Origin of the sequence: Streptomyces sp. NPDC056347 (assembly GCF_042262625.1) — a bacterium.
GTDB lineage: Bacteria > Actinomycetota > Actinomycetes > Streptomycetales > Streptomycetaceae > Streptomyces.
In genome coordinates this window covers 52176-108948 of the sequence record NZ_JBHJQP010000002.1, presented here as the reverse complement: position 1 = coordinate 108948, position 56773 = coordinate 52176, and the positions used below count along the sequence as shown (strand labels likewise).

55 protein-coding genes and 1 tRNA gene (2 of these 56 only partly in view) are annotated in these 56773 nt (G+C 71.3%); 27 read left to right on the top strand and 29 right to left on the bottom strand.

Annotated features, from left to right (window positions below):
* The 6 genes from ACFCV8_RS01305 to ACFCV8_RS01280 form a co-directional block, all read left to right on the top strand.
* Positions 1-131, top strand: partial view of a potassium/proton antiporter gene (locus tag ACFCV8_RS01305; RefSeq protein ID WP_376683180.1) — the 3' portion only. 1381 nt of this gene lie to the left of the window's left edge; 131 of the gene's 1512 nt are visible here — the last part of the coding sequence; the start codon falls outside the window, past its left edge; it ends in the stop codon at positions 129-131.
* A 394-nt stretch (positions 132-525) separates the two neighbouring features.
* Positions 526-1809: an MFS transporter gene (locus ACFCV8_RS01300; RefSeq protein ID WP_376683161.1), complete on the top strand. Its 1284-nt coding sequence runs from the start codon at positions 526-528 to the stop codon at positions 1807-1809.
* Positions 1810-1875: 66 nt separating this feature from the next.
* A complete protein-coding gene (locus tag ACFCV8_RS01295; RefSeq protein ID WP_376683160.1) occupies positions 1876-2217 on the top strand; it encodes an FmdB family zinc ribbon protein in 342 nt (113 codons plus the stop codon).
* Between the two features lie 88 nt (positions 2218-2305).
* Positions 2306-3139 carry an S-methyl-5'-thioadenosine phosphorylase gene (locus ACFCV8_RS01290; protein WP_376683159.1) on the top strand — a complete coding sequence of 278 codons (834 nt, stop codon included), beginning with the start codon at positions 2306-2308 and terminating at the stop codon, positions 3137-3139.
* Between the two features lie 365 nt (positions 3140-3504).
* Positions 3505-4065, top strand: a complete 561-nt coding sequence (locus ACFCV8_RS01285) for a hypothetical protein (RefSeq protein WP_376683158.1) — start codon at positions 3505-3507, stop codon at positions 4063-4065.
* 129 nt (positions 4066-4194) lie between these two features.
* Positions 4195-4668 carry an MscL family protein gene (locus ACFCV8_RS01280; RefSeq protein WP_376683157.1) on the top strand — a complete coding sequence of 158 codons (474 nt, stop codon included), beginning with the start codon at positions 4195-4197 and terminating at the stop codon, positions 4666-4668.
* A gap of 55 nt (positions 4669-4723) precedes the next feature.
* Here ACFCV8_RS01280 and ACFCV8_RS01275 read toward each other — a convergent pair whose 3' ends face one another.
* From ACFCV8_RS01275 to ACFCV8_RS01250, 6 genes are read right to left on the bottom strand one after another with little or no spacing between them, the layout of a single operon-like run.
* A complete protein-coding gene (locus ACFCV8_RS01275) occupies positions 4724-4927 on the bottom strand; it encodes a hypothetical protein (protein ID WP_376683156.1) in 204 nt (67 codons plus the stop codon).
* A 24-nt stretch (positions 4928-4951) separates the two neighbouring features.
* A complete protein-coding gene (locus ACFCV8_RS01270) occupies positions 4952-5374 on the bottom strand; it encodes a hypothetical protein (protein WP_376683155.1) in 423 nt (140 codons plus the stop codon).
* On the bottom strand, positions 5371-6039 hold the full coding sequence (locus ACFCV8_RS01265) for a Rieske (2Fe-2S) protein (protein WP_376683154.1): 669 nt from the start codon (positions 6037-6039) through the stop codon (positions 5371-5373). Before ACFCV8_RS01265 ends, ACFCV8_RS01270 begins: the two co-directional genes overlap by 4 nt.
* Complete coding sequence (locus tag ACFCV8_RS01260) at positions 6036-6638, bottom strand: 4Fe-4S dicluster domain-containing protein (RefSeq protein ID WP_376683153.1); 603 nt, start codon at positions 6636-6638, stop codon at positions 6036-6038. Before ACFCV8_RS01260 ends, ACFCV8_RS01265 begins: the two co-directional genes overlap by 4 nt.
* A gap of 6 nt (positions 6639-6644) precedes the next feature.
* On the bottom strand, positions 6645-8984 hold the full coding sequence (locus ACFCV8_RS01255; RefSeq protein WP_376683152.1) for a molybdopterin oxidoreductase family protein: 2340 nt from the start codon (positions 8982-8984) through the stop codon (positions 6645-6647).
* Entirely contained in the window at positions 8981-10105 is a 1125-nt protein-coding gene (locus ACFCV8_RS01250; RefSeq protein ID WP_376683151.1) for an MFS transporter, read from the bottom strand. The genes ACFCV8_RS01255 and ACFCV8_RS01250 overlap by 4 nt, the downstream gene beginning before the upstream one ends.
* A 124-nt stretch (positions 10106-10229) precedes the next feature.
* Between ACFCV8_RS01250 and ACFCV8_RS01245 the strand changes: the two genes are divergently transcribed.
* From ACFCV8_RS01245 to ACFCV8_RS01235, 3 genes are all read left to right on the top strand, one after another.
* Positions 10230-11390 carry a low temperature requirement protein A gene (locus tag ACFCV8_RS01245; RefSeq protein ID WP_376683150.1) on the top strand — a complete coding sequence of 387 codons (1161 nt, stop codon included), beginning with the start codon at positions 10230-10232 and terminating at the stop codon, positions 11388-11390.
* A 43-nt stretch (positions 11391-11433) separates the two neighbouring features.
* Entirely contained in the window at positions 11434-12717 is a 1284-nt protein-coding gene (locus tag ACFCV8_RS01240) for a P1 family peptidase (RefSeq protein ID WP_376683149.1), read from the top strand.
* A gap of 142 nt (positions 12718-12859) precedes the next feature.
* The gene (locus ACFCV8_RS01235) at positions 12860-13630 is read left to right on the top strand and encodes a DUF6227 family protein (protein WP_376683148.1); all 771 of its coding nucleotides are present in this window, start codon (positions 12860-12862) and stop codon (positions 13628-13630) included.
* Positions 13631-13741: 111 nt separating this feature from the next.
* Here ACFCV8_RS01235 and ACFCV8_RS01230 read toward each other — a convergent pair whose 3' ends face one another.
* A complete protein-coding gene (locus ACFCV8_RS01230) occupies positions 13742-15373 on the bottom strand; it encodes an MFS transporter (protein WP_376683147.1) in 1632 nt (543 codons plus the stop codon).
* Between the two features lie 243 nt (positions 15374-15616).
* Between ACFCV8_RS01230 and ACFCV8_RS01225 the strand changes: the two genes are divergently transcribed.
* Positions 15617-16579, top strand: a complete 963-nt coding sequence (locus ACFCV8_RS01225) for a helix-turn-helix transcriptional regulator (protein ID WP_376683146.1) — start codon at positions 15617-15619, stop codon at positions 16577-16579.
* A 179-nt stretch (positions 16580-16758) separates the two neighbouring features.
* Here the strand turns inward: ACFCV8_RS01225 and ACFCV8_RS01220 are convergent, their stop codons facing one another.
* Positions 16759-17757 carry an RNA polymerase sigma factor RpoD/SigA gene (locus tag ACFCV8_RS01220; protein ID WP_376683145.1) on the bottom strand — a complete coding sequence of 333 codons (999 nt, stop codon included), beginning with the start codon at positions 17755-17757 and terminating at the stop codon, positions 16759-16761.
* 446 nt (positions 17758-18203) lie between these two features.
* Here ACFCV8_RS01220 and ACFCV8_RS01215 point away from each other — a divergent pair, with 446 nt between their 5' ends.
* The gene (locus ACFCV8_RS01215) at positions 18204-19229 is read left to right on the top strand and encodes a questin oxidase family protein (protein ID WP_376683144.1); all 1026 of its coding nucleotides are present in this window, start codon (positions 18204-18206) and stop codon (positions 19227-19229) included.
* Between the two features lie 24 nt (positions 19230-19253).
* Here the strand turns inward: ACFCV8_RS01215 and ACFCV8_RS01210 are convergent, their stop codons facing one another.
* A complete protein-coding gene (locus ACFCV8_RS01210; protein WP_376683143.1) occupies positions 19254-20033 on the bottom strand; it encodes a dioxygenase in 780 nt (259 codons plus the stop codon).
* A gap of 139 nt (positions 20034-20172) precedes the next feature.
* On the opposite strand from ACFCV8_RS01210, the gene ACFCV8_RS01205 reads away from it, so the two are divergent.
* On the top strand, positions 20173-20685 hold the full coding sequence (locus ACFCV8_RS01205; RefSeq protein ID WP_376683142.1) for a MarR family winged helix-turn-helix transcriptional regulator: 513 nt from the start codon (positions 20173-20175) through the stop codon (positions 20683-20685).
* A gap of 152 nt (positions 20686-20837) precedes the next feature.
* Here ACFCV8_RS01205 and ACFCV8_RS01200 read toward each other — a convergent pair whose 3' ends face one another.
* A complete protein-coding gene (locus ACFCV8_RS01200; RefSeq protein ID WP_376683141.1) occupies positions 20838-22370 on the bottom strand; it encodes an MFS transporter in 1533 nt (510 codons plus the stop codon).
* 232 nt (positions 22371-22602) lie between these two features.
* Positions 22603-23265, bottom strand: coding sequence for a TetR/AcrR family transcriptional regulator (locus ACFCV8_RS01195; protein ID WP_376683140.1), 663 nt, complete (start codon positions 23263-23265; stop codon positions 22603-22605).
* A 358-nt stretch (positions 23266-23623) separates the two neighbouring features.
* Here ACFCV8_RS01195 and ACFCV8_RS01190 point away from each other — a divergent pair, with 358 nt between their 5' ends.
* Positions 23624-24901: a M6 family metalloprotease domain-containing protein gene (locus ACFCV8_RS01190; RefSeq protein ID WP_376683139.1), complete on the top strand. Its 1278-nt coding sequence runs from the start codon at positions 23624-23626 to the stop codon at positions 24899-24901.
* A 40-nt stretch (positions 24902-24941) separates the two neighbouring features.
* Here the strand turns inward: ACFCV8_RS01190 and ACFCV8_RS01185 are convergent, their stop codons facing one another.
* Positions 24942-25511 carry a TlpA family protein disulfide reductase gene (locus ACFCV8_RS01185; RefSeq protein ID WP_376683138.1) on the bottom strand — a complete coding sequence of 190 codons (570 nt, stop codon included), beginning with the start codon at positions 25509-25511 and terminating at the stop codon, positions 24942-24944.
* Between the two features lie 930 nt (positions 25512-26441).
* Between ACFCV8_RS01185 and ACFCV8_RS01180 the strand changes: the two genes are divergently transcribed.
* From ACFCV8_RS01180 to ACFCV8_RS01155, 6 genes are all read left to right on the top strand, one after another.
* A complete protein-coding gene (locus ACFCV8_RS01180; protein ID WP_376683137.1) occupies positions 26442-27392 on the top strand; it encodes an ACP S-malonyltransferase in 951 nt (316 codons plus the stop codon).
* Positions 27389-28966 carry an acyl-CoA carboxylase subunit beta gene (locus ACFCV8_RS01175; protein ID WP_376683136.1) on the top strand — a complete coding sequence of 526 codons (1578 nt, stop codon included), beginning with the start codon at positions 27389-27391 and terminating at the stop codon, positions 28964-28966. Before ACFCV8_RS01180 ends, ACFCV8_RS01175 begins: the two co-directional genes overlap by 4 nt.
* A gap of 33 nt (positions 28967-28999) precedes the next feature.
* A complete protein-coding gene (locus ACFCV8_RS01170) occupies positions 29000-29224 on the top strand; it encodes an acyl-CoA carboxylase subunit epsilon (protein WP_376683135.1) in 225 nt (74 codons plus the stop codon).
* A 38-nt stretch (positions 29225-29262) separates the two neighbouring features.
* Positions 29263-29409, top strand: coding sequence for a hypothetical protein (locus tag ACFCV8_RS01165; protein WP_376683134.1), 147 nt, complete (start codon positions 29263-29265; stop codon positions 29407-29409).
* Between the two features lie 196 nt (positions 29410-29605).
* The gene (locus ACFCV8_RS01160) at positions 29606-29890 is read left to right on the top strand and encodes a hypothetical protein (protein ID WP_376683133.1); all 285 of its coding nucleotides are present in this window, start codon (positions 29606-29608) and stop codon (positions 29888-29890) included.
* A gap of 42 nt (positions 29891-29932) precedes the next feature.
* Positions 29933-30451 (top strand): SRPBCC family protein, encoded by a 519-nt coding sequence (locus ACFCV8_RS01155; RefSeq protein ID WP_376683132.1) that lies wholly within the window; start codon positions 29933-29935, stop codon positions 30449-30451.
* Positions 30452-30555: 104 nt separating this feature from the next.
* Here ACFCV8_RS01155 and ACFCV8_RS01150 read toward each other — a convergent pair whose 3' ends face one another.
* From ACFCV8_RS01150 to ACFCV8_RS01135, 4 genes are all read right to left on the bottom strand, one after another.
* Complete coding sequence (locus tag ACFCV8_RS01150; protein WP_376683131.1) at positions 30556-32256, bottom strand: amidase; 1701 nt, start codon at positions 32254-32256, stop codon at positions 30556-30558.
* A 164-nt stretch (positions 32257-32420) separates the two neighbouring features.
* On the bottom strand, positions 32421-32588 hold the full coding sequence (locus ACFCV8_RS01145; RefSeq protein WP_356083009.1) for a hypothetical protein: 168 nt from the start codon (positions 32586-32588) through the stop codon (positions 32421-32423).
* Positions 32589-32745: 157 nt separating this feature from the next.
* Positions 32746-33381, bottom strand: coding sequence for a LuxR C-terminal-related transcriptional regulator (locus ACFCV8_RS01140; protein ID WP_376683130.1), 636 nt, complete (start codon positions 33379-33381; stop codon positions 32746-32748).
* Positions 33369-34601 (bottom strand): sensor histidine kinase, encoded by a 1233-nt coding sequence (locus ACFCV8_RS01135; RefSeq protein WP_376683129.1) that lies wholly within the window; start codon positions 34599-34601, stop codon positions 33369-33371. The genes ACFCV8_RS01140 and ACFCV8_RS01135 overlap by 13 nt, the downstream gene beginning before the upstream one ends.
* Before the next feature lie 167 nt (positions 34602-34768).
* Between ACFCV8_RS01135 and ACFCV8_RS01130 the strand changes: the two genes are divergently transcribed.
* From ACFCV8_RS01130 to ACFCV8_RS01105, 6 genes are all read left to right on the top strand, one after another.
* The gene (locus ACFCV8_RS01130; protein ID WP_376683179.1) at positions 34769-35506 is read left to right on the top strand and encodes an ABC transporter ATP-binding protein; all 738 of its coding nucleotides are present in this window, start codon (positions 34769-34771) and stop codon (positions 35504-35506) included.
* Complete coding sequence (locus tag ACFCV8_RS01125) at positions 35503-37920, top strand: FtsX-like permease family protein (protein ID WP_376683128.1); 2418 nt, start codon at positions 35503-35505, stop codon at positions 37918-37920. Before ACFCV8_RS01130 ends, ACFCV8_RS01125 begins: the two co-directional genes overlap by 4 nt.
* 199 nt (positions 37921-38119) lie before the next feature.
* Positions 38120-39283 carry a serine hydrolase domain-containing protein gene (locus tag ACFCV8_RS01120; RefSeq protein ID WP_376683127.1) on the top strand — a complete coding sequence of 388 codons (1164 nt, stop codon included), beginning with the start codon at positions 38120-38122 and terminating at the stop codon, positions 39281-39283.
* 475 nt (positions 39284-39758) lie between these two features.
* Positions 39759-40868, top strand: a complete 1110-nt coding sequence (locus ACFCV8_RS01115; RefSeq protein ID WP_376683178.1) for a serine hydrolase domain-containing protein — start codon at positions 39759-39761, stop codon at positions 40866-40868.
* A 696-nt stretch (positions 40869-41564) separates the two neighbouring features.
* Positions 41565-41637: transfer RNA gene (locus ACFCV8_RS01110), tRNA-Arg, on the top strand.
* Between the two features lie 501 nt (positions 41638-42138).
* Positions 42139-42378 (top strand): helix-turn-helix domain-containing protein, encoded by a 240-nt coding sequence (locus ACFCV8_RS01105; RefSeq protein ID WP_376683126.1) that lies wholly within the window; start codon positions 42139-42141, stop codon positions 42376-42378.
* 299 nt (positions 42379-42677) lie between these two features.
* On the opposite strand, the gene ACFCV8_RS01100 is transcribed toward ACFCV8_RS01105, so the two are convergent.
* The 4 genes from ACFCV8_RS01100 to ACFCV8_RS01085 all read right to left on the bottom strand — a co-directional run bounded on the left by ACFCV8_RS01100 (position 42678) and on the right by ACFCV8_RS01085 (position 45137).
* A complete protein-coding gene (locus tag ACFCV8_RS01100; protein WP_376683125.1) occupies positions 42678-42860 on the bottom strand; it encodes a hypothetical protein in 183 nt (60 codons plus the stop codon).
* Positions 42857-43030 carry a hypothetical protein gene (locus ACFCV8_RS01095; protein ID WP_376683124.1) on the bottom strand — a complete coding sequence of 58 codons (174 nt, stop codon included), beginning with the start codon at positions 43028-43030 and terminating at the stop codon, positions 42857-42859. Before ACFCV8_RS01095 ends, ACFCV8_RS01100 begins: the two co-directional genes overlap by 4 nt.
* 238 nt (positions 43031-43268) lie before the next feature.
* Positions 43269-44453: a helix-turn-helix domain-containing protein gene (locus tag ACFCV8_RS01090; protein WP_376683123.1), complete on the bottom strand. Its 1185-nt coding sequence runs from the start codon at positions 44451-44453 to the stop codon at positions 43269-43271.
* A gap of 45 nt (positions 44454-44498) precedes the next feature.
* The gene (locus tag ACFCV8_RS01085; protein ID WP_376683122.1) at positions 44499-45137 is read right to left on the bottom strand and encodes an HAD family hydrolase; all 639 of its coding nucleotides are present in this window, start codon (positions 45135-45137) and stop codon (positions 44499-44501) included.
* Positions 45138-45186: 49 nt separating this feature from the next.
* Between ACFCV8_RS01085 and ACFCV8_RS01080 the strand changes: the two genes are divergently transcribed.
* Positions 45187-45387 carry a hypothetical protein gene (locus ACFCV8_RS01080; RefSeq protein ID WP_376683121.1) on the top strand — a complete coding sequence of 67 codons (201 nt, stop codon included), beginning with the start codon at positions 45187-45189 and terminating at the stop codon, positions 45385-45387.
* A gap of 211 nt (positions 45388-45598) precedes the next feature.
* Positions 45599-46084, top strand: coding sequence for a hypothetical protein (locus tag ACFCV8_RS01075; RefSeq protein WP_376683120.1), 486 nt, complete (start codon positions 45599-45601; stop codon positions 46082-46084).
* A gap of 41 nt (positions 46085-46125) precedes the next feature.
* Here ACFCV8_RS01075 and ACFCV8_RS01070 read toward each other — a convergent pair whose 3' ends face one another.
* The 9 genes from ACFCV8_RS01070 to ACFCV8_RS01030 all read right to left on the bottom strand — a co-directional run.
* Positions 46126-46383: a hypothetical protein gene (locus ACFCV8_RS01070; RefSeq protein ID WP_376683119.1), complete on the bottom strand. Its 258-nt coding sequence runs from the start codon at positions 46381-46383 to the stop codon at positions 46126-46128.
* The gene (locus ACFCV8_RS01065; RefSeq protein WP_376683118.1) at positions 46380-46625 is read right to left on the bottom strand and encodes a holin; all 246 of its coding nucleotides are present in this window, start codon (positions 46623-46625) and stop codon (positions 46380-46382) included. Before ACFCV8_RS01065 ends, ACFCV8_RS01070 begins: the two co-directional genes overlap by 4 nt.
* On the bottom strand, positions 46622-47566 hold the full coding sequence (locus ACFCV8_RS01060) for an N-acetylmuramoyl-L-alanine amidase (RefSeq protein WP_376683117.1): 945 nt from the start codon (positions 47564-47566) through the stop codon (positions 46622-46624). The genes ACFCV8_RS01065 and ACFCV8_RS01060 overlap by 4 nt, the downstream gene beginning before the upstream one ends.
* 7 nt (positions 47567-47573) lie before the next feature.
* On the bottom strand, positions 47574-49394 hold the full coding sequence (locus ACFCV8_RS01055) for a hypothetical protein (RefSeq protein WP_376683116.1): 1821 nt from the start codon (positions 49392-49394) through the stop codon (positions 47574-47576).
* 31 nt (positions 49395-49425) lie between these two features.
* The gene (locus ACFCV8_RS01050) at positions 49426-49641 is read right to left on the bottom strand and encodes a hypothetical protein (RefSeq protein WP_376683115.1); all 216 of its coding nucleotides are present in this window, start codon (positions 49639-49641) and stop codon (positions 49426-49428) included.
* Positions 49638-52019, bottom strand: a complete 2382-nt coding sequence (locus ACFCV8_RS01045) for a hypothetical protein (RefSeq protein WP_376683114.1) — start codon at positions 52017-52019, stop codon at positions 49638-49640. The genes ACFCV8_RS01050 and ACFCV8_RS01045 overlap by 4 nt, the downstream gene beginning before the upstream one ends.
* A 3-nt stretch (positions 52020-52022) precedes the next feature.
* Complete coding sequence (locus ACFCV8_RS01040) at positions 52023-53264, bottom strand: hypothetical protein (RefSeq protein WP_376683113.1); 1242 nt, start codon at positions 53262-53264, stop codon at positions 52023-52025.
* 3 nt (positions 53265-53267) lie between these two features.
* Entirely contained in the window at positions 53268-56594 is a 3327-nt protein-coding gene (locus tag ACFCV8_RS01035; RefSeq protein WP_376683112.1) for a hypothetical protein, read from the bottom strand.
* A gap of 107 nt (positions 56595-56701) precedes the next feature.
* Positions 56702-56773, bottom strand: partial view of a hypothetical protein gene (locus ACFCV8_RS01030; protein WP_376683111.1) — the 3' portion only. Its footprint extends 492 nt past the window's final position; the window shows 72 of its 564 coding nt (coding positions 493-564); the start codon falls outside the window, past its right edge; the stop codon is at positions 56702-56704.

Here is a 56773-nt window from a genome sequence, read left to right as displayed (position 1 = left end):
GCGACGAGCTGCTGGTCGTGACCACCGATCCGGTGCGCGACGCGACGGAGGAACGGCTGCGCGCGGTCGGCGAGGGCGGCAAGCTCGCGGGCTGGCTGGGATCCGGCGGACCGCCCAAGGCCCACCTCTGAAACACCCCGGCCGCCGGGACGGGCGGGGTTCCCGGCCCGTCGACACGGGCAGGGGCACCCCTCGGCACGGCCAGGGTTCCTCGGTGCGGGCAGGGTTCCCCGCACACATTCACAGGTTCACAAGGACACCTGCCTGTAGCATGAAGGAAGCCGTCCGTCCCCGGCCCGGGGGCGCGCGGCCCGATCGACCAACCCGAACGACCAACTCTGCCTGACGCAGAGCTGGCGCGACCGTATGGCGGTCGTGGCGTCCTCCGCCTCTGCTGAGCGCCCGGCATCTACCGCAGTTCCGCGCGAAGAGGACAGCTCTCGGCAGCACCCGTACGAGCCCGTCGGCGCCCCGTGCCGACGGCCCGCGGGGGCCCGGCCACCAGGCGGCAGAAAGGCATGGACCGTGGCGTCCACGGTCACCGACCGCCCCGGATACGGGCAGTTGCTGCGCACCCCGGGTGCGTGGACATTTCTTCTCCCGGGCTTCGCCGCCCGGCAGCCCTTCGCGATGCTGACCATCGGCATCGTGCTCCTGGTCCAGCACACGACCGGCTCGTACGGCAGCGCGGGCGCCGTCGCCGCCGTGACCGGCGTCTCCATGGCGCTGTTCGCGCCGCAGACCGGCAAGCTCGCCGACCGCTTCGGGCAGCGCGCCGTGCTGCTGCCCGGCGTCCTGGTGCACGCGGCCTCCGTGTCGGCGCTGACCGCGCTGGCGCTGGCCGGTGCGCCGCTGTGGGCACTGTTCCTGGCGGCCGTGCCCACGGGCGCGTCCGTTCCGCAGGTCGGGCCGATGGTGCGGGCCCGCTGGGCGGCACTGCTGGGGGCGGCGCCGGGGCGTGAGGCCTCGCCGCTGCTGCCCACCGCGGCCGCCTTCGAATCGGTGACGGACGAGTTCACCTTCGTCATCGGCCCGGTGCTCGCCACCGCGCTGTGCACCGGCGTGCACCCGGCGGCCGGACTGGTCACCGAAGCGGCGCTGACCCTGGCGGGCGGTCTGCTCTTCGCCGCGCAGCACCGCACCCAGCCGGCGGTGCGCGCCGCCGCGTCCAACCCCGCCGAGCGGCACGCCTCCGCCCTGTCCGTACCGGGTGTACGGGTGCTCGCGGTGGCCTTCCTCGGCATCGGCGCGGTCTTCGGCGGCATGCAGGTCTCGCTGACCGCCTTCGCCGAGGAGATCGGCCGCCCGGGCGCCAACGGGCTGCTGTACGGGGTCTTCGCGGCGGGCAACATGCTCGCCGGGATCGCCTGCGGCGCCATCGCCTGGAAGAGCGGGCCGCGCCGCCGTCTGCTCGCCGGGTACGCGGCGCTGACCCTGACCGCGTCCGGGCTGTGGGCCGTGCACTCGGTGCCGCTGCTGGCCGGGCTCGGTCTGCTGGTGGGCCTCTCCATCGCCCCGGCCCTGATCAGCGGGTACACGCTGGTCGAGGCGCTGGTGCCGGGGTCCGCCCGGACCGAGGCGTTCACCTGGCTCACGGGCTCGGTGGCGCTCGGCCAGGCGGCCGCGGTGACGGTGGCCGGGCGGCTCGCGGACGCCCACGGGGCGAGCACCGGATTCGTGGTGCCCCTGGTCGCCACGGTCCTGGCGCTGGCCACCCTGGCGGGGCTGCGTTCACGGCTGGTTCCGGCCCCCCACGGGCGGACCGTGGCACGTGGGATCGGTCACCGGAAGCCGGTCACGGTGGACTGATGCAGCGGAATACGTCAGTATGGAGCGTCGTTAGCACTCATTGAGTCAGAGTGCCAGGAGGAGCAAGTGCCGACCTATCAGTACCAGTGCACCGAATGTGGCGAGGGCCTCGAGGCGGTGCAGAAGTTCACCGATGACGCCCTCACCGTGTGCCCGAGCTGCGACGGACGCCTGAAGAAGGTGTTCTCGGCGGTCGGCATCGTCTTCAAGGGCTCCGGCTTCTACCGGAACGACAGCCGTGGCTCCTCGTCGAGCAGCACGCCGGCCTCGTCCTCGTCGAAGACGTCCGGTTCCGGCTCGTCCGACTCCGGGTCGTCGTCGACGTCCTCTTCCGCCTCGTCCTCCTCGACGTCGACGTCCACCGCGTCCTCGTCGTCGTCCTCGACGAGCGGTACGTCGGCCGCCTGAGCCACTCGCCTCGCTCTCTTTCCGGGGAGCCCCGGCCGATTCCTTCGGCCGGGGCTCCTCGCGTTTCCGGCGCCGATACTGTGATCGCATGTCGAACGCAGAGATCGGTGTCATTGGCGGTTCGGGCCTGTACTCCTTCCTGGAGGACGTGACGGAGGTCCGTGTGGACACCCCGTACGGGCAACCGAGCGACTCCCTCTTCCTGGGCGAGGTCGGCGGCCGCCGGGTCGCCTTCCTCCCCCGCCACGGCCGCGGCCACCACCTGCCGCCGCACCGCATCAACTACCGGGCCAACCTGTGGGCGCTGCGCTCCGTCGGGGTGCGCCAGGTTCTCGGCCCGTGTGCGGTGGGCGGCCTGCGCCCGGAGTACGGGCCGGGCACCCTGCTGGTCCCCGATCAGATGGTGGACCGCACCAAGAGCCGGACGCAGACCTTCTACGACGGGGAGCCCCGGGCCGACGGCGTGCGGCCGAACGTGCTGCACCTGGGCTTCGCCGACCCGTACTGCCCCGAGGGACGCCGGGCCGCGCTGACGGCGGCGCGGGCGGCGGGCTGGGAGGCGGTGGACGGCGGGACGCTGGTGGTCGTCGAGGGGCCGCGCTTCTCGACCCGGGCGGAGTCGCGCTGGCATGCGGCGATGGGCTGGTCGGTGGTCGGCATGACCGGTCACCCGGAGGCCGTCCTCGCCCGTGAGCTGGGCCTCTGCTACACGACGACGACGCTGGTGACGGACCTGGACGCGGGCGCGGAGGCCGGCGAGGGGGTCTCGCACGCGGAGGTGCTGGAGGTGTTCGCGGCCAATGTGGGCCGGCTGCGCTCGGTGCTCTTCGACGTGGTCGCCGCGCTGCCGACGGAGGCGGACCGGGACTGCCCCTGCTCGCGCGCGCTGGACGGCATGGATCCGGGGTTCGAGCTGCCGTAGTCCGGGGCCGGGGAGCGCGGGTCCGGGGAGTGCCGGGGTGGGGCCGGGGAGCGCTGCTCCGGGGCCGGGGTGGCCGCCGTGGCGTGAGTGGGTGACGGCGTTGTCCACAACGCCGTCGGCGTCCACAGGCTCCGGCGGGGATCGTGCGGACGGTGAATCGTGAGGGGGTCCGTCCGGCTCTCCTCGCGACAGGTGGTCCGATCATGCTCCCGTCCTCCCCGGCTTCGCGGCCCGCTGCCTCTTCCCCTCCTCGCTCCGACGCACCTTTCTCCGCACCTTTCTCCGCCTCTTCCGCGGCTTCTTCCCCCGTTCCTTCCGCTGCTCCTTTCTCCACTCCTTCCGCGGCTTCTTTCCCCGTTCCTTCCGTGTCGCCGCCCGCTCCCTTCGCGGCGCCGCCGAACCGTGCGGTGCCCGCCTTCGGGCCGCTGCGGGTGCGTGGTGGAGGCGGGGGCGGCGGGCGGCGGCTGCGGCAGGTCGTGTGGCGGCAGCGTCGGGCCCTGGCCGCCGGGCTGGCCCTGACGGCCGCCGTGCTCGGTGCCACGGGGCCGGGTGGCGGCGGTACGGTCCCGGGCGGCCCGGCCGCGTACGGGGCGGGAGCCCGAAGCGGAGCCGGGGAGGTGCCGGAGCGGGCCCGGCGGCCGGCGCGGCAGGTCTCCGCGCCGGTCCGGATCGCGGATGCGGGGGCGGTGCGCCTCCTGCGTCCCGGTGACCATGTGGACGTGATCGCCGCCGGGCGGGCGGGGCCCGGGAGCGGGACCGGAGCCCGGGTGCTGGCGAAGGGCGCGCTGGTCAGGGAGGTTCCGCCGTCCCCGGCCGAGGGTGGCACGCAGGACGGCGCGCTGATCGTGCTGTCCGTCCCCCGGGACACGGCCACCGCCCTGGCGGGTGCGGCCGTCTCGTCCCCGCTGGCGGTGACCCTGTGCTGACTCGCATTCGTACTGACGACCGATCAAGTCACCTTAACGAGGGTCGGAATTGGGCGTTTTCTCCGCTTACTGCCGTAAGTTGCACACGAGTTTGCTCTGCCTACGGCACACGCGAAGGAAGGCCCATCCGTGAGCGAGAAGAAGAAGGTCAGCCTGCTGGAAGGGTTCAAAGCCTTCCTGACACGCGGCAACGTGATCGATCTGGCGGTCGCCGTCGTCATCGGCGCCGCGTTCACCCAGATCGTGAACGCGTTCGTCAAGGGCGTGATCAATCCGCTGGTCGGCGCGTTCGGCACCAAGGATCTGGAGAGTTACAGCTCCTGCCTCAAAGGGCCCTGCGTGACGGACCCGAAGACGGGCGAGGCGACCGAGGGCATCCGCATCCTGTGGGGCTCGGTGCTCAGTGCCGCGCTCAGCTTCCTGATCACGGCCGCGGTCGTCTACTTCCTGCTGATCCTGCCGATGTCGAGGTACCTCGCCAAGCGGGCGGCGATGCAGGCCGCGAAGGACGGCGTCCAGGAGACGCTGGAGGTGAGCGAGCTGGAGGTGCTGAAGGAGATCCGCGACGCCCTGGTCGCACAGCGCGGCGGTCCGACGGGCTGAGGCCCGCGTCGCGGGCGCGGGCAGCAGCGCTGCCGGACCACCACGGGGCAGGAGATCAGATGTGGTGGGGCGGCTTCTCGTCGAGGAAGCGCGCCAGATCGGCGGCGCTGCCACCTGCCGGGGCCCGCTCGCCCCACCCCTGGTCCGTATCGTCCGAGGACTGCTGGTCCAGCGGATCGTCGAAGACCAGAGCCGGTTTCGGTTTCGGTCCCGGCTGCCGCTTCGGATCACGCGGGCCGGGGGCGGGGGCGGTACTCATACATAAAGGGTACGGCGGCGGCGGTCAGCGGTCCTTCGGGTCGATCAGCCAGAGCCCGAGGACGACGAGGAACGACAGGCAGAGGAAGCCCGCGCCCCACCAGGCGGTGGCGGTGTGGCCCTCCATCCACGCGTCGATGACGACGGTCAGGCCCCAGAGCTGGCCGATGACCACGGTCATGGCGAGGGTCAGCCGGGCCGTCAGCTTCGAGGACCGCTCGGGTTCCTGGTCGGTGCCCGCTCCGGGGCCGGGACCGGTGTGGCGGACCCGGGGATCGCCGTAGCCACTGGTGGCCCGGATCTGCGGGTAGCGCTCGTGGACGGGGCGGTTCAGTTCGGGGCGGGCACTGCCCGGGTGGTACTCCGGGTACTGCGGGCCGCCGGAGTGAAGGCTTCCCGCCTGCGGGTTCCCGGGCTGCGGGCTCCCGGGCTGCGGGGTGTCGGTCATGAGGGCCTGCCGGGGGTCTCGGCGGTGGTGCGCGCGGGCGCCTCCGCGCCGCCGTCCCGTACGGCCGGGCAGCCGATCCGGGAGGCGAGGTCCGGGCGGTCCTCCCCGAGCTGACGGCACAGTCCGTGCTGGACGCTCTCGCCCGAGCGCGTCGTGCCCACCGCCCAGATGCTCCCGTCGGGCTGTTCGGCGAGCACCACCTTGGGCAGCGGCCGGGGCGGCGGCCCGGCGGTGACCTCGCCGGTGCGGGCGTCGAAGATTCCCTCGTGGCAGGGGCAGTACAGCTCTCCCTCGGCACCGCGGTCCTTGCGCCACAGCACGGCGCAGGCGAGGTGGGTGCAGATCGCGGAGTAGCCGACGAGGGTGCCGTCGTCCAGCCGCACGGCGACCGCCCGGTCCTCCTCCTGCGGGTAGCGGAAGGCGAGGGACTCCCCGGGCAGGAGCTGGGCGGCGATCCGCTTGGGCGCGGGCGCCCCGGCGCCCTCGGGCTCGCCGTGCCGCGGCAGGATTCCGCAGGCCACGCCGAGGCCGCCGACGGCAAGCCCGCCGGAGACGGTCGTCACGATCCGGAGGTAGTCGCGCCGGGTGGTGAGGGAGTCGGCGGCGATCCGGTCGTGCAGGGCCTCGCGCGGGTCGCCGGCGGGCGGCTGGTCGGTGACGCTCATCGGCGGACGTCCTTCCCGTTGATCTCGACGACGGGCAGGCCGCCGGGGACCGGCCACCGGACCCGGTCGGCGGGCACGACCATGGCCACTCCGGTGCGCACCTCGCTCCGGCCGAAGGTGAAGGAGTCGGCGACCTGGACGCCGGGGCGCTCGGCCTGGAGTTCCTCGAGGGTCCCGTAGAACAGGGCTCCGGTCGGGCAGACGGTCGCGCACATGGGGGCGAGGCCGTGGGCGGTGCGGTCGTAGCAGAGGTTGCACTTCATCTGCAGCTTCGCCCCGAGGTCGATCTTCGGTACGCCGAAGGGGCAGGCGTTGACGCAGTTGGCGCAGCCGATGCAGCGGGTGGTGTCGGCCTGCTGGACCACGCCGTCGGCGGTCACCAGGATCGCGTCGGCGGGGCAGACCTCGGCGCACGGGGCGACCGGGTCCTCGCAGTGCATGCAGACCGTGGGAAGGGAGGCGACGGAATGGCCCTCGTCGGTGTAGTCGAGGTGGATCATCGATTTGCCGCGGTGCGAGTCGCACTCCCGGCAGGCGGAGACACAGGCCTGGCAGCCGATGCAGCGACCGGGGTCGATGAAGATCGTTCGGCCCATCATGGGCGTTCAGCTCCTCTCCGAGGTGCCGCGTCCCTGCGGGGAGGTGGGCGGCAGCGGGTCGGTGCGGGAGACCTGGGTCTCCGGACAAGCGACGTGGCCGGGTGCGACGGGGGGTGCGGGGACCTCGTCGATCGTCCCCGCGTGCTCGATGCGGCAGGCGCACACCTTGTACTCGGGGATCTTGGAGCGGGGGTCGAGGGCGTCGATGGTCAGGGCGTTGGCGGCGGTGGGGACCGGCCAGTGGTACGGGATGAAGACGGTGTCGGGGCGGATCGCCTCGGTGACCAGTGCGGGGAACACCTCGCTGCCGCGCCGGGTGATGACGCGGACCGGTTCTCCGTTGCGGAAGCCGTGGGAGGGATGGAGCTCGGCCCAGGGGCGCGGGGTCTGTTCGACGAGGGCGCCGAGCCGGCGGGTCTGGTTGCCGGAGAGGAAGTGGGCGACGGTCCGTCCCGTGGTGAGGGACATGGGGTACGCCTCGTCGTACGGATCCATCGGGGCGTGCCACTCGACGACCTGGAGGTGGATCCTGCCGTCGGGGTGGTAGGTCTTCCCGTCCTCGAAGAGCCGGGGGGTGCCGGGGTGGTCGGTGGCGGGGCAGGGCCAGGCGATTCCGCCGGTCTCCTCCAGCCGCTCGTAGGTGATGCCGTAGTAGTCGTTGACGGTGCCCGCGGAGGCGGTCCGCAGTTCGTCGAAGACCGCGCGGGAGTCGGCGAAGGCGAATTTGTCGCCCGCGCCGAGACGTCTGGCGAGTTCGCACATCACCCAGGTGTCGGTGCGTACGCCGGGCGGCGGGTCCTGGGCCTTGTTGTGCTTGACGACCCGGGCCTCGGCGTTGGCCATCACCCCTTCGTCCTCCGCCCAGGTGGTGACGGGGAAGACGACATGGGCGTTGGCGGCGGTCTCGGAGAGGAAGAAGTCGAACTGGGCATGGAATTCCGTGGCGTCGTACCCGTCCTTGACCACCCGGTAGTTGGGGAGGGAGACGAAGGGGTTGTTGCAGATGCCGATCAGACCGCGGATCTCGCCGCGCTGCATCTGCCAGACCATTTCCATCATCGAGGTTCCGGCGGGCGGGAGTTCGGACTCCTCGATGCCCCAGATCTCGCAGATCTGTCTGCGGTGCTCCTCGTTCGTGATCGAGCGGCCGCCGGGGAGGAGGTCGGCCTTCTGCCCGTGTTCCCGGCCGCCCTGTCCGTTGCCCTGGCCGGTGATGGTGCCGTAGCCGGCGCCGGGTTTCCCGATGTGGCCGGTGGCGGTGCAGAGGTTGATCACGCTGAGGCAGTTCTCGACGCCCTGCGAGTGGTGCTCGATGCCCCGGGCGTGCCAGGCCATGGCCCTGGGCGCGCGGGCGAAGGTGCGGGCGACCCGCACGATCTGTTCGGCGGGGATGCCGCAGATCTCGGCGGCGCGGGCCGGCGGATACTCGGCGACCTTGGCCTTCACCTCCGCCCAGCCGGTGGCGTGGGCGGCGAGGTAGGCCTCGTCGGTGAGCCCCTCCTCGACGACGACGTGGAGGACGGAGTTGAAGAACGCCGAGTCGGTGCCGGGCCTGAGGGCGACGTGGATGTCGGCGGTGCGGGCGATCGCGGTCTCCCGCGGGTCGACCACGATCAGGCTCGCCCCGCGGTCCCGGGCTCCCCACACGTACTGCGTCATCACGGGGAAGCACTCGCCGATGTTGGAGCCCGCGATCAGCAGGCAGTCGGTGAGCAGGATGTCGGAGAAGGGGTTCCCGGCCCGGTCGATGCCGAAGGCGAGCTTGTTGGCACCGGCGGCGCTGACCATGCAGAGCCGCCCGTTGTAGTCGACGTGCCGGGACTTGAGGGCGACCCGGGCGAACTTGCCGACCAGATAGGTCTTCTCGGAGAAGAGGCTGGCGCCGCCGAGGAGCCCGAAGGCGTCGTTGCCGTAGCTCTGCTGGATGCGTCTGATCTCGGAGACGGTGAAGTCGAGCGCCTCCTCCCAGGAGACCTCGCGGAACGTTTCGTCGCGGGAGCGGCGCAGCAGCGGGGCGGTGAGCCGGTCGGGGTGGTTGACCTGCTGATACGCGTTGATGCCCTTGGGGCAGAGGCGCATCCGGTTGATGTCGTGGTTGCGCGGTTCGACGCCGAAGACCTTGCCGCCGCGGTCGACGCGCAGATACATCCCGCACTGCACTCCGCAGAAGCAGCAGTGGGTGGGGACCAGCGTCTCGCCCTCCTGGTCGGCGTGCCACCGGTCGGCGGGGATGCTTCCGGCGTCGCGGAAGGCCCGGGTGCCGGGCGGGGCGAGGGACGGGTCGAGCGGGACGTCCGTACGGGGGGCGGTGGCGCCGGGGGCGGCCGCACGCGGGTCCGCGGTCACTTGTAGCCCTTCTTCACCTGGGAGAGGTAGGCGCTGCCGCGCAGTACCCGCTTGCAGCGCGGGCAGTACTCGGCCCACTCGTCGAAGCCGAGGCCGAGGTCGCGCATGGTGCCGCGGAGGTTCTCGACGTAGGGGCCGGTGTCGATGGGCTCCTCGCAGCGGCGGCAGCCGAGGACCTCCTCGTCCCGCCGGGCGGTGTACTTGAACAGCTGCATGCCGACCGCGGCCGGGCGCTGGACGATGTGGAAGAACTTCCCGAACGGGATGTAGATGAGGGTGAACACCACCGACACCATGTGGAGGACCGCCAGGAACTGGTAACCGCCGCCGTGCAGGAAGATCGAGGAGAAGGTGAGCAGCAGGCCGGTCACCGAGATGACGACGAGCGCGATCAGCGGCACCAGGTCGTAGCCGAAGCGCTGGCCGGTGATGGCGCCGCGGTCCTTCATCCGGCGCCACAGGAAGTACGAGGCGCCGGGGATGACGAGCACGGCGGCGATGTCCAGGCCGTGGAACATCAGCCAGCCCAGGACGGACAGGGAGTCGAATCCGATGATCCTGAAGCCCCAGACACGCATCTCGTAGCCGGGCCCCGAGCCGCTGCCGGAGGTGAAGGTGAACCAGCCCCAGGTCAGCGGGAAGGTGATCAGCGCGGCGAGGACGCAGCCCCAGAAGATCAGCTGGTGGGCGGCCCAGCGGGCGTGCGAGCGGGCGCCGAGGAATTTCTGGAAGCCGAGGTAGGTGGCGATCATCCGGGGCAGCGCGGTGGGCGCCTTGCGGAAGTTGGCCGCGGAGAAGAAGCTCCGCCGGCCCTGTACGAACAGCCTCCGGGCGCCGGGGGCGGACACCCAGACCGTGTAGCGGTAGGCGACACCGAAGGCGAGGAAGACGGTGGCGACGGCGTACGGGAGGAGGGCGGAGTCGAAGTTCTCCAGCAGTCGGCTGCCGAACACGATCGCCAGGACCAGCAGCGCGGCGACGACGACCCCGGCCGCGGTCGCGCGGGCGGTGACGGAGCGGGAGCCGGTGGCGTACGGGCCGGTGGTGCGCGGGGTGGTGGCCCGGGGGCCTTCGGCAGGTGCGGGGTCGGGGGCGGCGGAGGCTGCTGGCGGCTCGGTCACCCCGTCAACGTAGGTCCGTATGCAACGGTTGCTCCTGTTTTACGGATCGGCCGGGTGAACGGTTCGTCCGTCCGGGGCGTACCCCGTCCGGCGTTCCCGGAGCGCTTCTGGTGTGCTGTCTGCCATGCCCGTCATGACGGCTCGCAGCCGTACCGAGAAGCACCGCGTGTCGACGCCGCTGGAGCTCTTCTTCGACCTCTGTTTCGTCGTCGCGGTGTCCCAGGCCGGCGCGCGGCTGGTCCATGCCGTCGTCGGGGACCACCCCCTGACCGGGATCGGCGGCTACGCGGCCGTCTTCTTCGCGATCTGGTGGGCCTGGGTCAACTTCAGCTGGTTCGCCTCGGCGTACGACACCGACGACCCGCTGTACCGCGTCGTGACGCTGGTCCAGATCACCGGGGTGCTCATCCTCGCCGCCGGGGTGCCGCGCGCCTTCGACGCGGGGAACTGGACGGTCGTCGTCGCCGGGTACGTGGTGATGCGGCTCGCGCTGACCAGTCAGTGGCTGCGTGCCGCGCGCTGCACCCAGGGCTCCGAGCGGCGCGTCGCGCAGCGGTACGCGGCCGGGATCTCGGTGGTGCAGCTGGGCTGGATCGCCATGCTGTTCCTGCCCGGTGACGCCCCGGCCTGGGCCCGGGGCACCGTCTTCGTCGTGCTCGTGGCCGCGGAGGTGGCCGTTCCGGCGATCGCCGAGCGCGACCGGTCGACGAGCTGGCACCCGCATCACATCGGTGAGCGGTACGGGCTGTTCACGATCATCGTGCTGGGCGAGTCGATCGCGTCGGCCACGGTCGCGGTGCAGGAGGCCCTGGACGAGCACGACGCGCTCGGTGAGTTGCTGCCGATCGCCGCGGGCGGGCTGCTGATCGTCTTCTCCGCCTGGTGGATCTATTTCGCCGTGCCGATCCATGACTACCTGCGCGGCAGCAGGGAAGCGTTCATCTGGGGGTACGGGCACTATCTGATCCTCGGTTCCGCGGCGGCCATCGGCGCGGGCATCGAGGTCTCGGTGGAGGAGGCCGTGGGCAAGGCCCACATCCCGACCACGGTGGCCGCCGCCGCGGTGACCATCCCCTCCGCGCTCTTCCTGCTGACGGTATGGGCGCTGCACGCCCGCCACTTCAAGCGTGACCTCGCGGAGCAGTTGCCGCTCCCCGTGGCCGCCGCGGCCATCCTGGCCTGCACGTTCGTCGGCGGGTGGGCGGTGCTCGCGGCCGGTCTGGTGGCCGCGGCGGCGGTGGCCGTCGGGGTGCTGCTGTCCCGGCGTTCCGTGGCGGCGGGCTGAGCGCGGCGTACGAGCAGGGCCGGTGCGGCGAAGGAGCATGCGGATGACGGAAGCACCCCGGGAGCCGCTGGAGCGCGCCGCCCGGCCGGATGCCGGACCGGCCGACGCGACGCCCGCCGATGCCGGACCGGCCGACCCTGAGCCCGCCGACGCCGGGCCGCCCCACGCGTGGCCTCCCGGCGCCGGTCCGCTCGATACGGCCTCTCCCGGCGCGGGACCTGCCGGTGCCGGGCCGCTCGACGCGCTGACCGATGTCGCGGGGCTGTGCGTGGGTCACGCCCGGGTGCCCGGCGAGGGTGCGCTGAGCGGTACCACCGTGGTCCTGGCCCCCGAGGGCGGCGTGGTCGCGGCGGTCGACGTGCGCGGCGGCGGCCCCGGCACCCGGGAGACGGACGCGCTCGATCCGCGCAATCTGGTGCAGCGGATCGACGCCGTGGTCCTGACCGGCGGCAGTGCGTACGGGCTGGACGCGGCGTCCGGCGTGATGGCCTGGCTGGAGGAGCGGGGGCGCGGGGTGCGGGTCGGCCCCGGTCCTGCGCAGGTGGTGCCGGTGGTCCCCGCCGCCTGCCTCTTCGACCTGGGGCGGGGCGGTGACTGGTGGGCCCGCCCGGATGCGGTGACGGGCCGCGCGGCGGTGGAGGACGCGGCGGGGACCGGACCGGGGATGCCGGTCGCCGAGGGGTGCGTGGGGGCCGGGACCGGGGCGGTCGCCGGTCGACTCAAGGGCGGCACGGGCACGGCGAGCGTCCGGCTGCCCTCCGGGATCACGGTGGCCGCGCTCACGGTGGTGAACGCGGCGGGCTCGGTGGTCGATCCGCGTACCGGCGTGCTGTACGGGGAGTACGGCGCCGTCGGAGCACCGGCGCACCACCCGGCGCCCGAGGTGCTGCGCGCGGCGGAGCGACGCCTGGCCGAGCTGCGGGAGGCAGACGCCCGGCCGCCGCTCAACACCACGCTCGCCGTGGTCGCCACGGACGCCGACCTCACCCGGGCCCAGGCGCAGAAGCTCGCGGGCACGGCGCACGACGGGCTCGCGCGCGCCGTGCGCCCGGTGCATCTGCTCACCGACGGGGACACCGTCTTCGCGCTGGCCACCGGCGCCCGTCCGCTCGACGCGCGCGATCCGGTCGCGCTCAACGAGCTGCTGGCGGCCGGTGCGGAGGTGCTGGCGCGCGCCATCGTGAAGGCCGCTCGCGCGGCCCGGGGTGTCGACGCCCGTCCCAAAGGCGGCTGTTACCCCTCGTACACCGATCTGTACGGCATACGACCGCGCTCCTCGCCCGCTCCGACGGACGGCCCACCGGCCCCCGACTCACCAGCCGGATAAGGAAGTTCAGAAGTTCGGACGAACCGTCAGGAACCATCTGTCCGTGCCATACGTTTTTCCGAACCCCGGTCACGATGTCAGACCCAGGGACTACGTTAAGCACGCAGCAAGTAACACGCGGCAACGGCCTGGAGACAGCACCTTGAGCGATCCGTACGAGACAACCGAGCAGCACCTCGACCGACTCCTGCGACGGGCACTCAACTCTTTCGACCTGCCCGACAGCACGGTCGAGAGACTCGGTACCGCGCTCGCCCACAGCAGTACCCTGCACTCCTCGCACCACAGTTCCGTGCTCCACCGCGAGACCTATCGGCACACGTACCTCCTGTCCGACGGCACGGCGCTCAGCCTGTGGGAGCTGGTGCACGGCGGGCCGCGGAGCACGGCCGACCCGCAGGCGCGCACGGAGCCCGGCCTCACCCACCACGAGCTGTACGACGACGAGGCCGATGCCAAGGTCGCCGCGGCCCGGCTGGCGGGCAGCTTCGGCGACGTCCCGCTGTTCGCGGACGACACGCCCCAGGCCGACCTGGAGGCGCTCACGCTCCTGATGGCGACTCCCCCGGCCCCGCTCCCCCGGGAGTACGCCCCGGACAACTCCGCGGACCACGCCCGCCGTGTCCTGCGCCGCGCGGAGAACAGCGACGGCCCCGGCGAGGAGACCGCCCGGCTGCTGCGCGCGGCCTTCGCCCACCACATCACCCAGGTCTGCGGCCGCCACTGCCGGGTGGACGGGCGGGACGCCGGATTCACGCTGTACGAGCACGCCTTCCTGCTGCTCGACGGCAGCGAGACGAGCCTCTGGGAGATCGAGCACACGGCCACGCCGGACGGCCGTCACATGTGCGAGGTGTACGGGGACGAGGACACCGCGCGCGGAGTGATGGAGAACCGTACGCACATCGGCTGAACCGCACCCGTACGCACATCGGCCGGCCCGTACCCCGCCCGGACGCGGCGGTGCCCGCACCCCGGGGCGGGGTGCGGGCACCGTGTTCCGTCGCAGTGGCGGGGTGACCGGTCAGGGGGTCAGCGCGGCCTGCTTGACGTCCCCGGCGCCGTCACCGGCGTCCGCCGGAGCACCGGCCGCGACCGGGGACCCGGCTCCTGTCGCGGTCCCGGCTCCTGTCGCGGTCCCGGTTCCTGTCGTGGTCCCGGCGGGCTCGTCGCCGGCCTCCAGGTGCTGGCGCGGCCGTGCGGGCAGCGCGAACATCAGCAGGAAGATCACCGCGAGCACTCCGGCCACCCACCACAGCGAGTGGCGGAACGCCTCCGCGAACGCCGGGCCCACCTGCTGCGGCGTCAGCCGGTCACCGATCGCCCCGAGGAAGACGACCGAGACCAGCCCGAGCCCGAGCGCGTTGCCCATCTGCTGCATGGTGTTGATCAGCCCGGAGGCCGAGCCGGAGTGCTCCTTGGGCACCCCGGACAGGACCGCGTCGGTCAGCGGCGCCACGATCAGGCCCATGCCGAGCCCCATGACGACCAGCGGCAGGATCATCTGCCAGGACGTGATCGCCATGCCGTAGTGGTCGGACTCCCAGATGTAGATCAGCAGGCCGGTGATCATCAGCAGCGCACCGGTCTGGAGGACCTTGCGGCCGAACCGGGGCACCAGCTTCTGCACGGAGATTCCAGCGGCGACCGAGACGGCGATCGAGAACGGCACACCGGTCAGGCCGGCCCGCAGCGCGCTCCAGCCGAGGCCCGTCTGCATGTAGAGCGTCCAGACCAGGAAGAAGATGCCGAGCCCGATTCCGAAGGTCAGCTGCACGGCGATACCCGCGGCGAAGCTCTTGACTCGGAACAGCTCCAGCTCGATCAACGGCGATCCGTCCTTGCGCGCCTTGGCCCGCTCGAACAGCACCAGCACCAGGAAGACCAGCAGGCTACCCACCATCGACAGGTGGCCCCACAGCGGCCAGCCCAGCTCGTGGCCGCGAGTCAGCGGGTAGATCAGCATGAGCATCCCGAGGGTCACCAGGAAGACGCCGACGAGGTCGAGCCGGAGCGCCTTCGGGGCCTTGGACTCGGTGATGAACTTGCGGCCGAGGATCAGGCCCGCGATACCGACGGGCAGGTTGATCAGGAAGATCGGCCGCCATTCGAGACCGGCGATGTTCCACTCGGTGAGCAGTGCGCCCAGCAGCGGGCCGGAGACCGCGCCGAGGCCGACGATCGCGCCGAAGAGGCCGAAGACCTTGCCGCGCTCGTGCGCGGGGAAGGTGGCGTGCACGATCGACAGCACCTGCGGGACCATCAGCGCGGCGGTGCCGCCCTGGAGGATGCGGGAGGCGACCAGCATCTCCGGACCGGAGGCGAACCCGCAGAGCGCGGAGGCCACGGTGAAGCCGCCGATGCCGATGAGGAACAGCCGCTTGCGGCCGTGGATGTCGCCCAGCCGGCCGCCGGTGATCAGACCCGCCGCGAAGGCCAGGGCATATCCGGCGGTGATCCACTGGATCGAGGTGAACGAGGCTCCGGTGTCCTCCCGGATGCTCGGTATGGCGATGTTGACGATCGTGACGTCGACCAGGTCCATGAAGGCCGCGGTCATCACGATGGCGAGCGCGAACCAGCGCCGCCGGTCCGAGGGGTCCGGGGACGCCACGGGTCCGGATGGAGCGGACGACAGAGATGGGGAGGAAGTCATGTGAAGAACTTAAACAGCCATTAGGTCAGGTCGTGACCCAATGAGCCGTCATCCTGGTGGGACGCCCGACACACCGGACGGCCGGCGTGCGGGCCGCCGATTCACGGACGCCCGGCACACGGACACCCGACACACCGCATGCCCGGCACACGGCGTCCGGCACTCGGGCGCCCGGCACACTGCACGTCCGACACACCGCACGTCCGATCCATGGATGCCCGAGACACCGGCGGAAGGCTGGCCATGACCGACACCCCGGCAAGACTGCTGAACCTGCTGTCGCTCCTCCAGACCCCCCGCGAGTGGCCCGGCAGCGAGCTGGCGGAGCGGCTCGACGTCAGCCCTCGCACCATCCGCCGCGACATCGACCGGCTGCGCGAGCTGGGCTATCCGGTCGAGGCCACGCGCGGTTCGGTCGGCGGCTACCGGCTCGTCGCGGGCGCCGCGATGCCGCCGCTGCTCCTCGACGACGAGGAGGCGGTGGCCATCGCGGTGGGGCTGCGGGCGGGGGCGGGGCACGCCATCGAGGGGGTGGACGAGGCGTCCGTGCGGGCGCTGGCGAAGCTGGAGCAGGTGCTGCCGTCCCGGCTGCGACACCGGGTCTCGACCCTGCAGAACGCGACGATGCCGCTGGCCAGGGGCGACGGCTCGACCGTGGATCCGCGGACACTGACGGTGATGGCGGCCGCGGTCACCGGGAAGGAGCGGCTGCGGTTCGCGTACCGTGCGGGCGACGGCACCGGGACGAAGCGGGAGGCCGAGCCGTACCGGCTGGTGAGCACGGGGTGGCGGTGGTACCTCGTCGCGTACGACCTGGGGCGCGAGGACTGGCGCACGTTCCGGGTCGACCGGGTCAGCGAGCCGTACGCGACCGGGGCCCGCTTCACGCCGCGCGAGCTGCCCACCGGGGACGCGGCGGAGTTCCTCGCCGGTTCCATCGCCCGGCGGCAGCCGGAGCTGGCGGTGGACGTCACCTTCGCGGCTCCGGCGGAATTCGTCTCCGCGCGCCTGCCGGGGTCGATCGGCCCGCTGGAACGGGCCGGGGAGGACCACTGCCGGCTGCGGGCGGTGCTCGCCGATTCGCTGGAGTGGGTGGCGCTGCGGCTGGCGCTGGTGGACTGCGAGTTCACCGTGCACGAGCCGCCGCAGCTGGTGGACCACCTGGCCCGGCTCGGCGCCCGTCTGACCCGCGCGGCGGCCCGCTGACGCCCGGACCCGGGAGAACCCGGCCGCGGGAAGACCAAAGCGGACGCGGGAGGACCGGAGGCGAGGAGTCCCGGGCACAAAGGAATGAGCCCCGGCGCCAGGGGGGGGGTGGGCGCCGGGACTCAGCTCGGGGCGGGTCACTCGAAGCGACCCATTTCGGATGTTACCGGACGAAGGGGTCAGGCGACAGCGTCGAAGCCCGTGTCGTGGGCCATTCGCTTCAGCTCCAGCAGCGCGTGCTTCTCGATCTGGCGAATCCGCTCGCGGGTGAGCCCGTGCTGCTTGCCGACCTCGGTGAGGGTCCGCTCGCGACCGTCCTCGATGCCGTACCGCATACGGATGATGGACGCCGTGCGGTTGTCGAGCTTGCCGATCAGGTCCTCCAGCTCCTCGCTGCGCAGCAGCGTGAGCACGGACTGCTCGGGCGAGACCGCGGAGGTGTCCTCCAGCAGGTCGCCGAACTGCGTCTCGCCCTCGTCGTCCACGGACATGTTGAGGCTGACCGGGTCACGGGCCCAGTCCAGGACGTCACCCACGCGCTCCGGCGTGGAGTCCAGCTCGGCCGCGATCTCCGCGTGCTCCGGCTCCCGGCCGTGCTCACGGTTGAACTCGCGCTGCACCCGGCGTATCCGGCCGAGCTCCTCCACCAGGTGGACGGGGAGCCGGATCGTGCGGGACTGGTCGGCTATGGAGCGGGTGATGGCCTGACGGATCCACCAGGTGGCATACGTGGAGAACTTGAAGCCCTTGGCGTAGTCGAACTTCTCGACCGCGCGCACCAGGCCCGCGTTGCCCTCCTGGATCAGGTCGAGCAGGGGCAGCCCGGCCCGCGGATAGCGGCGGGCCACGGCGACGACGAGCCTGAGGTTGGAGCGGATGAACACGTCCTTGGCGCGCTCACCGTCGGCGGCCAGCGCCTCCAGCTCCTCGCGCGTGGCCCCGCCGGCCTCGCCGTCCACCGAGCCGTCCAGTATCTGGCGGGCGTAGACGCCGGCCTCGACGGCCTGCGACAGCTCGACTTCCTTCGCTGCGTCGAGCAGGGGCGTTCGCGCGATCTCGTCCAGGTACATGCCGACCAGGTCGCGATCGGCGATCTCTCCGCCCGAGGCGCGAACACTGCTCGCCCGGCTGGTCCCGGAAGTGGCGGACGAACGACGGGCGACGGCACGGGTTGCCATGCGTGCTCCCTTGCTGAGTAGGTCGCGACACCCTTCCGGGTGCCCTGCATCCGATGGAAACAACGACTGCAATCCGGACAGAATTCCCACGCCTGGCATTCATTTTCGCGATCATGCAGTATCCTGCGTCGCCGCACCGGGGGTGCGCATGCCGAAGAACCCTGCGGAACCGCAGGTCAGACCGGACTTCACGGGCTTTCTGGTGGCACTTCCGGACATCCGCCACCTTGCACATATGAGACCGCGCTCACATCCGTACGCCCTCTCGATTCCTGAACGGCGGGCGCCTCGCTCGCGTTCCCCTCCCGAAGACGAACCGTTGCGCGGTCGGGTTGCTCGCGGCACGCGCAACCGCACCCCCGGGCGTGGCCTAGGACCTGCGCAGGGCACGGTCCGGGACCGTGGTCCGTTACGCCGCGCCGGGCCCGCGCCTAGCGTGTTGCCGCATGGACGACACACAGAGCGACGCGACCGGCACCCTGGACGAAGCGCTGGAGCGGCTGCACGCCTCCGGCCCCGAGCGCGACGGCTGGCTGAGCAACCACGCCCCGATGGCCGTCGAGGCGCTGGTCAGGCACGGTCAGGCACCGGCCGTGCACCGCTGGCTCGACGGCTACCGGCACAAGCTGGAGGACATGCCGGGCACCTCGGCCCGGCTGACCTCGGAGAACTGGCGCGAGGCCCTCGGCGATCCCCGCCGGATCGGCGACTGGACGGAGTACTTCGTGCGGGAGACCGGGGAGCGCCCCTGGCGGGAGGTGCTGGCCGAGTGGTGGCCCCGGCTGCTGCCGGGCATCGCGGCGGGCGCCACCCACCCGGTGATCCGGGTCGGCCACTCCGTACGCACCCTGCTCTCCGGCGAGACGACCGCACCCCGGGTCGCCGAGCTGGCCCACGGCCTCGGCTACTGGGCCGCCCGCCACCAGCCGTTGCCCGCCCTGGCCCCGCTGGCGCCCGCACGGTCCGCCGCGGCGGCGCTGGACGCGGTGCCGCTCGTCGCGGAGCAGACCGGCGGCATCCGGGACCGGCTGGCGCAGCTCGCCGCGTTCCCGGTGTGGCCCGGGGAGGTCACCGGCGACCCGGACGAGGCACGGGCCCGGCTGACGGAGCTGGTCACGGCCGCCACGCACCGGTACGCCACGCACGCGCACGGCGAGCCGGTCATGCTGGTGCACGCCGCGACCGCGCCCAACGCGGTACTCCGCGCCCTGCCCGCGCTCCCGCGCACGCTGTGGACGCCGAGCGTGGCGGCCGCCTGGGCGGCGAGCGCCGCGGTCACCGCCGCGTACGGCCCGGCGGAGGCGGCCCCGTACCCACCGGCGGACGCCCCGGCCGAGGAGCTGTTCGCGCGGGCGGCGGCGCACGGCGACGACCACACCATCAAGTTCACCGACACCGCGCTGGACGTCGGCGACGCGACGGCCCTGGCCGCCGCGCTCCGCTCGATCGAGCTGAACCCGCCGGTCGGGTAGGCCGCGCGGGGCCCGGGCCCAAGCTCAGCCGAACTGCACCGAGCGCTTCGCGAGCCCCATCCAGAAGCCGTCGATGACGCTGCGGCCGCGGTCCAGCTCGCCCTCCGAGGCGCCGAGCGTCACGAAGAGCGGCGCGAAGTGCTCGGTGCGCGGGTGGGCCAGCCGGCCGGCCGGGGACTTGTGCTCGAAGTCCAGCAGCGCGTCGATGTCCTGCGCCCGCAGCGCCCGGTTTCCCCAGTCGTCGAACTCCGCCGACCAGCCGGGGACGCCACCGGAGTGGCGCAGGGCGGCCAGGTTGTGGGTGAAGAAGCCGCTGCCGACGATCAGCACGCCCTCGTCGCGCAGCGGCGCGAGCTTCCGTCCGATCTCCATCAGCCGCTGCGGATCGAGGGTCGGCAGGGAGATCTGGAGTACGGGGACGTCGGCATCCGGGAACATCTCCACGAGCGGGACGTACGCGCCGTGGTCGAGCCCCCGGTCCGGGATGTCCTGGACCGGCGTACCGGCGCCGCGCAGCAGCTTGCGTACGCTCTCCGCCAGCTCCGGGGCGCCCGGGGCGGCGTACTGGACCTGGTAGTAGTGCTCGGGAAAGCCCCAGAAGTCGTAGACGAGCGGGACCCGCTCCGTGGCTCCGAGGGCGAGCGGGGCCTCCTCCCAGTGCGCGGAGACCATCAGGATCGCGCGGGGGCGGGGCAGCTCGGCCGACCAGGCGGCCAGCTCGGCGGGCCAGACCGGGTCGTCGGCCAGCGGCGGGGCGCCGTGCGAGAGGTAGAGGGCGGGCATGCGCTCCGCGGTGACTGTCATGGCACTCCCCATCCGCTGCTCATCCGGGTAAGTCTTCTACTGGCGTCTTTTTGAGAAGGAAGCATTCTTTAATCTTCAAGCTTCCTTCTGTCGGAGACCTTAGCTCTATCTAGTTCAACATTCAAGAAAAGGTCGTAGAGTGGAGTACATGACCACGGCATCCACCGGCGGGCCCCGCTGGCTCTCCGACGAAGAACAACGCGTCTGGCGTGCCTACCTCCACGCCACCACGCTCATGGAGGATCACCTCGACCGCCAGTTGCAGCGCGACGCCGGAATGCCGCACATCTATTACGGCCTGCTCGTCCAGCTCTCCCAGGCCCCGCGCCGCCGGATGCGGATGACGGAGCTGGCCAAGGACGCCAAGATCACCCGTTCGCGGCTCTCGCACGCCGTCGCCCGGCTGGAGAGGAGCGGATGGGTGCGCCGCGAGGAGTGCCCGTCCGACAAGCGCGGCCAGAACGCGGTCCTCACCGACGACGGCTTCGAGATGCTGCGCCGCTCCGCCCCGGGCCATGTGGACGCCGTGCGGCAGGCGATGTTCGACCGGCTCACGCCCGAGCAGGTGCGCTCGCTGGGCGAGATCATGCAGGTCGTCGCCACCGGGCTCCAGCCGGAGGGCACGGACGCGGACCTGCCCTGGCTCCGCTGACCGGCACGTACTCCCACCGACCGGCACGTACCTCTACCGACCGGCACGTACCTCCACCGACCTGCGCACGGCTTCACCCGCCGTCACACGGCGCCGCGCCCCGGCCCCCCTCCGCGGGGAGACCGGGGCGCGGCGCTGTGCGCATCGCCGGGTCAGTGGGCGACGACCGGCACCCTCAGCTCGTCCTCGACACCGTCGGCTCCGCCCGTACCCGGGCTCCCGGCCGACGGGCCCGCCGAGGGACGGCCCGCGTTGATGAAGGTCACCGCGATCGCGGAGGCCACCACCAGGATGCCGACGGCCCACCAGATGGCACCGGTGAAGCCGTGCACCATCGACTGGAGCTTCAGCAGCTCCGGGTCCGTGGCACCGAGCGCGGCGTGCGAGGAGGCGTACGCGGTCGCGGCCGAGGCGGCGATGGTGTTCAGCAGGGCCGTACCGATCGCGCCGCCCACCTGCTGCGAGGTGTTGACCATGGCGGAGGCGACACCCGCGTCCCGGGGCTCGACGCCGTGCGTGGCCAGCGACATGGCGGGCATGAACGCCGTACCCATACCGAGGCCCAGCAGCAGCTGTCCGGGCAGGATGACCGCCGTGTAGGAGGAGTCGATGTCCAGCCGGGTCAGCAGCAGCATGCCGATGGCGGCGACCAGGAAGCCGGGCCCCATGAGCTTGCGGGCCGGGACCCGGGTCATCAGCCGGGCACCGATCTGCGTCGAACCGGTGATCATGCCCGCGATCATCGGGAGGAAGGCGAAACCGGTCCTGATCGGCGAGTAGCCCTTCACGACCTGGAGGTAGTACGTCAGGAAGAGGAACAGCCCGAACATCGCGATGACGGCGAGCCCCAGCGAGAGGTAGACACCACCGCGGTTGCGGTCCAGCAGCACGCGCAGCGGCAGCAGCGGCGAGGCGACCTTGGACTCGGTCAGCACGAAGGCCAGCAGCAGGACGGCGGCGGCGGCGAACATGCCGATGGTCAGCCCGTCCGACCAGCCCGCGGACTCGGCGCGGGTGAATCCGTACACCAGCGAGACCAGGCCCAGCGCGGAGAGCACGACGCCCGGGATGTCGAGCGCGGAACGGTTGCGGCTGCCGGACGGCTCGCGGATCACGAAGTACGCGCCGGCCGCCGCGACGACGGCGAACGGGATGTTGACGAAGAACGTCCAGCGCCAGTTCAGCGCCTGGGTCAGGAAGCCGCCGAGGATCAGTCCGACGGCGCCGCCGCCTCCGGCGATCGCGCCGTAGATGCCGAACGCCTTGGCGCGCTCCTTGGCATCGGTGAACATCACGGCGAGCAGCGACAGGGCGGCCGGGGCGAGCAGCGCCCCGAACACGCCCTGGAGTGCGCGGGAGCCGAAGAGCATGGCCTGGTTCTGCGCGGCGCCGCCCAGCGCGGAGGCCAGCGCGAAGCCGACCAGACCGACGACGAAGGTCCGCTTGCGGCCCCAGAGGTCGGCGATCCGGCCGCCGAAGAGCAGCAGCCCGCCGAAGGCGAGGGCGTACGCCGTGATGACCCACTGCTTGTTGGCGTCGGAGATGTCCAGGGCCGTCTGGGCGTGCGGCAGCGCGATGTTCACGATCGTGGCGTCGAGCACCACCATCAGCTGCGCCAGGGCTATGAACGCCAGCGCCTTCCAGCGGCTGGGGTCAGGGAGTCGGAGGTCGGCTGTTTTGGGCATGGGGGTATCCACCTAGGAACGTGCGTGTACGCGGAGAGTCGTGAGCCTGCGGTGCCGGTGAAAGTGACCGGTGACCGATGACCGGTGACGGGATACGGGTAGTGGGAAGCGGAAGGCGGTAAGTGGGACACGCGCGACGGGTTGCGTGTGCGGGGTTACGTGTGACGGGTCGTGTGCGACGAGCTGTGCGGGGCGGCTGCGGGAACGTCGTCCCGGCGGCGGGCCGCGGAGGTCAGGGCCGGTGCCGCAGGTCCTCCAGGGTTGCTGCCGATCCCGGGAGTTCGGAGCGGGCCGGGGTCTGGAGCCCGTCCAGGAACAACTGCAGATGACGGTGGGCGAATCGGTCGATGTCCGGGCAGCCGGTGCCGGGCAGCGGCCGGGTGAGCTGGGAGAGGGCGACGATCACGTCACCGACGGCGATGTCGGTGCGCAGCCGCCCCGCGGTCATGGCGCGCGACACGAGCCCCTCGACGGCCTCTTCGAGGCGTCCGCGCTCGGCGAGCAGATCGGGATGGTCCTTGTCGAAGCCGCCGGAGAGCATCGGGCACAGGGCCCCGATCCGCTCGTCGGCCGCCGCGTGCACGAAACGGCTGAGCGCGGCGAAGGGGTCGGCCTCCTCGGCCTCCGCCTCCCGCGCCCGGTCGGTGGTCCGGGAGGTGACCGAGAGCACGACCTCGTGCACCAGGGCGGCCCGGTCGGGGAAATTCCGGTAGAGCGTGGCGTTGCCGACGCCCGCGCGGCGGGCGACCTCGTCGAGCGGGACCTCGGGGCCGAACTCGACGAACATCTCGCGCGCGGCCGTCACGATCCGCTCCCGGTTGCGCAGGGCATCGGCCCGCGGGCGGGCCGTGCGGGGCCCGGACGCTCCGGCTGCGGTACGACTGGCGGTGTCCATGACGACCGTCCCCTTCCCTGCTCGACTGGTCGGCCGAATCGACTCGTCGGCCGATCGGCCGATCGGCTGATCGACGGCTCTGCCGCTCGGCTGTCCGAGATGCCTCGTTCTCCATGGTGTCCCCCGGGCGTTCCCCCGCCGTAACCGGGGACCGCCTCCCCGTTTCGCGGGGACACGGGTGCAAACGGGGAAGTGCTCCCCGGTTATTTCCCGACCCGCCTATGACCTGGGTCACACCATCGCGGCGGAGAACCAGCCGAACGGCGCACCCAGCGAGCGGCGCCGCACCACCCGCAACAGGCTGAACCGCAGAGCGCAGTCAGGGCCGGCCGACTGCCGCGGACCCCGAGGCGCCTGCATGGACAATCCCCGCCGCCGGATACGCGACCATCGCCGCCCGATCGTGCTCGCCTCCACGACAGCCCTGGTCATAGCCGCTTTCGCCACGGCCAGCAGCACGCTCCCGGGCTTCGGGCGGGTCTCGGCGGGGCCGGTGTCCACCACCGGCACCAAGGGCACGGCCCCGTGCCGAATACCGGCGACCATGGGCGTACAGATGTCGGAGGGGATGCCGACACCGGTGGGGTACGCCCGCTCCACGGGCCGGATACACGCCCTCAACCTGATGATCGACTTCCCGGACGCGCCGGGCTCCGGTTCGGCGATGGACCGGTACGCGGAGTTCTTCCCGCAGACCACGCAGTGGTTCCGGACCGCGTCGTACGGACGGCTCAGCTACCTCCCCGACGCCCCGCTGAAGAGCTGGCTGCGGATGCCCCACCCGTTCTCGGCGTACGGGATAGACCGGGGCGCGCCGTACGAGCCGGGCTACCGCAAGCTCGTCCAGGACCTCGTCGCCGTCGCCGACCCGAAGATCGACTTCGCCAAGTACGACCTGGTCAACGTGCTGGTCACTCCGAACGCGGGCCCTTCCGCGCTGGACACCGTGCTCTCCGTGACCTTCTCCGGCAACAACGACGCCCCTCGTGCGGACGGCGTCCCGCTCGCCAACACGTCCTTCATCTACAGCCGCCAGAACGACGGCTCCGGATCGTTCGAACGGGACGGCTACCGCGTACTGCCGCACGAGAACGGCCACGTCTTCGGTCTCCCCGACCTCTACACCCCGACGGGCGGCGGTGCGGTCGGGCACTGGGACATCATGTCCGAGGACTGGGGGGCCAACAACGACCTGCTGGGCTGGCACAAGTGGAAGCTCGGCTGGCTCGACAACAAGCAGATCAGCTGCGCCGCCCGCTCCGGCACCAGCGACCACCTGCTCGGCCCGCTGGCCGCCAAGGGGGGCACCAAGCTGGCGTTCGTCCCGCTGAACGACAAGACCGGCTACGCGGTGGAGGTACGCACTCCGGCGGGCAACGACCGGGCGATCTGCCGGCCGGGGGTGCTGGTCTACAAGGTGGACTCCGACGTCGACACCGGGCAGGGCCCGGTGTCCGTCATGGACAGCACCAAGGGCAGCGCCGGCTGCACCCGGCTGCCCAATGTGCACGCCGAGCTCTCCGACGCCACCTTCCGGCCGGGCGACACCTTCACCGACCGGAAGCACGGCATACGCATCGCGGTGATCGACAAGGAGGAGAACGGGAACTACCGGGTCCGGATAACCCGCCCGTAGGACCTCGTCCGCCTCCCCCGCCGGCGAGCGGTGGCGACCGTCAGTGAGCGGTGGCGACCAGGCTCTCCAGGCGGGCCTCGGTGAGGGGTTCGGAGGCCGTCGCGGCGATGTGCCCCCGCGGGTCGATAATCAGGGTGACGGGCACCCCGTGGGTGGCCAGTACTCCCTTGGGCAGGTTGAGGAGTCGCTTGCCGCCGGGGTCGAGGACGTTCGGGTACGGCATGTCGTTCTTCTCGGTGAAGGCGAGGGCCATGTCGACGGATATGTCACGGCTCAGCCCCACGACGGCCGCGTCGCCCCGCTCCGCCGCCTTCTGCTGGAAACGCGCCAGCACCGGCGCCTGTTCGCGGCAGGGCTCGCAGGAGGAGGCCCAGGAGGTGATCACGACGATCTTGCCGTCGAAGTCGGAGAGCCGCACCGGGCGCCCGTCGAGCCCTATGCCGGTGTAGTCCGGCGTGCCGGGCCGGTACGCGTTCTCTATCGTCAACGTGCCGTCCTCCCCGCGGTGGTAGCCGGTGGGGGTACCCGGGCTCCCGCCGGCCGTGATCGCGGCGAAGAGGGCCCCGGCGCAGGCGAGGGCGGCGAGCAGAGGGACAAAGGGGCGTTTCATGAGGGTCCTTCGGGGCGGCGTCGGTCAGGCGCCACCCGACGTCCGGGCCGGGGGTTCCCCGTGCGTGCTGAACAGGCGGTTCGCGGCGGACCATTCGTCTCGCAGGTTCGCCCCGGACCGCTCTTGCTGGTCCCTCAGAACCGTACGCCCACCCTCAACTCCACTCGGATGCCGCCCCCTTGTCGGGCACTGACCGAACCGTTCACGTCCTCGTCCGCCCGTCCGGACATCCGCCGCCTTCTCGACAGCGGCTCTTCCTTCTAAGCACGCCCCGAAGCACGTCCGGAAGCACGTCCCGCAGCGCACCTCGGAGCACGTCCCGAAGCACGTCCCGACGGGGAGCCCGGCGGTATCGAACCGGTGGAGATCGGGTCAGTACGGTTCAGCCGCCCGGCGCCGACGGGCGACGTGGTGACGTTCGACGTTGCGGTCGAAGGCGACCGCACCCGTCCGGTCACCCGAGCGACCCGCAGCAGCGAGGAGCGGCGCCTCGCCCGTATCACCGCGATCCGAAGGAGCCGGACATGAGGAGCGGGACATGACGACACACCCCCTGCCCGCGTCCGCGTCCGCGTTCACGTCCGCTCCCCCGCCCGGTCCCGGCGGTCCGCTGCTCCACGGACTCGGCGCCCGCACGGGCGACGAGCGGCCGGCGCGGGAGTCCGCCCCGTACGACCGTCGGCGGCCGATCTCCGGACCGGTGCGCGCGGTACGGGCGACCGGTGCGGAGCACCCCGGTGAACTGCTCGACCGTTCGGCCGAGTTGACCAGACTGGACGAGGGGACCGCCACGTTCCCCGAAGTGTCCGGGACCGGGGAACGGCCGCACCGTGCTCGAAGTCGATCGTGCCAACGCCCTGCTGCGCCCCGCCGGCTCGTCCGGCGGGGCGGGCAGCGGGGACTGAGATTTCCGAAACGGAGGATTCGGTGATGTACCACTACATTGTGACCGCCCCGGGACAGGGAGTGCAGCGGCCCGGGATGCTCGATCCCTGGCTGGACGCCGTCCCCGGGGCACCCGGCCTGGTCGACGACTGGTCGCGGGCGGCGGGCTTCGACCTGGTCGAGGCGGGCCGGAACGCGGAGCTGCTGGCCGACACCGCCTACGCGCAGCCCCTGATCGTCGCCACGGCCCTGCTCTCGTACGAACTGCTGCGCGACAGGATGCCCCCGGCCGGCGGCGAGGTGCTGTTCGCGGGCCACTCGGTCGGCGAACTGGCCGCCGCCTCGGCCGCCGGTTACCTCGGCGCGGGCGACGCGGTGGCGCTGGCCCGGGTCCGCGGGGCGGCGATGTCGGCGGCGTGCGTGGCGGCCCCGACCGCCATGGCCGCCGTGATGCCGACCCGCCGCGCCCCGGCCACCGACGAGGAGATCGTCGCGGCGGTCGAGGCGGCGGGCCTCACCGCGGCCAACTGGAACGGCAGCCACCAGTTCGTGGCGGCGGGCCGGGCCGAGCGGATCGCCGCGCTCGTCGAGGCGCCGCCGCCGGGCGTCCGGGTGGCCCGCCTCGCTGTCGCCGGGGCCTTCCACACCGCGGCCATGGCCCCGGCGGTGGTGGAGTTCGCCCGCGCGGTCGGGGAGGTCCGGCTCACCGAACCGTCCTCGCCGCTGCTCGGCAACGCCGACGGGGCCGTGGTGAGCAGCCCGGACGAGCTGCGGCGCAGGCTGATCACGCAGATCACCGCGCCGGTCCGCTGGGACCGGTGCGCCCGGACGATCGCCACCCTGGCCCCGGACGCCCCGCAGATCGAGCTGGCCCCGGCGGGCCCCCTCACCCGGCTCCTCCAGCGCGACCGCCCCGCCGCGCACACCGTCGCCCTGAGCACCCCGCAGGAGCTCGGCCACATCACGGGCGCGCCCCAGCCGGCGGGTGCGCGATGACAACGGCACAGATCACGAAGGAGAACACGATGCGCGGCGGTGTGGCGGAACTGGCGGACCTCAGACGCGGGATCGCCGAGGGCCCCGACCCGGCCGCCACCCGGCGGCAGCACGCGAAGGGCAAGCTGACGGCGCGTGAACGGATCGGACTCCTCCTGGACGAGGGGTCGTTCAGCGAGGTCGAGCAGTTGCGTCGGCACCGGGCGACCGGTTTCGGCCTGGAGGCGAGAAAGCCGTACACGGACGGTGTGATCACCGGCTGGGGGACGGTGGAGGGCCGGACGGTCTTCGTGTACGCGCACGACTTCCGGATCTTCGGGGGTGCGCTGGGCGAGGCCCATGCCACGAAGATCCACAAGATCATGGACATGGCCATCGCGGCCGGTGCCCCGCTGGTCTCGCTGAACGACGGCGCGGGCGCCCGTATCCAGGAGGGCGTCTCGGCCCTCGCCGGTTACGGCGGGATCTTCCAGCGCAACACGAAGGCCTCGGGTGTGATCCCGCAGATCAGCGTGATGCTCGGCCCGTGCGCGGGCGGGGCGGCCTACTCCCCCGCGCTGACGGACTTCGTGTTCATGGTCCGTGAGACCTCGCAGATGTTCATCACCGGCCCGGACGTCGTGAAGGCGGTCACCGGCGAGGAGATCACCCAGAACGGGCTCGGCGGCGCCGACGTCCACGCGGAGACCTCCGGCGTCGCGCACTTCGCGTACGACGACGAGGAGACCTGCATCGCCGAGGTCCGCTACCTCCTGTCGATGCTCCCGCAGAACAACCGCGAGGCGCCTCCCGCCACCACCTGCGACGACCCCGCCGACCGCCGCTGCGAGGAACTCCTCGACCTGGTCCCCGCCGACGGCAACCGCCCGTACGACATGCACAAGGTCATCGAGGAGCTCGTCGACGACGGCGACTACCTCGAGATCCACGAACGCTGGGCCCGCAACATCGTCTGCGCCCTGGCCCGCCTCGACGGACAGGTCGTCGGCATCGTCGCCAACCAGCCCCAGTCGCTCGCCGGCGTCCTGGACATCGAGGCCTCCGAAAAGGCGGCCCGCTTCGTCCAGATGTGCGACGCCTTCAACATCCCGCTGGTCACCCTGCTCGACGTACCCGGCTTCCTGCCCGGCGTCGACCAGGAGCACGGCGGCATCATCCGGCACGGCGCGAAACTGCTCTACGCGTACTGCAACGCCACCGTCCCCCGCGTCCAGCTGATCCTGCGCAAGGCGTACGGCGGCGCGTACATCGTCATGGACTCCCGCTCCGTGGGCGCCGACCTGTCCTTCGCCTGGCCCACCAACGAGATCGCGGTGATGGGCGCGGAGGGCGCCGCCAACGTCGTCTTCCGGCGGCAGATCGCCGACGCCCCCGACCCCGAGGCCATGCGCCGGAAGATGGTCAAGGAGTACAAGGCCGAGCTGATGCACCCGTACTACGCGGCCGAGCGCGGCCTGGTCGACGACGTCATCGACCCCGCCGACACCCGCGACGTACTCATCCGCTCCCTGCGCATGCTGCGCACCAAACACGCCGACCTGCCCTCCCGCAAGCACGGCAACCCGCCCCAGTGACCCACCACCCCACCCCGATCGGAGCTGATCCCGTTGACCACAGCCATCGAGCGCACCGCCCCGTCCTCCCCCCTGGTCCGGGTCGAACGCGGCCTGCCGTCCGAGGACGAACTGGCCGCCCTCACCGTGGCGTTGCTCTCCCGCGCCGCCACCACCCGGGAATCCGCGGCCGACGCCTCCGCCGCCGTGCCCGTCCCCCTGTGGGACCGCCCCGAACTGCACACCCCGTACCGCATCCCCGCCAGCTGGCGGCGGTAGCGGAACCCCGGCGAAGAATCGGAAAGGAGACGATCACGATGGACAGGACCGGCACCCTCCGGAACGACCGGAGACGCGGCGGACCGCCGACCTGGGCGGCGGAGCGCCCCCTCCCGCCCCTGATCCTCCTGGCCGGGGAGGAGGAACGCGACGACGAGCCCCACATCCAGCGCGGCATCGACTGAACCCGCCGGAGTACGGGGCGACCGGCCCCGCCGCTCCCGGCCGGGCCCGGCACCGCCGCCGCCCCGCTCCCGCCGCACGGGCCCGGGTGCGCCTGCCGGCCGCCCACCGGGGGCGCGTACTGTTCTGCGTGAAAGAGGCGGCCCTCAAGGCCTGGCACCCCTGGCCGGTTCCGAACCGGGCTTTCTGGAGGCGGACTTGACGTCCCGTGCGGAGTACGACGCCGTCGGCTGCGGCGGCGGGAGCGGCACCGGCGGTCCGGACGGGGGCGGCGACGCCTTCTCCGGCACCGTCGCACCCCGAAGGCCCGGTCCGATCACCGCGGTCCGGGGCCGGTGGCGGGTCACCGGCGGGACGATCGCGGCCGCGGACGCGGCCCGGCCCGCCGCCGCACACCGGACCACACACCGGTCCGCACACCGGACCGCACACCGGTCCGCGCACCGCCTCGGGTCACCGCCCGAAGCACGTCCGGCGGCCTGATCGGCCGCCCGCCCGATCCACCCGAATCACCTGGAGGATGAAATGCGTCTTGCCGATGCCCATGTGGAGTGCGTGACCGAGATCACCGCCCCGCCGCAGCGGGTGTGGGAACTGGTCTCGGACATCACCACGTCGGTTCGGCACAGCCCGGAGCTCCAGGAGGTGCAGTGGCTCGACGGTGCCGAAGGCCCCGAGGTCGGCGCCCGCTTCTCCGGCCGCAACCGCAACGAAGGACTGGGCGAGTGGCGGACGGTCAGCCGCATCACCGAACTCGTGGAGCAGCACGCCTTCGCCTGGGAAGTCCTCTACCCGGGCAGCTCCGAGGGTGAGGCGCTGGCCGTCTGGACGTACTCCCTGGAGCCGCTCGCCGACGGCACCGCCACCCGGCTGCGGCACGGCATGCGGCTCGGTCCGGCCCGCGGCCCGCTGACCGACTACGTGGAGAAGTACCCGGACCGCGAGGAGGAGATCATCGACGGCCGGATGGATCTGCTCCGCTCGGGCATCGAGTCGACCCTGGCCGGTGTGAAGTCGGACGCGGAGAGCGGCACCCGGGGCTGAACCCGTACCCCTGCGCACGGAGCTTCGGCAGGCACTCCCTGCCGGGCATCGGCCGGCCCGGCGTGGGGCCCTGCCCGCCCGTCGCGGCAAGCACCGCTGTCGTACTAGGACCGGTCGGGCAGGGTGGGAAGGTAGGCGGGCGCCTTGCGGACCGGGGTGGCCTTCTCGAAGGCGTACGCGTAGCTGAGCAGGTTCGCGTCGCTGTAGCGCGTTCCGAGGAAGGAGACGCCCAGCGGCAGTGCGCCCCGTGCGTAGCCGGCGGGCACGGTGATGTGGGGGTAGCCGGCCACCGCGGAGTTACGGGTGGAACTTTCGAAGGGGGTGGGGTCGAGCGCTTCGACGGCAGGAGCGGGGATGCCGGTCGGGGTGACGATGGCATCGAGCCGGTGCCCGGCGAGAACGCCGTCGATGGCCTGGCGGGCCTGACGAGTCGCGGCGCTGCGGTGCTGACGGTAGACCGGGGCGTCGACGTCTCCGTCGGTCTTGTCGGCCATCTCGAAGAGTTCCTGGCCGAACTTCGGCATCTCGACGGTGGAGTTCCGCTTGTTGAACGCGATGAGTTCGGTGAGGTTCTTGGGGTGGGGGCCCGGGGTGGCGGCCAGGTAGGCGTTGAGGTCGTGCTTGAACTCGGTCAGCACGGCGGGAAGCATGTCCTTCCGCATCATGTCCTTGGAGTCGGCCACGTCCGCGCCCTCGACGACGGTTGCGCCGAGTGCCCGGAGCCGCTGGACAGCCGCGTCGAAGGCACGGTCCACGTCCGGGTCGATGCCCATGTGTCCCTTGCGCCACACGCCGATGCGCTTGCCGCGCAGGGCGTCCGGGTCGAGCACCTCGCGGTAGTCGGAGGGGAGGGCGGTGTCGGCGTCGGCGGTGGCCTTGTCGGCGGTGTCCGATCCGTGGATGGCCCAGAGCGCCAGGGCGGCGTCCGTCGTGTTGCGGGCGATCGGGCCGGCGGTGTCGTGGTGGCCGGTGATGGGGACCATGCCGCTGCGGCTGACCATGCCGAGGGTGGGCTTGATACCGACGGTGGAGGTGACGCTCGCGGGGCACACGATGGAGCCGTCGGTCTCGGAGCCGATGGTCACGGCGGCCAGGGCGGCCGCGGCGGCGACCGCGGAGCCGCTGGACGATCCGCACGGGCTCCGGTCGAGTACGTAAGGGTTACGGGTCTGGCCGCCGGTGGCACTCCATCCGGCCGTCTGCTCGAGGGACCTGAAGTTGGCCCATTCCGACATGTTGGCCTTGCCCAGGATCACCGCACCCGCGTCGCGCAGTTTCCTCACCAGGAAGGCGTCCCGCACCGGCTCGGAATGCAGCAGGGCCGTGGAGCCGGCGGTGGTGGGCTGGCGGTCCGCGGTGTCGATGTTGTCCTTGATGAGAACGGGGATGCCTTCCAGCGGCCCCCGTACTTCACCGGTGCGCCGCAGCTCGTCGCTCTTGCGCGCGAGGTCCGGTGCGTCCGGGTTCACGGTGACGACGGCATTGAGGCGGGGGTTGAGGCGGTGGATCCGGTCCAGGTATGCCCGGGTCAGTTCTTCGGACGTCAGCCGCTTGCCCTTCATGTCCTCCTGGAGTTCCAAGATCGTGGCGCGGTCGAGCCGTTCGTCCAGTCGTCCGTCGCGCTTCCCGTTGTTCTTCGGGGCGTCCGGGGCCGCTCCGCCGGCCGAGGCCGCGGAAGCGGCCGGTCGCGGTCCGCCGTCCGGTGTGCAGGCCGCCAGGGGAACGAGCAGGCAGGCTGCTGATACCCCGATCGCCGCGCGCCGTCGCGTGGTTCGAGTGAGTGAGCGCATCAGTTGCTTCTCCATGGAGGCGAGGGAAGGAAGGTCCTGTGTCCGTACAAAAGAGCCTATGAACGGCGTCTTTTCGGAACGACAGGGATGGCTCCCCGTTCAGGAGGGGTGCGGACTACACCTCCCGAGGTGGTGGTGTCCGTTCTCCGCACCACCTCAGGTGCTCTCGCCGCTACGGGTCACTTCTTGCCGCTGGTCAGCCACAGCCCCAGTGCCGATCCGACGAAGGCGACGCCGGTGCCGACTCCGGCCAGGACCCTCATGGTGCCGGTGTAGTGGGCGAAGGTGCTGACGTAGACCGCCGCCGCCGTGGAGACGAGGAGCAGCAGCCAGAGCACGGGCTTCATCAGGGGTTCCTCCTGTTGTGCGCCCCCGGCGGCCGGGCGGGCGGCAGGGGGTGGGATCTCTTACGCCGTCCACCTTCTCCCCGCGCCCCCGGTCGGCACATCGGACCGTTCCCCCGAATCGGAGGTGTAGCCCGCTACACCCGTGCGGGGGTACGGGTCAGGCGTTCAGGTAGGTGAGCACCGCGAGGACCCGGCGGTTTCCGCTGTCGCTCGGCGGCAGATTCAGCTTGGCGAGGATGCTGCCGATGTGCTTGCTGACGGAACGCTCGGTGATGAACAGGGTCGTGGCGATCGTGGGATTGTCCAGACCCTGTGCCATCAGCCCGAGAACCTCGCGTTCCCGGGGGGACAGCGCGTCGAGCGGGTCCCGGCGGCTCATCAGCTGGGAGACGACCTCGGGGTCCAGCGCCGTTCCGCCCGCGGCAACGCGCTCCAGCGCGTCCTGGAACTCTTCGATGTGCCCCACGCGGTCCTTGAGCAGGTAGCCGATCCCCGAGGCGCCCTGGCCGAGCAGTTCGGCGGCGTAGCTCTCCTCGACGTACTGGGAGAGCACCAGGAGCGGCTGGCCGGGAATGAGTTTCCGGGCCTCGATGGCGGCACGCAGCCCCTCGTCGCGGAATCCGGGCGGCAGCCGGACGTCCAGGACGGCCACGTCCGGCCGGTGCTCGAGCAGGGCGGGGACGATCTCCGGCCCGCTCCCCACGACGGCCACGGTCTCGTGCCCGACATCCTCCAGGAGAAGAATCAGGCCCTCGCGGAGAAGGACATTGTCCTCCGCGATCACGATCCGCACGGCAGCACCACCTCAATCGTCGTTCCTGAACCGACAGGGCTGTCGATCCTCGTCGTACCGTCCAGGGCGGCGACCCGTCGGCGTACCCCGGCGAGTCCGCTGCCCGAGGCGGAGCCGGGTGCGGCGCCGCCGCACCCGTCGTCCCGCACGACGACGCGCAGCGTGGGGCCGTCGTACCGGAGCGACACCTGAGCATGGCTCGCGTCGCTGTGCCGGGCAATGTTGGTCAGTGCCTCGGCGACGACGAAGTACGCGGCCGCCTCGACCGCGGCGGGGGGACGGTGGTCGGTCTCGGGCAGATCCAGGGTGGTGGGGATCGGCCGGCCCGCGGCCAGGGAGCGGATGGCTCCGTTCAGTCCCCGGTCGGAGAGGATCGGCGGGTGGATGCCGCGGATGACGGTGCGCAGTTGGACGAGTGCTTCGTCCACCGTGTCCCTGGCCTCGAGCACCATTCTCCTGGAACTCTGCGGGTCCTTGTCGAACCGGCGGTCGGCCAGGGCCAGGCGCATGGCAACCGCCACGAGTTGCGCCTGGGTGCCGTCGTGGAGGTCGCGCTCGATCCGACGGAGTTCCGCCTCGTGGGCCTGGAGGGCTCCCGCGCGCGAGGCGGTCAGTTCCTCGATCCGCCGGCCGGCGCCGGTCCAGGTACCGAGCATGATCTCCGCGATCCACGTCTCCAGCTTCACCGCGGCGGGGGCCAGCCACAGGAAGAGGGCGGCGAAAAGCCAGACACACACCGCGGACAGGACGATCGCCTGCATCCAGGTGGTGAGGGGGGCCGCGAGGAGGGTGAGGGTTCCGCCGGGAACGGTCCACCACCACAGCGGGATGGAGAGCGTCAGCAGCAGACTGAGCAGCACGCCCAGGACGAGGACGGGAAGGACGAGCCCCACGATGCCGTGAACCAGCATCCAGGCCACGTCCTTGCGGGTACCCGGGAACCGCAGCAGTTGGAGCGTCCGCTGGTAGGCGTTGCCTTCGAGCGTCGGGCAGGGCCGGCGCACGGGGCGGCCCAGAATGCGTTCGGCGCGTCGGCGTTCGGCATCGGTCAGGGCGTGCAACGGCTGCACCGCCCACGGCAGGACCGGCGCGAAGACCAGCGAGAAGCAGACGAGGGGCAACAGAACGTAACCGGCCAGCGAAGGCAGAGCGGTAGCGAGTCCGCTCAGCAGATACCGCGTGGATCGTAGGCCGTGGAGTGCTCTTGCCTTCAGGTCCATGGGGCAAGACGGTACTTCACGGGTGTTCCCTTGTCATAAGTGCGCGCTACACCTGGCAGGTGGAGCCCGCTACACCCCCGGTTCGGGAGAGAGACCGCTGCCGTCCGCCCGGCCTGCGCGATTACGTTCGGTACTCGTTCTGACCGATCGAGGGAACCGAAGGACCCATCATGCAACCGACGACGACGTCCCGGGCCACGCAGTTCGCCGTGTCCCTGGAGGAGGTCTCCCAGTCCTACGGCGAGGTGACCGCGCTGGACCGGGTCAGCTGGGGGTTCCGCAAGGGCAGTCTCACCGCGATCATGGGCCCGTCCGGATCGGGCAAGAGCACCTTCCTGCACTGCGCCTCCGGCCTCGACCGGCCCAGCGCCGGAACGGTACGGCTCGGTGATCTGGACATGGGCGGGCTCCGCGAGACGGAGCTGACCCGGCTGCGCCGCGAACGGATCGGGTTCGTCTTCCAGGGCTACAACCTCATGCCCTCGATGGACGTCGAGCGCAACATCACCCTCCCGCTGACCCTCGGCGGCCGCCAGGCGGACAGGCACTGGCTGGACGAAGTCGTCCACCGGGTGGGAATGGCCGGCCACCTGGACCGGCTCCCGGCACGTCTGTCCGGCGGCCAGCAGCAGCGTGTGGCGGTCGCCCGGGCGCTCGTCACCCGCCCGGAGATCGTCTTCGCCGACGAGCCGACGGCCGCGCTCGATCCGAGGTCGGCCGAGCACGTCCTGAAACTGCTGCGTGACGCGGTCGACGAAATGGGGCAGACGGTCGTGCTGGTCACCCACGACCCGGTGGCCGCGGCCTGGGCCGACAGCGTCGTCTTCCTGAGCGAGGGCAGGATCGTCGACGAGCTCACCACTCCCTCCGCCGCGACCGTCCTGGCCCACTGGGGCACGCTGTGAGGCGCGGCATCGCCGCCGGAGTGGCGGCGGCACTGCTGTGCGCGGCCGCGTTGACGGGCGCGTTCGGGGTCCTGCTGGAGTCCGCGCTGCGGGCGCACGGATCGGCCGACCGCTACGAGCACGCCGTGGCCGTCGTCGCCGCGAGCCAGCGCGTCGAGACCGTCCGCGACGACCAGACCGATGTCAGGCCGCTAGTGGAACGGGCCCGGGTGCCGGTATCGGTGGCGGACCGGGTACGCACGGTACCGGGGGTCACCGAGGTGGTCGCGGACGTCTCTCTGCCGGTGGTCACCGCCGACGGGGCCGTGCGGACCGGCCGCGGCTGGGACGCGACCGCGCTCACCGCGGTCGAATTGCGCGCCGGCCGGGCTCCGCGGGCGGAACACGAGATCGCGGTGGCCTCCGGCAGCGGCTGGGCCGTCGGGGACACCGTCCGTCTCCAGGCCGGCGGCAGGGCACCGGAGCCCTACCAGGTCAGCGGCCTGGTGGCCGGCCGGTCCGCCGCGGGCCACGAGGTCTGGTTCGGCCAGCGCACGGCACAGGTCCTCAGCGGCCGCCCCGAGCGCGCGGACGCGCTGGTCGTGCTCGGCACGAAGGAGACGTCCGCCCAGTCACTGCGGGCAGCCGCCCCCGGCCTCGTCGTCGCGACCGGCGCGGACCGCGGCGACGTCGAGAACCCCGAGGTGGCGGCGGCACGGCTCGACCTGATCGGCGTCTGCGCGTCGATCGGCGGTGTCGCCCTGCTGGTGGTGCTGCTGATCGTGACGGGGCTCCTGGACGTGTCCGTACGGGACCGGACCCGCGAGCTCGCCGTCCTGCGCGCCATCGGTGCCACCCCCCGGCAGGTCCGCCGGGTGATCGTCCGCGAGACACTCAAGGCCGCGGTACCGGCGTCGCTCCTGGGCGGTCTGCTGTCGCTGGGGCTCGGCACCCTGCTGCACCGCTTCATGGTCGGGCAGGGCGTCCTGCCCCCGGGGCTGGAGCTCGTCCTGGGACCGTTGCCCGTCGTCGGCACCCTGGCGCTCACGGTCCTCACCGCAGTCGGTTCCGCCTGGCTCGCGGCACGGCACATATCCCGGATCCGGCCGGCCAAGGCCGTGAGCGAGACCTCCGCCGAACCGACCCGGCTGCCGCGCTGGCGCATGGTCACCGGCCTGGTGCTCCTGGCCGTCGGTCTCGGTTCGGCCGCCACCGCGTTCGCGTTCGGCGGGCAGGTGGCGACCGCGGCCATGGGCGGACTCGTCATCTCCCTCATCTGGGCCGCGGCTCTCCTGGGTCCCGCGATCGCCCGAGCGGGAATCGTCGCCCTCAGCCCGATCGCCCGCCTGCTGTTCCCGGTCCCGGGGCGGCTCGCCACCGACACGGCCACCGCCGCGGCCGTACGACTCGCATCGGTGATCACGCCGATCGCGCTCGCGCTCTCCTTCGGCGCCAGCCAGCTGTTCGTGCAGACCACCGCGGTCAACGCCACCCGGACGCAGGCGGCCGCGGGTCTGCGCGCCGACCACGTACTCGTCTCGAACGGGCCCGGCACACCCCGGGCCATGTACCGGGCCGTGGAAAGAACGACCGGGCCGGGCACCGTGACCGCGGTGAAACGCACCACCGTGGTGATGTCGGTCGCGGCCCAGCTCCAGTCCCTGCCCGCCCAAGGAGTGAAGGGCGCACTGTCGAACCTGGACCCGGGTGTGAAGGCGGGCCTGCTGAAGGGCCTGCGCGGCAAGAACACGGTCGCGCTCAGTTCGAACGTGGCCGGCGCGGCCGAGGTCGGTTCGACCGTGTCTCTCTGGCTCGGGGACGGCACCGTGATCAGACCCGAGGTGGTGGCCGTCTACGACCGGGGACAGGGCTTCGGGGATGTCCTGCTGCCTCACGACGTGGTCGCCGCCCACGTCACCGACGCGGGCCACGACGACTACCTCCTGGTGAAGGGCGAGGCCGACCTGCGACCGGTGCTCGACCGCTTCCCCGGGACCCGTGCCACGTCCGCCGGACAGTACAGCGCGGCTCTCACCGAGAAGGCCCGCCAGGCGGGCCTGCCCGGACTGCTCGCAGTCGCGGCGATCTCCCTGTTCACCCTGATCGGTGTGGTGACCACACTGGCCGTCGCCACCGCTTCCCGCCGTCGTGAACTGGCGCTGCTCCGGCTCATCGGCGCGACCCGCGGCCAGGTTCTGGCGATGCTGCGGCTGGAGACCTGCCTCGTACTCGGTACGGGGGCCGCCGTCGGCTCCCTGGTCGCGGCGGTGACGCTGCTGACCTTCGGCGGCGCGGTGACCGGCATGTCCGCGCTGTCGGTCTCTCCCCCGGTCTGCGCGGCCGTACTCGGCACGGTGTTCCTGTCGGGCACGGCAGCCGTCATGCTGCCCGCCCGCCGGCTGCTGCGCCGCCGAAGGTCGCCCCGGATCGCGTAGCGGAACCAGGTCCCGCATCTTCCGTGCTCCCCGTCCTCGCCCCGCGGCGGGGGCACGGGAGGAGGGCCGTTCCTCCATGCGTCACGACCATCGCGGGACCGGGCCGAGCCACCGGCAGGCCCGTCGCACCACGACCACCTCTCCCTGACCCACTGACGTCTTTCCCCTACCGATTTCCCCCAACGACAGGAGTTGTTCCATGCACGCACGCATGTCGCCGAAGTCCCGCCCCGCTCTTTCGCGAGGCGGCCGACACAAGGTCCTGCTGGCCGTGACCATGCTCACCGGGGCCGTCATGACCACCGGTGCGCTGTTCCCCACCGCGGCCTCCGCCGCCAAGCCGGACACCGTACAGAAAAGCCTGAACGCCCTGGTGACCGACGACCGGATGCCCGCCGCGCTCGCAAACGTCGTCGACCGCGAAGGCCGGACACACAACTACACCGCGGGCGTCGGCGACCTCAGGACCGGAGCGAAGGTACCCAAGGACGGACAGGTCCGGGCCGGCAGCAACACCAAGGCCTTCACCGCCGTGGTCGCACTGCAACTCGTCGCCGAGAAGAAGCTCGCCCTGGACGCCCCCGTCGACACCTACCTGCCCGGCCTGCTGCGCGGCGACGGGATCGACGGACGCCACATCACCATCCGCCAACTCCTCCAGCACACCAGCGGCCTGCCCGATTACGTGAACCAGCGCGCGATCCTCGAGAATCCGCAGAGGTACTACGAGCCGCGCGAGCTCCTCGACAACGCCCTCGCGCAGAAGGCCCACTTCGCCCCGGGCGCGAAGTGGGAGTACAGCAACACGAACTACCTGGTCGCAGGCCTGATCATCCAGAAGGTCACCGGCCGTCCGCTGGGCGAGGAGATCAACCGGCGCATCGTCGACCGCATCGGACTGCGCCACACCTACTTCCCCACGCCCGGAGACATGGCCATCAACGAGCCGCACCCCAAGGGCTACCACCAGGACACGACCGACTCGCCCTGGCGCGAGGTCACCGAACTCGACCCGTCCTGGGGCTGGGCCGCGGGTGCGGTGGTCTCCACCAACAGCGACCTCAACCGCTTCTACTCCGCCCTCCTCGACGGCAAGCTCCTGCCCCCGGCCCAGCTCGCCCAGATGCGCACCACCGTCCCCGCAGGGGGCCTGGGCGTCCGCTACGGACTGGGCCTGACCAGCACGCCGTTGCCGTGCGGCGGCGTCTACTGGGGCCATGGCGGCACCATTCCGGGATACGCCACCTTGGGTGGTGCCACGGAGGACGGCCGCGCGGTCAACATCGCACTGACCGCCATCCCTGCCGACGACGCCACCATGGAGCACGCGCAGGCCGCCGTCGAAGCGACCCTGTGCCGCTGAACGCCTCACTGCCCCAACCGGGATAGAGCCACCGCTCCCGCACCGCGCCCGCAGACGCCCGACGAGGGCGGTCCGGGCCGGTGGACGGGGCGGGCCTGGCCGGTGGACGGGCCGGGCCTGGCCGGTGGACTGGCCCCTGCCGCCATCGGCGCCTGATGGTGTCGGTCGCCGCTCCCGCTTCCGCTCGCGGGAGCGGCGGCCGATACCCCGGTGGGCCCGTGCGCACGAGCGCGGCCAGGCCAACCGGAGCGACGGGCCGTCCGGCAGGGCCCCACATCGCGCACGAGCCCGTACCCGGTACCGGAGCCGAAATCCGCCACCGTCACCGTCACCGAGGCGCGCACCGACTCGCTCTTCGCTCGCTCCTCGCTCCTCGCTTGCTCTTCACTGTCACGACAGGAGTTGTTCCATGCACGCACGTGTATCACCGAGGTTCCGCCCCACTCTTCCGCGAGGCGGCCGACGTAGAGCCTTGCTGGCCGTGACCGTGCTCACCGGTGCCGTCATGACCACCGGCGCACTGTCCCCGTCCACAGCCTCCGCCGCCAAGCCGGACACCGTACAAAGCAGCCTGAACGCCCTGGTGACCGACGACCGGATGCCCGCCGCGCTCGCAAACGTCGTCGACCGCGAAGGCCGGACACACAACTACACCGCAGGCGTCGGCGACCTCAAAACCGGGACGAAGGTACCCAAGGACGGACAGATGCGGGCCGGCAGCAACACCAAGGCCTTCACCGCCGTGGTCGCACTGCAACTCGTCGCCGAGAAGAAGCTCGCCCTGGACGCCCCCGTCGACACCTACCTGCCCGGCCTGCTGCGCGGCGACGGGATCGACGGACGCCACATCACCATCCGCCAACTCCTCCAGCACACCAGCGGCCTGCCCGAATACATGGAGTCCCCCGTCTTCGAGGACTTCCCCGCCGTCCGGTACCGGTACTTCGAGCCGCGCGACCTGCTCGACGGCGCCCTCGCGCAGAAGGCCCACTTCGCCCCGGGCGCGAAGTGGGAGTACAGCAACACGAACTACCTGGTCGCAGGCCTGATCATCCAGAAGATCACCGGTCGACCCATAGGCGAGGAGATCAACCGGCGCATCATCGACCGCATCGGACTGCGCCACACCTACTTCCCCGCCCCCGGAGTGACGACCATCCACGAGCCCCACCCCAAGGGCTACGAACGAGAAACGGACGACGGACCTCTGATCGACTACACCACCATGGACATGTCCATGGGCTGGGCCGCAGGTGCGGTGATCTCCACCAACAGCGACCTCAACCGCTTCTACACCGCCCTCCTCGACGGCAAGCTCCTGCCCCCGGCCCAGCTCGCCCAGATGCGCACCACCGTCCCCGCAGACGCACGCGGCCCCGGCGTCCGCTACGGACTGGGCCTGACCAGCACGCCGCTGTCATGCGGCGGCGTCTACTGGGGCCACGGCGGAACCGCCCTGGGATACCGGACACGAGGAGGCGTCACGGAAGACGGACGCGCCGCCAACATCGCGGTGACCACCACCCCGACGGGTGCGGCCTCCCAGCGGGTGGAAGCCGCCGTCGACACGGCGCTGTGCCGCTGATCCAGGCAGAGACAGGCCGGAAGACGGCCCACTCCGCACGATCGACCGCGTTCCCGAACCCGTGAGCGGCGCAACCACACGCCGGAGCAGTGGAGTTGAACTCCACCGGTACGATCACGTACGCCCACGGCAGGCCGCCGCCGCGAAGACCGCGGTGGAAGCAGGCGAGGGCCACGGCGCGCCGCTGCGGGAAGCGGCCCCGGCCTCATCCACGACGGTTCCGTGCCACCGGGACGCCCGGGCAAACCGGGCGCCCCTCGGCGAAACCCAGCCCATGGGCTCCAGGAAGCAGCAAGCAAGCCGTCGCGGCATCCAGTTCGCCGCCCATACTTCCGTTCAGCGCATGGCAGGACACGCTCGCGCACCGCCCCCACCGCCCCTCGACAGCGACCGACGGAACGTCCGGAACGGATGAACCGCCGACTCCGATCGCACCCCCTCTCTCCCTCCGGCCACCCGCACGCCAAAGAATCAGCAGGTCAGAGGCCTGCCCGGAGTACCCCGTCCGACCAACCCGATACAGGACCTCCCCATCAACCCGTATCCGCTAGGCTGTCCCTGGTTGGCCACTGGTACGCCGCACCGCCCGTCCAGGCAAGAACACGGAAGGTGCCGCACCTCGTCCGACCAGCGGGCTTGTACGCCTAGTGGAAGATCCGGTCTCTGGGTTTTCTTCAAGGATTCCTGCAAGCCCTCGCCTCCGTAGCTCAGGGGATAGAGCACCGCTCTCCTAAAGCGGGTGTCGCAGGTTCGAATCCTGCCGGGGGCACAGACTGCGCAGCAGGTCAGAGCAGGTACAAGGCCTCTCGTTCATTCGAACGGGAGGCCTTTGTGCTCCCCAGAGTCCACATAGAGTCCACATCCCCAAGCGATCACGCCTATCACTCACTTGAAAGAGGGGTTGATGAGGCCCTTGACCGCGTAAAGTACGGGGACAGGAGGGGCAGGAGTGTCTCCCCACACGCGCCTGACACGCGCCTTCCTCAAGCTGCGAGCCCCCGGCGGGGAGGCCAGGGCCGCAGAGCAAGAAGACCCCCACCGTACAGACCGGTGGGGGTCTTCGCGTTCCAAACGGTAACCGCCCCGCACCTAGTGCAGGTGCGGGGCGGGACGCCTTGACCAAGTCGTGGCGTCATCCGGCGCAATCTGGCGGACACGCGAACGCCGATGCGCAAGCAGAAGCGGAGGGCATACCCCTCGACCAGCAAGATCAACCATTTTGCGGTTGACCGTAAAGACAAAACGATCATGCGCCGGTGAACGTGGGCGAATGCACCACGAGCCGATGCCCTCCGAGCGCGTCACCGCCAGGCGCCGGGCCATCGGCGAACAGATCCGTGCCGCCCGGCTCTACGCGAACCTGTCGCAGGAAGAGGTCGCGCTCCGGGCCGGGATCCGGATCGCCTCCATCAGCGAGATCGAACTGGGCCACCGTGCCGCGCTCCTCGACTCGTTGATCCGTATTGCCGACGCGATCGGTGTGCCGCTCGCAGACCTCGTCCGGGAGTAGCCCCGGCCGGCCGACGGGGCGGCAGACCGGCCGGGGCTGGGGGCCCGCCCGCGGCTGGCCGACCACGGCAGCCACGAGCGGGAGATCACCTTTCGCGACTGGCCTAAGCCAGGCGGCGGGTTTCAACGGGCCGCCTCACTGGCCTTCCTCCCGGTGGCCCTGCCTGTGACAGGGGCAGTCACATCGGAGGCGCTCGACCACCGCAGTGCCCACCCGAATGATGACCGGCCCCGGGCACTCGTCGTGAATCTCGATGCGACACGCGGGGGCGAGAGCGCCCCGGGAGTGGGCTGGTGCGGTCACGACTGCTCACCCACCGGGCGGAGGCGGAGCACCTGCCGGCACGGCGCGCACGCGTACCGCGGGGCCGCCGGGCCCGAGTCCTCCCCGATGGTGTCGATCAGGACGGCAGTGCTGGACGGGCCGCGGTGCCAGTGGCACCAGCCAAACGGCGCGTCCTCCCGCAGGTCGGTGACGGTCACTGCTGGCTCCCGGTGCACTGTGTGCACTGGCAGGGTGGCAGGGCGTGAGAGGCGGGGATGGAGTCGGCCGGGGTGACCTCGGCCGTGGGCTTCACGACGCGCGTGCACCCGTACCGGTCGACCTCGTACACCTTGATCGTCATCGACATGCCGACCGCCGAAGCGTGCACCCGCACGAGACGATCGGCCAGCGCTGGGACTTCCCCGGCAGGACGACGGATCCGGCCGGTGCGAGCCGCCGAGCTACAGCACCGCAGTGCCAGCAGGCGGCGCCGTGGAGCCGGGCGATACTGACGTGCCCGGATACGAGCACAGGTGCGGACATGTCCCCTCCTCTACCTGTGTGGTGTGGACAGGTAGAGCGTGGCCCCTGGGAAGGGGTGCAACTGCTACAAGCAGTAGCAGTTCTCAGACTGCGCCGATCCAGTACGCGAAGTGCGACAGGGATTCGGCATCGGCGCGGTGGAACCGCCGCAGGCTACTGGCGACTTCACGCACCCACGGGTGCTCGCGAGTGTGCTGCGGGGCGGCTGCGCGGGCGACCTTGAGGCTCTCGAACGCGTCTGCCCGGAGGCCGGCCCATTCCTGCGCGCGGGCCAGCTCGATGTAGAAGCCGCTTCGGCGCTCGGCCGGGAGGGTGCCGGGCGGCTTCCACTCGGTGGCCACGCGCAGGGCACGGTCGACATGGTCCGGCCCAAGGCTGACAGCGACGGACACCTCATGGATGCGGACCGAGTCCGGGCCGAAGGCGGTGCCCAGGTAGACGCCCTCGCGCGCGACCTGGTCACCGAGCCGCCGTGCGTGCGTCAGGTGAGTGTCGGCGCCGGCCACGTCTCCTCCCCGTCCGGAGATTACGGCCGCCCGCATGTGGAGGGCGCCGCGCGCGGCGGCGGCCGAGCGGGACGACGGCGCCGGGGCCACGTCGATGGCCTGCTCCAGCGCAGCGAGGCCGAGGGCGTGGGCGCGAGCGGCGAAGAAGGTCTCGGTGCGAACGTACGCCGTAGCGGCCTGGACGAGGGGGTCGGAGGTTCGGTCGGCGGCCCACCGCATGAGGTCGATTAGCCGGGCGGAGAGGTCGTGGGCCCTGTACTTGAAGGCGATCGCATCGCCCGCTCGGGCGGTGGCGACCAGCATCCGGGCTGCCTCCTGCTGTTCGGCAGCCTGCGCCGTGTGGACGTACCTGATGGTGTCGTGCAGCAGGGCGGGGATCTCTGCGGCGATCCGGCCGTACTGCGCGCCGAGCCGCCAGCCGACCATCTCGTCGACCGCGGCCGACAGCTCGCCCGGCTCTCGGCTCGGAGGGCCCTGCGGGATGTCGTACCCAGCGATCACCGCAGACAGCGCGGGCAGGGCGTGATGTACGCGCCGCTCGGTGCCGACGTACCCCGTGCGCAGCTGCGTGGCGTCGACCTCAAGCGCGGCGGCAAGCGCTTCGAGTACCTCATCGCTCGGGCGCCGGGCCCCGCGTTCGACAGCGCGGATCGTGGCGTAGGAGACGTGCGAGGCGGCAGCGAGACCGGCCTGGGTGAGGCGGCGCGCGCGGCGGCGGGCGGCGATCCGCTCACCAACCTCGCGCGGGGAGTCGGCGGACATGACCCGACCGTACCCGCACGGTGACGGTCCGGATGCGTGATCGGCCTACTCGTTGACGATCGTGGTCAGGTCCATGAGGGAGCCGATCACCCAGTCCGCAGCCTCCTGGACCTGCGGGTCATCCGCCCAGAGGTGCCCCCACGGGCCGCGCCGGAGATGCGCCGTACGGAGCCCGGCCGCCCGCGCGGGGAAGGTGTCGTTCATGGGGTGGTCGCCGACGTAGAGGGTTTCCCACGCCAGGGTCCCGGAGGCGTCGAGGACTCGGGCGAAGAAGTCGGGCGAGGGCTTGGCGCAGGCCCACTCCCCGGAGGTGGCGATGAAGTCGGCTGGCAGGTCCAGACTGCGGAGCAGGGCTCCCATCTTCATGGTCTGATTGCCCGCGATGACGACCCGCACACCGAGGCCCCGGAGCGCGCCGAGTGCTGGGCGCACGTCGTCGTACAGGTCGGTCTCGTCGAGGTGCTCGCCGCGGCCAGCAGCCTCCCGCGCGGCGTACTCAGCCGCGATGTCGATGCCGGGCCGCAAGAGTGCGAGGGCTTCAGCGTTGTCGAGGCCCTGGGCCGTCACAGCGCCGACGAGCGCAGACACGGTATGCCGCGGGACGTCCAACCAGTCAGCCCAGGAGGCCCAGTAGCGGTCGTCGCGGACGAGTGTCTCGCCGATGTCGAAGACGATGGTTTTCACTCGGACGAGCCTACGAGGTTCCGGCGAGACCAGGTCGTACCATCCGGTCGTGGCAATCGAACTGAATGACGAGCTGATCGAGCTGGAGCGGGCGGCGTGGGCCGAGCAGCAGGAGAACCGGCTGACCGTGGAGACCGCGGCCCGGGTGCAGGCGGCGATCACCGCGCACGCCGACGCCACCGGACAATCCCGGTACGAAGTCGAGGCGGCGCTGAAGAAGCACGTCCGACACCCGGACGGGACCGGCTGACGTTGCGGCGTCCGTTCACCGCGCGACAGACACACCCCATGCCCACTCCAGCCGAGGCCGCCAACAGCTGAGCCCGGACGCACGAGAACGCCCCGCGCTCCGGCCGTAGCCAGGCAGGGCATGTGGCGTGGGTCACGTCTGCTGTGCGCTGAGGGAGCGGACCCGAGGCAGACCACCGGGCCACCATGGGCGGACCCGACGAGGAGGGCCCATGCTGCTGAGGCAGATCACCACCTGTACCGCCCCGGCCACCACCACCGTCACCCGGCACAGCCCGGCCGGCGACCGGGCGGTGCTCTACCGCCTCGGCGTCTGCCACCGGCACCGGTGGCTCGCACAGGACTGGCCCGGCACCCGAACCGCCGCGCCAGACAAGTCTGGGCGTTGCGGCACCGCCGTCGACCACCGCACCTACGGCGATGTCGTGCAGTCCCACATCGACCTGTGGATCCGGCCCGCGACGACCCAGGACCTTCCGGAGCACGGAGGGAGCGCCGCCCGCATGCTGCGCGCGGCCGCGGCCTGGGCGCAGCAGGACAGCCGGGGCGAGCACGCCCTGGCCGTCGTCCTCGGGCACGCCGCCACGGTCGCCGAGGCGATCGAGGCCAGCAGCCTCGACGCTGAGACGGGGCGGCAGCAACTCCTCGCCGCACTCAGCGCGGCGGAGACGACCGACGCTGCCCTGCGCGGGGCGTAGCCGGAGCCCAACACGCGGGAACCGGCACCCCTTCGCCGGGGTCATCGCATGAGGGCGACGATTCCGGTCGCTGCCCCGATGACCCCGGTCACCGCACCTACCGAAGGCAGCGCCCACACCTTGCGCTCCAGGGCGGTCACCCGGTCGTCCAGCTCGCTGACGTCACCCTCGGTGGCCTCCGTGCGCTGGAGGACGAGATCGATCCGCCCGTTGAGCTCCGCGAACGACGTTCTGATCTCCCCGCGCAGCTCGGCGAGTTCGACGGCGACCCGGTCGGGTCCGGCCGCGGGCGGGGTCACCGCGGCCCCGTCCGTACGGTCTCGGTGAGCCCCGGGCCCTCGCCGGTCCCGGCCGTGCTCAGCGCGGTGAGCACGGCCAGGACAGCCGAGCTACCGGAGAGCGCGAGGGCCTGGCCCCAGTCCGCGTCCAGGACGTCGGCCGCAGTGAGGCCGAGGGCGGCGAGCAGGGTCTGAGCGGCCGTCCGTACGGCCCGCTCGGCGGTGGCAGCCCAGAACGCGCCGCTGAGCAGCGAGCCCGTCACCCTGTCTCCTCCGCAGTGGTGTCCGCGGCGGCGCGATCGATCGCGGCCTCCGTCGCCGCGACGATCGCCGCGGCGTCAGCACCGGTGCCGAGCTGGCCGGCAAGCGCGGTGATCGCGGCCGTCTGCGCGGCCAGGCGCTTGTCCATCGAACGAATACGGGCCTGCATGTCCTTCAGGATGGACTGAGGCTGCCACGTCGGGTTGGTCGCGTGGTCCGCCGCGTCCGCGGGACCGCCGATCGCATCGGTCTTCCACACGGCGTCGAAGATGTCGCGCTTGGTGATTCCGGCCATGGGGTCCTCCTCGGGATCGGAGCCGTTCCAGCTCGCGGGGTGCTTGAGCCGCTCCGCCACATCGGCGCGGAGCTTGGCCATGGTGAAGCCACGGGGGTCGACCTTGTCGCTCGACCACTCCAGGTGGCCGATCACGGACTTCGCCGACCATTTGTGCGCCCGGCACAGGGCGGCCTGCACTCGGACGATCGCGTCGTACTGCGCCTTGGGCCAGGGGTCCTTGCCGTCGCCGAGGTTCTCGCATTCCCAGCCGTAGAACCGGGCGTTGCCGTCGACCCCGTTCGCGTTCCCCATCGAGGGGACGACCGGGCGAGTGCCGTACGACTCCGCGACCACCTGGTCCAGGACCTTCGGGTCACCGCCCCCGGCGTGGTTGGTGCGGCCCCAGCCGACCAGGTGCACCCGGCCGTCCTTCGCCACCATGCCGTGGCACAGCGGGCCGGGCAGGTCCGGGTAGCCGTCGCGGACGATGCGGGCCGTGTTCGCGGTGCCCTTGGTCACGGTGTGGTGCACGATCGATCCGTTGACCGGCCCCCACGGACCCTTCGTATTCCGGTTGTGGGTACGCCAGTTCCCGACCTCGACCACGCGCACGCCCTCGGCGCGCAGCGCGGATATTACTGCGGTCGCGGAAAGCGGGGTTGCCATTGATTTCTCACCCTGCCCTGTAGGAGATATTCCTGAATTTTCCGATGAACCCATTCGCAGTCCCGGTCGTCGACTCGACTTTCTCCACCCAGAAGTAAGGGCCCCGCCAGGTCGAGTCCGCCGCCGAGACGGTGTACTTCGTGCCGTCCGGAGCCGTCCGCGTGAATGTGATCTGGTCACCGCTGACAACCAGCTCGTACGCGTTCCATTGGCCCGCCGAAATGGCCGGGCTTGTCCGTGTCGCCAGTACTGTGTACGCGCCTCCAGCAGCGAATACACCGACCCCGATCTCGCCGTTCTGCCTCTGGAACGCCCGGTACCCGTTCGGAGTCGTCGCGCGCATTCCGGTGGGATTCAGGACTGGATCATTCGGCGGCCAGGAGTACAGATCCGTGTCCGTCGGCGCCCCGAACAGCAATCCCATTCGTGCGCCCGTCGCACTTCCCGGCGCCAAGGAATTCCATTTCATATCCACACCGATGCGGTACGCGGTCGGGTTCTGGATCGGGCATTCCCACCCGCACAGCACCGACACCCGGTCACGGCCACCACCCCACCCGGCTGGCAGCAGCAGGCCCTGCTCGGCGTCCTCCGTGCGGCCGCGCGCGCTCGGGTTGGAGATCGTCTGCTGATCGGTCAGGTACGACAGCTGCCCGACCCCCATCCGGCGGTGCTCCCACGGATCCTGCTCCGACCGGTAGTCCCGTCCGCCGAGCCCCGCGACCGTGCCGGGGCCCCGGTAGTACACGGGGTCGTACTGCAGAGCCCCACGGATCCCCAGGGCGGAGACGCGGGTGTAGTCGGCCTGGCGCGACGTTCCCCGCATCAGCACCTGGAGCCCGGCGTCCCGATACGTGGTGAACACGCTGTCGGCGTGCCGGCTGTACAGGGCAATCCACTCCACGCCTGCGGCCGTAAGGTCCGCCACCGGGTACGGCAGGGTCGCCTCACCCCACGTGGCCGGCCGCAGCGGCATCATGATCGCCGTGAGCCCGCGGTTCTCCACGGTTGCCGCATTCGTCAGCTCCCGCACACCGACCATGGCCCAGGACTGCGCGCAGTGGTCCAGCACCGCCTGCATCGGGCCCAGGACCGCCTCCGCCTCCGGCACCGCGGTCAGTGCCGGGTCCGTCGACGCGTCGAGCAGCGCCACCGACTTCCCGTCGATCATCCGAAGGAAGTCGACGGCCAGCGGCTGGTAGTACCGCTGGGCCAACCACCCGTACCAGCCGCCCCTCCTGTCCCTCCTCTTGGTCAAGTCGACATCGTCGTCGCCCCAGTTGAAAGCCTGCGGATCATCGAGGTCGCCCGCAAAGTTGTACGTCGAGCGGATCGTCGCCGACGACATCTCCCGCGCGTCCTGGGTGAGGTACAGCGACGACCGGCCGGCACTCAGCCGGTGGTCCGCGTACTCGGTCACCACGCCGACGCCATCGGAGGAGGTGCCGGTGTGGAAGTGGATGATGTCGACGCCCGCTGCGAGGCAGTAGTCCACCTGGTATGGGGAGGAGTACGGGCCCATCGCTCCGGCCAGGTCAGATGCCCCTACGACGGTCGGCGCGGCCGGAAGGGACTCGATCGGGCGGGCGCACACGTCCGGGACGGGGGTCTCCCCGCCGGGCGCGTACAGGCACCCATCGGCCCCGAACCGCAGGTTGTTGCCGGTGTCCCTGCTGAGGCACGCCTGGAGCTTGTCGGTGCCCTTGTCGTAGGTCAGCCCGGCTCCGGCGATGCCGTCGAACAACAAGTCCTTGTTGATGCCGACGCGCCATGGCGACGGCACCGAGCCGTTGCCCTCTTTGGTGAGCGGCTCCTCGACCTCCAGCACGCAGCTGCATGTCCCGCCGCCGCACCCGCACCTACCAGCCATTGCCACCCTCCTCGAACTCGAACGGAACCAACGTCTCTTGCCCCTGGTCGTCGATGACCTGCTCCATCCACCGGCCCCCCACCCGCATCACGAGCCGCCCCGACGTTGCGCCGGACGACGTCACCGCCCGGCCGATCGCCCGCTGAGCCGCCACCGCAGCCCGCAGGGGGCGTTGGGCCGCGCGCTGTCCTGCCAGTGCCGTCATCCGCTCAGCTCCTCGTCCACGTCGGCCAGTGGGATCAGGGCGATCCCGACCTTCTCCCCACCCTGGTTCCACGTCACCTCGACGTCGGACAGGAGGAACCCCTGCGCGATTGGGGTGCACAGCTCGTCGGCCAGCAGGTCGATCCTCACCCCGGGTACGAGCTGCCTGATCGTCACCGGAGCATCTGAGGTCAGCTGGGCCGAATCCGGGACGTTGACCACGGTCGGTACCGGGTACCGCCCGGCGAGCGCCTCATACACGGCCTCCACCAGGTCAGGCCCGGTGGCGTCCTCTTCCTGGATTCGGACGAGGATGTCGAGCCGCCCGTACGGTGTCCGCGCCGTGCCGAGGCCGACCGTGTGCCCGTCGCTGATGTTCTGGCTCTGCTGGCTGGTCGCCCACCCGTAGGCGGCACCCTGGCTGCCGTCCGTGATGACCTCGATGTCCCCGGCGAAGTGGTCGAGCGTGAGGCGGGCGGCGGCGCGCGCCCCTGTCAGGCTCCGCCGTCCGCGGAGGACGAGCGACCGGCCGACCGTGGTCCAGGTCAGGCCGCGCTTTGTCCACTCGCGGAGGATGTCGCCGAGGTACTCGGTCCACACCGTCGTGTTGCTGGAGCCGTCCTTCTCGACCTTGATCGACGGCAGCCCTGCGTCGGAGCGGACGATGTACGGCAGGATGCCCGGGTAGTCGGGATCGGCGAGCTCCGTGTTGTTCAGGTTCAGCCGGATGTGGTTCTCGGCGATGTACGTGATCGGGCCCCGGCGCCGCCCCTCACTGTCCGCCGTCGCCGAGGTGTAGGTGACCCGGTAGGTGTTCACGAGGTGGTCGAACCAGGCGAAGACGTCGCTGGCCTCGATCGTGATGGACCCGCGGCGCGTCACGAGGCGCTGGATCGGCCCCTGCCACACCAGCTCGCCATCGCGGTAGATCGTGAGCTCGTGCACCCACGGCGACACGTCCCCGAGCCGCCCGCAGCAGTCCGCGGACACGTCGGCGACGGCGAGCGTCACGGACGCCTCGGACACGTCGTTGATCGTCCGCGACCAAGACACCGCCGTCAGCGTGTCGAGAGACACGAGCGGCAGGGCGCCGCCGCGCCAGTGCACCATCGCCGTGTACTCGGCCGCGCACCCCAGCTCGGTGTCCTGCTGCCCCACCGGGCCCGCCGTGCCGCACCCGGCCTCGGGCACGAACGTGAGCGGCGCCGCGACCTTCTCGTCCGTGGCCCCGGTCGTCCTCCTGATGACCAGCCGGTACGCGAGCGGGACACAGGCCGGCGGCGCCGGGTCGAACCACGACCCCTCCTTGGGGAGGGTGGTTCCCTGCCCGGCCGCCAGTACCTGGTCCATGCCGCCGACAGTGCGGTAGATCGTCCACGACTGCACGCTCGCTGTGTCCGCGACCGCGGTGGTGACCTGCACCCCAGGCTGCGGCTCGGCGACGACCTGCGCGGTGATCTCCAGAGGCTCCGAGACCACCGCCGTGATCGCGTACAGGTTCATCAGCCGGGGCGCGGCGCTGGTCGCGTACCCGAACACCAGCCGCGGCGCCTCACCCGGCGCGGCCCACACCCCGATGGACTCCGGCTCACGGTAGGGCAGGTCCAGGAAGTGGCTGTCGCGGGTGCGGGCCACGGTGGCGCCGGTGCGGATGTCGATGGTCGTGAACCACGCGTTCCCGCCCGAGCCGGGAGGGTTGGTGCCGCTGTAGCCAGTGCCGTGGAACTGGTAGACGAAGTCCCCGCCCAGGCACCAGCCCTGGAAGTCCGGGAAGGCCGGCCTCGCGAACTCGTACAGCGGCTCGTCAAAGCGCTTCGCCCGCCAGTCGGACAGGGCGAACACCCGGTATCTGGTGCCGGAGCCGGTGGTGAAGGCGATGGCGAACCTGCCGGCCGCCGCGTCCAGGGACGGGGTGATGGCCGTCGCGTTCGGGACGGGGTTGAAGTCGTCGATGGACGGGTCGTCGACATCGATGACCTTGCCCGGCTGGAACGGCAGACGCGCGATCCGGCGACCGTGCGCGTCCGTGCCGATCGGCTTCATCTGCGCGTCGTACGCCAGCCACACATACGGCACCCCGCCGACCGTCTCCGCGCTGATACCGGAGCCGTGGTCGAAGGCCCGCACGTACATGACGCCCAGCAGGTTGCCGTTCAGGTCGACCTGGTTGATCGCCAAGTCCCCTCGACTGTCCCGCGTGCCGTCCGGCGGCGGAGCGGACTCACCCGGCAGCGTCACCCCGTTGGCGATGACCTGCGTGACGTAGACACGCCGCCCGACCGGGTCGTATGCGGCCTGCTGATGCACCCGGATCTGGTCCAGTGGCACGGCGGGCATCACCGGCGCGGCCGGTGCAGCAAGATCGAAGCGGTCTCCCACGGGTCACCCCACATCCGATCGGGGCACGAGCAGCACTCGTGCCGTCGCGTCCCCAGCGGTGTAGGCGGCGTCCGACCAGATCTCGATGCACAGCCCGGTCGGGCAGCTGAACGTCGGCCAGGTGAAGTGCTGCCCCTGCGGCCCGTACACGATCGGCGTCGATGTTGCCGTGCCGAACGGAATCTGCTCGCACTCGACGACGCTGCGCTGCACGCGGCCGTCGATCCGCAGGTGCGACCCGGCCGGCAGGTAGCTGAGGTTGATGTCCGTGCACACATTGCACGGGTCCGCGACGTCCTCGCAGGGGTTGCCCTGCGGGTTCGTCCAGAACCGTACGATCAGGCGCCGCATGTCCTGGGCCCCAACCCGGACTTCGAGGACGGGCACCGTCTCCAGCCACGCCGACTGCGTCAGCGGAGACACCGAGACCAGCGACCGGCGGAACGTTCCCAGGCCGCTCGGGTAGCACGGCGAGGTCGGGGCCGGCGGGCGCGGCGGCAGCGGCGGCTCCGGGCACAGCGGGTCCGTTGCGCACGGCGCCGCCGCGATGCACTGCTGGTACACCTGGTCCGGGTCGACCGGGCCGATCACGTCACCGGTGCCGAGCGGCACCCAGTCCGTCAGCGTCTCCAGCGGCTCCCGGTAGATCCACGGCTTCCCGGCCGCGAGCGTGAATGTGACCGTCGCGAGGACCGCGCCGCTGCTCAGGTACTGGGTGTCGGTGACCTGGAGGCCGTCGAGGACACCCACGTCGTAGAGGTGGCGCAGCTCGCGGTCGCCGTCGACGGGGCAGCACGAGAACACGCACATTTCGTCGCCGTTGCACGTCCCGCACGCGGAACCCTGGAGGGCGACCGCAAGCCACTCCAGCCCGTACGACAAGGCGCAGTCATCGGTCGCGATCAGCAGCACCGTGTACGCGATCTCCCGGTGCTGGCGGCGCACCGGGCCGAGCGCGGCCCCCTCCCCGACGAGCTGCACCGGCTCGCGGGTGACCGGCGACGACGAGAACCCCGCCACGTTGAGCCCGAGCACACCAAGGACGCCCGTCGACTCCGGGACTGCCGGGTCGTACCAGGGCGCCTCGTCCGTGACCGGATCGACGTACGGCATGTCGCCGATGGCGGCCGGGATGTCCGGGCACGGGTCGCATTGCACCGGCACCCCACGGGCCCGCGCGTACACCGCCGCACGGGCCGAGTTGATGATCTCGTTCCCGGCCAGTTCCAGGTAGTCGACGAGCACCTGCTACACCCCCGCCGCTCGGGCGATCTGCCCCTGCAAGTGCTGGGCCAGCACCATGGGGTCGGACATCCGCGTGTTGAGGTTCCAGTTGTTCGTGATCTGCGCCCCGGTGCCGACGCCCTGCCGGGCCAGGAGGTCCAGCAGCCCGGACTGCTGCGCGAGCTCGGCGGCGCGGCGGGGGCGGGTCAGTGGGATGACGACCTCGCGGCCGGCCTCGCCGATGAGAGCGGCCGTCGGGATGTCGACGATGCCGCCGTTCGCGAATGGCAGCAGGTCGCGGACGGCGGACGGCAACCCGGACTTGATCTTGTTGATGATGGTCGAGCCCACGTTGCCAAGCGCCGACGCGATCCGGTTCGGGAGGCTCGTGAAGAGGTTGGCAATCCCGGAGATCAGACTCGAAACGGTGCTGGTGACCCGCGACTTCACCGAGTTGAAGACCCCTGCGATCCTCGACCCCAGCCCCGACAGCGCTGATCCGATCTTCCCTGGCAACCCGGTGAAGAAGCTGGTAACCGAGCTGATGAGTCCCGTGACGATCGAGATCGTGCTCGACTTCACCGAGTTGAAGATGCTGGCCACCCGGCCAGGCAGCACCGCCAGCGCTGCTCCGATCCGGGCAGGCAGCGTCTGGAAGAAGACGGTGGTCGAGTTGATGAACCCGACGACTGCCGTAGTGACAGTCGTGAACGCCGACGTGAAGGCACTGGCGAGCGACTGCCCCAGCGACGTGAGCACGGAGGCAATCCGCTGCGGCAGCTCCGTGAAGATGAAGATGATCCCGGCGATCGCGGTGAGGATCGCGATCCCGACCTGCGCGACCGCCGAAGTGAAGAGGTCCAGAAGCATCCCTGGCAGCGCGGACAGGAAGCTCATGATTCTGCCCGGCAGCGCGGTAAAGAAACCCACCACGGCGTCGATTCCGGACGACACACCGCTGGTGATGCTCGACCATAGCCCGGCAAAAAACCCAGCGAGCGTGCTACCGAGGCTCGACAGGGCACCCACGATCTGCGACGGCAGCCCGACAATGAAATTGATCGCCGAGGTCAGCCCTTGGGTCAAGCCAGTCAGGGCCGTCACGACGAGCGTGAGGATCGGAACGACGGTCTTGATGATCAGCCAGCTCGCGAAGGCCGCGGTGACCTGCAGGATCGGCGCGGCGATCGCGATCAGGAGCGACACGATCGGTGTGAGCGCGGCAACCAGCTCGGCGATCGGTGGCAGCAACGGCACCAGCGCGCCCACGATCGCGGTGAAGGCTTCGACGACCGGGGGCAGCACCGGCAGAAGCCCGGACACGATCTGCACGATCAGCGGCACCAGCGCACCCACCAGCGCCGTCACCGCCTCGCCGATGCTCGTCAGCAACGGCGCCAGAGCCTGCGCCGCCGACCCGAGCGCGTCACCAAGGGCAGCCGCGACGTCCGTGAGCATCGGGACCAGCGGCGACAGAGCGGTCAGCAAATTCGCGACCAGGGTGACGATCGGCCCGAGCAGCGGCGTCACCACCTGGAGCGCGGCGCCTAGCACGGTCGCGAACAACGTCCCGACCTGCACAAGGATCGGCGCCAGCGTCGAAGCGAGCATCGTCACCAGCGGCGCCACCGCGGCCACCAGCTGACTGAACGCGGGCAAGATCGCCCCGGTGAGGATCGGCACCAGCTGCGTCAGGGCGGGCAGCAGCGCAGAGACCGCGCTCCCGAGCGCCTGGCCCAGCTGAGCAGCCACCGGGCCCAGGGCTGCGAACAAGCCCTGGAACGCGGTGGTGAGCCCCGGGATGAGGGGCATCAGAGTGCTGGCGATCGCGGACACGACCGGGCCAAGAGCAGCCGCCAGCGTCGAAAGAGCCCCGCCCAGAACCGTCGAGGCCAGCTGCGCGAGCTGGGTGATCAGCGGCAGCAGCGGCTGGATCAGCGACCGGACCGTGCCGAGGATCTGCGTCAGCGCGCCCAGCCCGCCCCCGCCACCGGCAGCCAAGGCGCCGAAGACGTCCCCCAGGATGCCGCCCACCTGCGCGACGAGCGCCCCGAGCTGGCGGAACGTGGTCAGGGCGCCCTCCACCCAGGCCACCGCCTGTCCGCCCTGAGCGGCCGAGGACAGGAACGCCCCGAAGCGGGCACCGAGGTCGCCGAGGGCGGCGCCGAGTCGAGAACCGAACGCCGACGAGATCGCACCAGCAAGCTGGGTGAACCCGGTGATGACCGGACCGAGCGACGCGGCCAGGCCGCGGGTTGCGCTGCTCGTGCCGGTCAGGATCTGCGAGACCGACCTGATCCCGGTGGCGGACCGCAGGAAGGAGCCGACCTGCGCGGCAGCCGATCCGAACTGCCCAGCGATGGCGGCCAGACCCGACTTGAGCGGACCGCCCAGGGCCTGGGCCACGCCGGTGATCTGGCCGGCCAGCGGCTCGAAGAACGCGTCCTGGACCGTCGTCTTCAACGCGTCGAACCGCGGCTTCAGTGCCTGGAGTTCGCGGGCAGCGGACTGGGCTGCGGGCGAAAGATCCGCCAGTGCCTTCTGGAACTTCTCGGCGTCGCCGCTCAAGGCCGCACCGAACGCGGTGCCGACGCCGCTGAGCGCGATCTTCAGCGCCGACGTCGCGACGACCACACCACCGATGACCGCAGGCAGTGCGGCCGTGATCCCGATCGCCGGTGCGAGCGACGCGACGAATGCGGAGATCCCAGCTGCGGCGGACAGGAACACCCCGCCCAGAGCGCCGATACGCAGGAGGCCAGCCAGGGACGAGCCGAGCTGCCCGGCGATCCGGCCGATCCCACCGAGGGCGCGCTGGAACCGGTTAGCATCCGGTTCCACGTTGACCCGTAGCGTGGGCAAGTTGTGTGCGCGCAGCCGGGCGTCGAAGTCGTCCAGGTCCGGCTCGACCCGCACGCGAACCGGATCGATACGGCGGAGCTGCCGCTGGAGGTCACGCTGGAACTGCCGGGTGTCCGGCACGACCCGGATGGCGATATCGCCCAGGGCGCGAAGGTCCCGCCGAAGAGCGCGCCCGAACTGCCCCACGTCTGGTGTGACGCGGACCGAGACTGCGGTCAGGCCGCGGAGCGCCCGCTGGAGATCGGCCCGGAAGCGGCCCGTTTCGGGCTCGACGCGGACGGAGACGCTGATGCCGCGGAGTGCGCGCTGTAGGTCGCGGGCGATCTGCCGCCCGGCCCGCTGGCCCGTCCCACGGATCGCGGATCTGATCTGGTCGTCGAGCGCCCGACCAGCCTCACGGCCAGCTCGGGCGAGGTCCTGTCGGAGCTGGGCGGCGTAGGCGGCGGTGTCCGACGTGATCTGGACGGAGGTACGGCCGACCTGCGGCATGGGCTGGCACCTCCGGGCACGGGACGAGCACCCGCACGGTCAGCGGGTGGTGTCCGGCCCAGTAGCCAGCGACGACAAGGCGGAGCGTAGGGGCGGGTACGTCCTGGCTACTCGTCGGAGCCGTCGGCCATGGCCGCAATCTGTCGGGCCTGCGCCTCCATCTCAGCCGCGGTGAATCC

What these genes read in the sequence shown, in the direction of transcription:
- ACFCV8_RS01290 (WP_376683159.1), top strand. Translation starts at nt 2,306, where the DNA reads ATGTCGAACGCAGAGATCGGTGTCATTGGCGGTTCGGGCCTGTACTCC.
- ACFCV8_RS01275 (WP_376683156.1), bottom strand. Translation starts at nt 4,927, where the DNA reads ATGAGTACCGCCCCCGCCCCCGGCCCGCGTGATCCGAAGCGGCAGCCG.
- ACFCV8_RS01270 (WP_376683155.1), bottom strand. Translation starts at nt 5,374, where the DNA reads ATGACCGACACCCCGCAGCCCGGGAGCCCGCAGCCCGGGAACCCGCAG.
- ACFCV8_RS01265 (WP_376683154.1), bottom strand. Translation starts at nt 6,039, where the DNA reads ATGAGCGTCACCGACCAGCCGCCCGCCGGCGACCCGCGCGAGGCCCTG.
- ACFCV8_RS01260 (WP_376683153.1), bottom strand. Translation starts at nt 6,638, where the DNA reads ATGATGGGCCGAACGATCTTCATCGACCCCGGTCGCTGCATCGGCTGC.
- ACFCV8_RS01245 (WP_376683150.1), top strand. Translation starts at nt 10,230, where the DNA reads ATGCCCGTCATGACGGCTCGCAGCCGTACCGAGAAGCACCGCGTGTCG.
- ACFCV8_RS01240 (WP_376683149.1), top strand. Translation starts at nt 11,434, where the DNA reads ATGACGGAAGCACCCCGGGAGCCGCTGGAGCGCGCCGCCCGGCCGGAT.
- ACFCV8_RS01230 (WP_376683147.1), bottom strand. Translation starts at nt 15,373, where the DNA reads ATGACTTCCTCCCCATCTCTGTCGTCCGCTCCATCCGGACCCGTGGCG.
- ACFCV8_RS01225 (WP_376683146.1), top strand. Translation starts at nt 15,617, where the DNA reads ATGACCGACACCCCGGCAAGACTGCTGAACCTGCTGTCGCTCCTCCAG.
- ACFCV8_RS01220 (WP_376683145.1), bottom strand. Translation starts at nt 17,757, where the DNA reads ATGGCAACCCGTGCCGTCGCCCGTCGTTCGTCCGCCACTTCCGGGACC.
- ACFCV8_RS01215 (WP_376683144.1), top strand. Translation starts at nt 18,204, where the DNA reads ATGGACGACACACAGAGCGACGCGACCGGCACCCTGGACGAAGCGCTG.
- ACFCV8_RS01210 (WP_376683143.1), bottom strand. Translation starts at nt 20,033, where the DNA reads ATGACAGTCACCGCGGAGCGCATGCCCGCCCTCTACCTCTCGCACGGC.
- ACFCV8_RS01200 (WP_376683141.1), bottom strand. Translation starts at nt 22,370, where the DNA reads ATGCCCAAAACAGCCGACCTCCGACTCCCTGACCCCAGCCGCTGGAAG.
- ACFCV8_RS01195 (WP_376683140.1), bottom strand. Translation starts at nt 23,265, where the DNA reads ATGGACACCGCCAGTCGTACCGCAGCCGGAGCGTCCGGGCCCCGCACG.
- ACFCV8_RS01190 (WP_376683139.1), top strand. Translation starts at nt 23,624, where the DNA reads ATGGACAATCCCCGCCGCCGGATACGCGACCATCGCCGCCCGATCGTG.
- ACFCV8_RS01185 (WP_376683138.1), bottom strand. Translation starts at nt 25,511, where the DNA reads ATGAAACGCCCCTTTGTCCCTCTGCTCGCCGCCCTCGCCTGCGCCGGG.
- ACFCV8_RS01180 (WP_376683137.1), top strand. Translation starts at nt 26,442, where the DNA reads ATGTACCACTACATTGTGACCGCCCCGGGACAGGGAGTGCAGCGGCCC.
- ACFCV8_RS01175 (WP_376683136.1), top strand. Translation starts at nt 27,389, where the DNA reads ATGACAACGGCACAGATCACGAAGGAGAACACGATGCGCGGCGGTGTG.
- ACFCV8_RS01165 (WP_376683134.1), top strand. Translation starts at nt 29,263, where the DNA reads ATGGACAGGACCGGCACCCTCCGGAACGACCGGAGACGCGGCGGACCG.
- ACFCV8_RS01155 (WP_376683132.1), top strand. Translation starts at nt 29,933, where the DNA reads ATGCGTCTTGCCGATGCCCATGTGGAGTGCGTGACCGAGATCACCGCC.
- ACFCV8_RS01150 (WP_376683131.1), bottom strand. Translation starts at nt 32,256, where the DNA reads ATGGAGAAGCAACTGATGCGCTCACTCACTCGAACCACGCGACGGCGC.
- ACFCV8_RS01145 (WP_356083009.1), bottom strand. Translation starts at nt 32,588, where the DNA reads ATGAAGCCCGTGCTCTGGCTGCTGCTCCTCGTCTCCACGGCGGCGGCG.
- ACFCV8_RS01135 (WP_376683129.1), bottom strand. Translation starts at nt 34,601, where the DNA reads ATGGACCTGAAGGCAAGAGCACTCCACGGCCTACGATCCACGCGGTAT.
- ACFCV8_RS01120 (WP_376683127.1), top strand. Translation starts at nt 38,120, where the DNA reads ATGCACGCACGCATGTCGCCGAAGTCCCGCCCCGCTCTTTCGCGAGGC.
- ACFCV8_RS01105 (WP_376683126.1), top strand. Translation starts at nt 42,139, where the DNA reads ATGCACCACGAGCCGATGCCCTCCGAGCGCGTCACCGCCAGGCGCCGG.
- ACFCV8_RS01090 (WP_376683123.1), bottom strand. Translation starts at nt 44,453, where the DNA reads ATGTCCGCCGACTCCCCGCGCGAGGTTGGTGAGCGGATCGCCGCCCGC.
- ACFCV8_RS01075 (WP_376683120.1), top strand. Translation starts at nt 45,599, where the DNA reads ATGCTGCTGAGGCAGATCACCACCTGTACCGCCCCGGCCACCACCACC.
- ACFCV8_RS01060 (WP_376683117.1), bottom strand. Translation starts at nt 47,566, where the DNA reads ATGGCAACCCCGCTTTCCGCGACCGCAGTAATATCCGCGCTGCGCGCC.
- ACFCV8_RS01050 (WP_376683115.1), bottom strand. Translation starts at nt 49,641, where the DNA reads ATGACGGCACTGGCAGGACAGCGCGCGGCCCAACGCCCCCTGCGGGCT.
- ACFCV8_RS01035 (WP_376683112.1), bottom strand. Translation starts at nt 56,594, where the DNA reads ATGCCGCAGGTCGGCCGTACCTCCGTCCAGATCACGTCGGACACCGCC.